The following is a 55,947-nucleotide window of genomic DNA, read 5'->3' as shown; positions in this document are numbered from 1 at the left end:
AGTCTGCGGGCAAGGCGGTTTCCCGCCGCTACGTTGAATGACGTATTCGCCAGTACGCAAGTGATTTCTAAAGTACCAGCCATGGTGCTCGGGGCACCGTCCGATGCACTGCGATGGTGCGCGGTCAACTCATTTTTCAACCTGCCTGGAGTTCCTGATGTCGCGTGATTCCGATCCCCCTCGTGATGCTTTCGATGCCGTGGCCTTGCGCCGTCGCCGCCTGTTGCAGGGCGCCGCCGCCTTGCCCGTGATGGGCCTGAGCGGCCTGAGCTTCGGCCAGTCGCAGTTCCCCACCGCCAAGGTCAACACCACCAAGCTCGCGGTGACCGACACCGAGGTCACGGTGGGCCAGCTGCATTCGTCCACCGGCACGATGGCCATCTCGGAGACCGGCTCCATCCAGGCCGAGCAGCTCGCCATCGACCAGATCAACGCCATGGGCGGCGTGCTGGGCCGCAAGATCAAGGTCATCAAGGAAGACGGCGCCTCCGACTGGCCTACTTTCGCCGAGAAGTCGAAGAAGCTCCTGGTCAACGACCACTGCGCCGCCGTCTTCGGCTGCTGGACCAGCGCCTCGCGCAAGGCGGTGCTGCCGGTTTTCGAGAAGGAAAACGGCCTGCTGTACTACCCGACCTTCTACGAAGGTCTGGAGCAGAGCAAGAACGTGATCTACACGGGGCAAGAGGCCACGCAGCAGATCATCTGGGGCCTCGATTGGGGCGCAAAGGAGAAGAAGGCCAAGACCTTCTTCCTAGTCGGCTCCGACTACATCTGGCCGCGCACCTCGATGAAGATCGCGCGCAAGCACATCGAGAATTTCCAGAAGGGTTCGGTCAAGGGCGAGGAGTACTACCCGCTGGGCCACACCAACTTCAACTCGCTGATCAACAAGATCAAGGTGGCCAAGCCCGACTGCATCTTCGCGGCCGTGGTGGGCGGCTCGAACGTCGCTTTCTACAAGCAGTTGAAGGCCGCGGGCATCACCGGCGACAAGCAGTTCCTGCTGACGCTGGCCGTGACCGAGGACGAAATGACCGGCGTGGGCGGCGAGAACTTCGCGGGCTTCTATTCGTCGATGAAGTACTTCCAGTCGCTGGACAACGAGAACAACAAGAAGTTCGTGGCGGCGTTCAAGGCGAAGTACGGCAAGGATGCGGTGATCGGCGACGTGACGCAGGCCGGCTACCTCGGACCGTGGCTGTGGAAGGCCGCGGTGGAGAAGGCTGGCAGCTTCGACGTGGACAAGGTCGTGGCGGGTTCGCCTGGCATCGAGCTGAAGACGGCGCCCGAGGGCTACGTGAAGCTGGATGCGAACCATCACCTGTGGAGCAAGGCGCGCATCGGGCAGGGGCAGCTCGACGGGACGTTCAAGGTGGTTGCCGAATCGGCCGAGCTGATCAAGCCGGATCCGTTTCCCAAGGGCTACCAGTAAGCAGGCCGTCGGCCTTCACTCCAACCCTCTCCCGCGTGCGGGAGGGGGAGCAACTCCAACACTCCGGAACTTCCGCCATGACTCTGTCGGACATGATGAACATCGGCCTCATGCAGGGCTTCGCGGGGCTGAGCCTCTTCGCGGTGCTGCTGCTCATGGGCCTGGGCCTCGCGATCATCTTCGGGCAGATGGGCGTCATCAACATGGCGCATGGCGAGTTCATGACCATCGGCGCCTATTCGATCTACCTGGCCGCGCAGGTGACGGAGCGGATGGCGCCCGCGTTCATGCCGTATTACTTTCCGATTGCCATCGGGCTGGCGTTCGTGTTCGCCTTCATCGTCGGCTGGATCGTGGAGTGGGTGCTGATCCGCCATCTCTACAAGCGCCCGCTCGACACGCTGCTCGCCACCTGGGGCGTGAGCCTGGGGCTGCAGCAGCTCTTTCGCACCTTCATCGGCCCGAAGGAAGTGAGCCCCACGCTGCCCGAATGGATCATGGGTTCCTGGACGCCGCATGAAGGCCTGGACATTCCGATCAACGGCCTCTTCGTGCTCGCGCTCACCGGGCTGGTCACGGCCGGGGTGCTCATCGCGCTGCACAAGAGCCGATGGGGGCTCAGGGTGCGGGCCACCGTGGCCAACCGCACGATGGCCAACGCCACCGGCATCGACACGAAGAAAACCGACCGCCTGACCTTCGCCATCGGCTGCGGCATTGCCGGCATCGCGGGCGCGGCCTTCACCACCATCGGCTCGACCGGGCCGACCTCGGGCTCGCTCTACATCGTCGACGCGTTCCTGGTCGTCACCTTCGGCGGCGCCGCGAGCTTGCTGGGCACCGTGGTCTCTGCGTTCGGCATTGCGCAGACGCAATCGATCTCCGAGTTCTTCATGACCGGCTCGATGGCCAAGGTGCTGACGCTCTCGCTGATCGTGCTGATTTTGATGATGCGTCCTCAAGGCCTGTTCGCCGTAAAAGTCCGCCGCTGAACCCGATTCCTGTTTTGGAGAACGTTCCGATGAATTTCATCAAGGCCTCGATCCTGCGCTACCAGCTGGGCAGCCTGCTGCTCCTGGTGCTGCTGCTGGCGGTCGTGCTGCCGCTCTCGCTCGACATCTTTCGCCTCAACCTAGTGGGCAAGTACCTCACCTACGCGTTCGTCGCCGTGGGGCTCGTGATGGTGTGGGGCTACGGCGGCGTGCTGAGCCTGGGGCAGGGCGTGTTCTTCGGCATCGGCGGCTATGCGATGGCGATGTTCCTCAAGCTCGAAGCCTCCGACCCGATCACCACCAAGATCCAGTCGACGCCCGGCATCCCGGACTTCATGGACTGGAACCAGATCACCGAGCTGCCCACGCTGTGGCTGCCGTTCAAGAGCCTGCCGCTGAGCCTTGCGCTGGTGGTGCTCGCGCCGATGGCACTGGCCTGGCTCGTGAGCTTTGCGATGTTCAAGCGCCGCGTGGGCGGCGTGTACTTCGCGATCATCACGCAGGCGGTGGCGCTGATCTGCACCGTGCTCATCATCGGCCAGCAGGGGTACACGGGCGGCGTCAACGGCATGACCGACCTGAAGACGATGCTGGGATGGGACACGCGCACCGACGGCGCCAAGTACATCCTTTATTACGTCTGCGTGGGTTTGCTGGTCGCGAGCATCGTGCTGTGCCGCTGGATCCAGACCAGCAAGCTGGGCACGCTGCTGCTCGCGATGCGCGACAAGGAAGACCGGGTGCGCTTCTCGGGCTACGACGTGTCGAATTTCAAGGTCTTCATCTTCTGCCTGGCGGCCGGGCTCTCGGGCATCGGCGGCGCGATGTTCGCGCTGCAGGTGGGCTTCATGTCGCCGAGCTTCGTGGGCATCGTGCCGTCCATCGAGATGGTGATCTTCTGCGCGGTCGGCGGACGCATGAGCCTGGTGGGGGCGGTGTATGGCGCGCTGCTGGTGAATGCGGGCAAGACGCTGTTCTCCGAGAGCTTTCCGGACCTGTGGCTGTTCCTGATGGCCGGGCTCTTCATCGGGGTGACGATGGCTTTCCCCATGGGGCTCGCAGGCCTGTGGGACGAAAAGATCAAGCCTTGGTGGAAGGGCCGCCGCCAGGCGCTGCGCGAGGCCGCGGTGCAGCCGCCGCCCGCCATGCCGATGACACCACCGACCCCGTCGACCGCATCACCCGAACCCCAACTGCCCGAAGGTGTCGGCAGCCAGCGCGCCTGAACCGGAACACCCTCATGAGCAACACCGACTTCGCGCTCGCCGTGGAAGACCTCACCGTCTCCTTCGACGGCTTCAAGGCCATCGACGACCTGACGCTCTACATCGACCGCAACGAGCTGCGCGTGATCATCGGCCCCAACGGCGCCGGCAAGACCACGCTGCTCGACCTGATCTGCGGCAAGACGCGCGCAAGCGCCGGCAGCATCAAGTTCAAGAACACCGAGCTCACCAAGATGGCCGAGCACAAGCGCGTGCGACTGGGCATCGGCCGCAAGTTCCAGACGCCGTCGATCTACGAGAACCTGAGTGTCTTCCAGAACCTGGAGGTGTCTTTTCCGAAAGGGCGCTCGGTGTTCGGCGCGCTGGCATTCAAGTGCGATGACGAGGTCAAGTCGAAGGTGCAGGCGGTGGCCGAAGACATCGGCCTCGCAGACAAGCTGCACACCGAAGCGGGCCTCCTGAGCCACGGCCAGAAGCAGTGGCTGGAAATCGGAATGCTGCTGATGCAGGAGCCCGAGCTCCTGATGCTCGACGAGCCCATCGCAGGCATGAGCGCACGCGAACGCGAACTCACCGCCGACCTGCTCAAGCGCATCTGCCGGAACCGCGCGGTGATCGTCATCGAGCACGACATGGCCTTCGTCAAGCAGATCGCGCACAAGGTCACCGTGATGCACCAGGGAAAGATCCTCGCCGAAGGGCCGATGGAGAAGGTGCAGGCCGATCCGAAGGTCATCGACGTCTACCTGGGGCACTGAACCATGAGCAACATCATGCTGAAGGTCGACGACCTGCACACCGCCTACGGCCAGAGCGAGGCGCTGCACGGCATCTCGTTCGTGGGCCATGCCAACGAAACCGTCGCGATCATGGGCCGCAACGGCATGGGCAAGACCACGCTGTTCAAGAGCCTGATGGGCGTGCTGCCGATCAAGAGCGGACGCATCGAGGTCGCGGGGCAGGACGTGTCGCGCGACGAGAGTTTTCGGCGCGTGGCCAAGGGCATTGCGTACGTGCCGCAGGGGCGGATGATTTTCCCGACGCTGACGGTGGAAGAGAACATCCAGACCGGCCTGGAGAACTCGAAGACCAAGCGCATCCCCGAAGAAATCTATGCGCTCTTCCCCGTGCTGTGGGACATGAAGCGCCGCAAGGGCGGCAACCTCTCGGGCGGCCAGCAGCAGCAATTGGCGATTGCGCGCGCGCTCGTCACCGACCCCAAGGTGTTGCTGCTAGACGAGCCCACCGAAGGCATCCAGCCTTCGATCATCAAGGACATCGCCAAGGCACTCAACGAGATCCGCAAGCTCCGCGGCATCACCATCGTCGTGTCCGAGCAGGTGCTGAGTTTCGCGATGGACGTGGCCGACCGGCTGTTCGTCATCGAAGGCGGCCGCCTCGTGCACGAGACCGCGCGCGACAAGACCGATGTGGATCACATCAAGGCCTATCTCTCTGTCTAACCACAACCCAACCAGGAGCCACTGCAAATGACGGACACGCTGATCAAGGTCGACCTGACCAAATCGCCCACGGAGAACGAGAACATCCACAACCGCTGGCACCCGGACATTCCGATGGCCTGCTGGGTCAACCCGGGCGACGACTTCATCCTGGAGACCTTCGACTGGACCGGCGGCTTCATCAAGAACAACGACAGCGCCGACGACGTGCGCGACATCGACCTGAGCACGGTGCACTACCTCTCGGGCCCGGTGGGCGTGAAGGGCGCGGAGCCGGGCGACCTGCTGGTGGTCGACCTGCTGGACATCGGCGCCAAGCAAGACAGCCTCTGGGGCTTCAACGGCTTCTTCTCCAAGAAGAACGGCGGTGGTTTCCTCACCGATCACTTTCCGGAAGCGCAGAAATCGATCTGGGATTTCAAGGGCATGTTCACGAGCTCGCGCCACATTCCGGGCGTCAACTTTGCGGGGCTGATCCATCCCGGCCTCATCGGCTGCCTGCCCGACAAGCCGATGCTCGACATGTGGAACGAGCGCGAGAAGGCACTCATCGCCACCGATCCGGACCGCGTGCCGGGCCTCGCGAATCCGCCGTTCGCCGGCACCGCCCACATGGGCAAGATGACCGGCGAAGCACGCGCCAAGGCCGCAGCGGAAGGCGCACGCACAGTGCCGCCGCGCGAGCACGGCGGCAACTGCGACATCAAGGACCTGTCACGCGGCTCGAAGGTGTTTTTCCCGGTGTATGTCGACGGCGCGGGCCTGAGCGTGGGCGACCTGCACTTCAGCCAGGGCGATGGCGAGATCACCTTCTGCGGCGCCATCGAGATGGCCGGCTGGGTGCACATGAAGGTCACACTCATCAAGGGCGGCATGGCCAAGTACGGCATCAAGAACCCGATCTTCAAGCCCAGCCCGATCACGCCGCAATACAACGACTACCTGATCTTCGAAGGCATCTCGGTCGACGAGAGCGGGAAGCAACATTACCTCGACGTGAACGTGGCCTATCGCCAGGCCTGCCTCAACGCCATCGAGTACCTGAAGAAGTTCGGCTACTCGGGCGCGCAGGCTTATTCGATCCTCGGTACGGCACCGGTGCAAGGCCACATCAGCGGTGTGGTCGACGTGCCGAATTCATGTGCGACCCTGTGGCTGCCCACGGGCATCTTCGACTTCGACATCAACCCGAACGCCTCGGGCCCGGTGAAGATGATCGACGGCAGCATCGACATGCCGCTGTCGCACGACCTGCGCTGAAGAAGAAAAAAGCCATGCCGACCTACGACTACGCCTGCGGGCAATGCGGCGGTTTCGATGCACTGCGGCCTTCGGGCCAGCGCGACGAACCGGCTGCGTGCCCCGACTGCGGAAGCGCCTCGCCGCGTGTACTTTCGGCCGCACCGCGGCTCGCGTTGATGGCTTCGGGCACGCGCAGTGCCATGGAGACCAACGAACGCGCGCGGCACGAGCCCGGCAGCTCCCGCGACTACGCGCGCTTCAAGCATCCGGCGGGCTGCGGCTGCTGCTCGGGATCGTCCCGCCGCAGTGCGACGGTGACCGCGTCGAACGGTGCGAAGTCGGCGCCATCGAAGCGGCCGTGGATGATTTCGCATTAGGGTCGCCGTCGCAAATCGGGGTGCATCGCGGTCCGGTGCAAACCCCGATTGTTTCAATCTCGTGAACGCCGCGATTCCTTTTGCCGTGGTTTTTTGGAGGCCTTCAGGATCAAACTTCTCCTCACCAACCAACCGATTGAAGGAGATTGAAATGAATGCCTCGAAGATCCTCGCTGCTGCTGCTCTCTCGCTCCTGGCTGCCGCCGGTGCGCAAGCAGAAACCTATGACGGCGTGCACACCGTGAACTCGTCGGTGTCGCGTGCGGAAGTCGCTTCGCAAGCCGTTGTCGCCGCTCGCGCCGGCAACGAATACGGCGACGGCGCAACCGCCGGTGCGCAACCTTTCACCTCGACCGCCAACCGCGCGACCGTCCAGGCCGAAGCCGTTGCCAAGGCCCACGATCCGTTCGCGAGCCTGGACCGCCGCGCGTTCTATCGCGACGAAGTGCCTGCTGCCTACAAGAAGCCCAGCGTGTCGTTCACGCGCCAAGCCGGCCTCTGATCCGATCGCTCTGATCGGCACCATGAAGAACGGGCCCTCGGGCCCGTTTTTTCGTTTCTGCGGCCGCCTCCTCATTCGATCCTGAATGTCTTGGGCTTTGCGTCGCATTCGGCATGCAGGATGTCGTGGTCGATCTCGATGTGCGTCCCGCCAGCGATCACTTCGTCGTTGGGGAGGTACCGGGCATTGCGCGCCGCATGAAACCGCCATCGGGGGCGGGTAAGCTCGCGGCCCATGAAGCGCAACAGCAGCAACAGCACCTCCCGATCCGCCAGTCCCAAGTCCACCGCCATGCCGCCGCCCGAGTTGCCGGACGGCCAGGTCTCGGCGGTGCTCGCGCGCATCGAGACGCTGTGGTCGTCGCTCGGCCCGGTGGGCCAGCGCATTGCCGACTTCATCGTGAAGAACCCACGCGAGGTGGTCCACATGTCGGTGAGCGAAGTGGCCGAGCGCACCGGCTCCAGCGAAGGCAGCATTGTCGGCCTGTGCAAGAACCTCGGCGCCACCGGCTTCCAGCAGATCAAGATCGCACTCGCACAGGAGATCGTGCAGCCGGTGCAGTTCATCCATGAAGACCTCGATCCGCAGGACAAGGCCGACGCGGTGATCCGCAAGATCTTCCAGAGCAACGTGCAGACGCTGCACGACACGCAGGCCACGCTCGACGCAAAGGCGATGGAGCGCGCGGTCAAACTCTTCCGGGCCGCCGAGCGCATCGAGATCTACGGCATCGGCAGCTCCGCCACCATTGCCGAAGACGCCCACTACCGCATGCTGCGCATCGGCTTGAACGCCAAGGTGGTGGTCGACTCGCATGTGCAGGCCATCAGCGCCTCGCTCACCGATCCGAAGGTGGCGGTGCTCACCATCTCGCACTCTGGCAGCACGCACGAGACGGTCACGGCCACGCGACTGGCCAAGGAGGCGGGCGCCTCGACGGTGTGCATCACCAATTTCGGCAAGTCACCGCTGCAGGCCTTTGCCGACGTGGTGCTCTTCACCATGGCGCGCGAAACCAGCTTTCGCACCGAGGCGATGACCAGCCGGCTCGCGCAGCTGGCGATCATCGATGTGCTGATCGCCTGCCTCGCGCTCTCGGACTACGACACCTCGGTGCGCACGCTGCGCCAGACCTTCGACGTGCTCTCGCTCAAGCGGTACTGAGGCAATTCCTCTGCCGCGGGCGTCGAAGCCCTGAACAGCCCGGCCACGGTGGGTGCGACCGCCCCCGGCGCCTGCCCCACCAGCAGGCAGGCCATGCCGAGCCGCGCGGCGCCCTCGGCGTCGGTGAGCGGGTTGTCGCCGACGACCACGGTGCTGGCGGGCTCCGCGCCCAGGCGGCGCAATCCCTCCTCGAACAGCAGCGGCGCGGGCTTGCCGATCACGCGCCACGGCTGCACGCCGCTCGCGGCGACCACGGCTGCGAGCAGCGAGCCGGTCTCGGGCACCACGCGGCCCTGCGGGCCGGGGTGCGTGGTGTCGGCATTGGTCACCATCAGCTTGGCGCCACGCAGCAGTTCGTTCGCGACGGCCGCCAGGCGTGCGTGGCTGAAGTGCATGTCGAGCGCGAGCAGCACGAAGTCGGCATTCGCCTGCACGAGGTCGCAGCCCTCGGCCCGCGCAAAGCGCTGCAGGGCGATGCTCCCGATCAGCAGCACACGCGCGCCGGGGTGCTGCTGTGCCAGTTGCCGCACCGCCAGCTCGCCGGCCAGCACGATCCGCCCGGGCGGCACGCGCAGGCCCAGCCGGCGCAAGCGCTGCGCGAGGCCCTGGGCCGTATGCGTGGAGTTGTTCGAAACGATGGCGTAGCGGTCGTGAAAGTGCGCGAGCAGCCCGGCCGCGCCGTCGATCGCTTCCTGCTGGCGCACCAGCGTGCCGTCGAGGTCGACGAGCAGGTGGCGGGCCCGGGTGAGCCATTCGCCGTTCGCCGCGGTACTGCTGCCTGCGTTGTTGCTGCCGTTGCCATTCACTGTCGCTGTCTTGAAATTCGTGCTCATGGATCTCCGGTGTCGGCCGACCGGTGTCTCGGCCATGGCGGCGGATTGTATTGAACATTACTCAGTGATTTTGTGTTTTTACGTTGAGTTAATTTCATTTTCTTGTCATCTTTGGTTTCTAAGCTCACCGGCATCCGAGCGATGAACCCGCTCGCTACCCCGATCCGAAACCAAGGAACCGATGATGAAAAAGCTCCTGGCCGTCGCGGCCGCCGCACTCTCGCTGACCGCAGCGCTTTCCCTCCCGGCGCATGCGCAATCCGTGGCCGACGGCTCGCGAGAACGCCCGCTGCGCGTGCTGCTGATTCCTGCCGATGGCGGCACCGAGTCGGGCACCAAGGCCGACTATGCGCCCGTCTTCAACGCCATCACGCGCACCACGGGCCTGAACTTCGACCTGAAGGTCGGCCAGTCGTACGGCGCGGTGGTCGAGGGCATGTGCAACCAGCTCGCCGACATCGCCTTCTTCGGCCCCGTCTCCTACGTGCAGGCCCACAAGCGCGGCTGCGCGCAACTGCTGGCCGTGGGCGTGGAGAAGGGCGCCTCGGTGTACTACGCCGGCATGTTCGCCAAGGCCAACGCACCGATCGCCGCCATCAAGGACGTGAAGGGCAAGCGCGTGGCCTTCGGCGACGTCAACTCGGCTTCGAGCTTCACCTTCCAGGTCGCGATGCTGATGGACGCGGGCATGGACCCGGCCAGGGACCTCTCGGCCATCCGCATGACCGGCAGCCACGCGAGCAGCCTGGCAGCGCTGGTGCAGGACCAGGTCGATGTGGCCTCGCTCTCGTTCGACTCGTACGAGAAGGCCGTCAAGCAAGGCGCCGTCGATCCGAAGACCGTGAAGGTCATTGCCAAGAGCATCGCCATCCCGTACCCGCCGCTCGCGCTCAATTCGAAGCTGACCGAGCCGCTGAAGGCCAAGCTGAAGGACGCCTTCCAGACGGTCAACAAGGCACCCGGCATCACGCCCGACATGATCCGCGGCTACGGCGGCGGCAAGATCGACGGCTACGACACCAAGTTCTCGGAAGACGAGTTCAGCGTCGCCGCCGAGAAGCTCGGCCTCCTGACCGACGAACTCAAGGGCCGCATCCTCGCCAAGGCCGCGGAGCGTTGAGCACTGCCATGCTGAACTTCGATTCGGTCGCCATGCGCTATGCCGACGGCACGCGCGCGCTCGACGGCGTCTCGCTCCAGGTGCCGGCCGGGCAGTTCTGCGTGGTGCTGGGCTCCTCGGGCGCGGGCAAGTCGACGCTGCTGCGCATGGCCAACGGGCTGGTCAGGCCCACGCAGGGCGCGGTGCAGGTCGAAGGCGTGAAGATCGTGGCCGCCGCGCTGGCGCGCATCCGCCCTCGCATCGGCATGATTCATCAGCAGTTCAACCTCGTGCTGCGCTCCACCGTGGCTGACAACGTGCTGGCCGGCGCGTTGCCCGCGATGCCGACCTGGCGTGCGCTGCTCGGTCTTTTCACCGACGCGCAGCGCAGCAAGGCCTGCGCGCTGATCGAATCGGTGGGCCTGCAGGAGCAGCACCTGCTGCGCCGCGTGAGCGAGCTCTCGGGTGGCCAACAGCAGCGCGTGGGCATCGCGCGTGCCTTCATGCTCGATCCGCCGCTGGTGCTCGCCGATGAGCCGGTGGCGAGCCTCGACCCGCAGACCAGCCACGATGTGCTTTCGCTGCTGCGGCGCGAGGCGCAGGAGCGTGGCACCACGGTGCTGTGCAGCCTGCACCAGATCGAGCTGGCCTGCGAGTTCGCCGACCGCATCGTGGCGCTGCGCCACGGCGTGGTGGTGTTCGACGGCGCGCCTGAAGCCTTCGATCCCAAGGTCTTCGATGCGATCTACGGCCGCCCCGCGAGCGCCGCGCAACCGCAAAGCCCGATGACCGAACCCGAAGCCGTGCTGCCCTTGCACAACGGCGCACTGGAGCTTGCGCGATGAGTCGCCTGGACCGCCCTTCGTCCGCCTGGGAACTGCCGCGCCCCTTCGGCACCCGCAGCCTCGCCGTGCTGTTCCTCGTGCTCGTCGTCGGCTTCTTTGCCGGCCAGCGGGTGGAGATGGGCCGCATGCTCTCGCTCACCGGCGAAGGCGTGCTCGCCGCCGTGGGCCTGCGCGACCAGTCGCAGGTGCTCTCGGGCCTGGGCACCATCGCGCGCTCGCTCTTTCCGCCGCAGGTTTCGGAGCGCACCGAGGTCGCGCGCGTCGAAGGCTTCGACCGCAACCAGCTGCCCTGGTTCTCGCATGTCGAGACCGAGGAATCGCGCCAGCCCAAGCTCAACCCGCAGACACTGCAGATGGAGGAGGTGGTCGACCAGCGCGAAGTGCTCGTCGAACCCTTCGGCTACCTCTGGCATGTGGCGGTGAAGATGCTCGAGACCTTCGAGATCGCCATCTGGGCCACGCTGCTGGCCATCGTGCTGAGCGCGCCGCTGGCCTGGTGCAGCGCGAAGAACTACACGCCCAACCGCGCCGTCTACACGCTGGCGCGCAGCGTGGTGGGCATGTTCCGCGCGGTGCCCGAGCTGGTGAGCGCGCTCTTCCTGGTGCTGGCCTACGGCTTCGGTCCCATTGCCGGCGTGCTGGCCCTCGCGCTGCACTCGGCCGGCTTTCTCGGCAAGTTCTACGCGGAAGACATCGAGACCGCCGACGACAAGCCGCAGGAGGCCCTGCGCGCCATCGGCGCGAACAAGCTCAAGGTGATGCGCTTCGCGGTGCTGCCGCAGGTGATGCCGCAGTTCATCGCCTACACGCTCTACGTGCTCGACCGCAATGTGCGCATGGCCACCGTGGTGGGCCTGGTGGGCGCGGGCGGCATCGGCCAGGAACTCAAGGGGCGCTACGACATGTACAACTATGCGCACGTCGGAACGATCCTGATCGCGATCTTCCTGACGGTCCTCGTGCTCGACAGGGTCGCAGCCCGCCTGCGCAGCCGCTATGCCTGAGCGCTAGCCCCACCCGTTCCCCGACTTTCTTCCGACTCCGGTGCGAGCCCTTCGCGGGCCCGCAGGGGATCGGCTTTGCCCTCGCTTCTTGCTTCTTGTTTGTTTGCTTCCTCACGCCCAACCGACTCCAAAGGACACCTCATGAAATCAGCTTCTTCCCGGTACGGCCTCGCTGCGGCGAGCCTCGTCTTGTGCCTTGGCCTCGCCGCCTGCGGCGGTGGTGGTGGCGGCAGCGGTGGCCTGCCCATCCTTCCGCCAGGGCAGACGCCGCCCGCCGGCAGCGGCCCGCAGCAGCCCGGCGGCGACCAGCCCCAGCAGCCTGCCCTCAAGTGCGCGCCCTGACCACGCCCATCGCCACTCGATCAATTTCCGATCAGTCCCCCAATTCCCCGCGTTGAAAGACCACCCATGACCACCTCCAACCGTCGCGATTTCTTCCGCAAGTCGGCCGGCGCCATCGGCGCCGCCTCGGCCCTGACGATGCTGCCGCCCGTGATCCGCAAGGCACTCGCCGTCGAGGCCGCCGTCGACACCGGCACCATCAAGGACATCAAGCACATCGTGATCCTGATGCAGGAAAACCGCAGCTTCGACCACTACTTCGGCACCCTGCGCGGCGTGCGCGGTTTCGGCGACCGCTTCCCGATTCCGCTGGCCAGCGGCAAGCCGGTGTACTTCCAGCCCAACTCCACCGTCGGCGGACCCGATATCCAGCCCTTCCGCCGTGACTCCACGATCGCCAACGCGCTGATCGGATCGGGCACGCCGCACAACTTCCCCGACATGCAGGGCGCATGGAACCAGGGAAAGATGGACCGCTGGATTCAATTCAAGAACCAGGCAACGATGGGCTATTACCTGCGCGAAGACATTCCGTTCCAGTTCGCGCTGGCCGATGCCTTCACCATCTGCGACGGCTACCACTGCTCTATCCTCACCGGCACCGATCCGAACCGCATCGTGTTCTGGTCGGGCTCCAACTTCAATCCGGAATTGCGCAAGAAGGGCATCAACAGCACCGACACCGATTCCGAACCGGTGAACTCGCGCTGCTGGCCCAGCCCCTCCAACTGGGTCGCGGGCCGGGCGCAGAAGGCCGACGGCACGGGCCAGACCGACCCCACCTCGGGCGCCTACAACTACAAATACGTCAACAACTCCTTCAAGTGGGACACCTTGCCCGACGTGCTGCAGAAGGCCGGCATCACCTGGCACATCTACCAGAACATGAACAACAACTGGACGGGCGCCATGAATGGCTGCCTGGCCTTCGAGAGCTTCCGCACCGCGCAGCCGGGCTCGCCGATCTACGAGCACGGCCTCACGGGCGGCCCCGCGGCGGCCGACGGCGCCGTCAACTTCCTCGCCCAGCTCAAGCAGGATGTGATGAACGACACCCTGCCGCAGGTCTCGTGGGTGCTGCCCACGCAGGCGCTGGCCGAGCATCCGGGCAGCAGCGAAGGCGTGGCCGGCGCGGCTGACTTCATCTCCGACGTGCTGACCGCGTTGACGTCGAACCCCTCCGTCTGGAGCAAGACGGCGCTGTTCGTCACCTTCGACGAGAACGACGGCTTCTTCGACCACCTGGCGATGCCCTCGGTGCCCTCGTACGACGCCAGCGGCGAGCTGATGGGCAAGTCCACCGTGCCGCTGGACGGCGAGTATTTCGACGCTTCCGTGGGCAGCTACCTGAACGCGGCCGACACCACCAGCGGCAAGACGCGCCCCTGGGGCCTGAGCTCGCGCGTGCCGATGTACGTGGTCTCGCCATGGAGCAAGGGCGGCTGGGTCAATTCGCAGGTGTTCGACCACACCTCGATGGGCCGTTTCCTGGAACAGCGCTTCGGCATCACGATCGACGCCATCAGCCCATGGCATCGCGCGGTCTGCGGCGATCTCACCTCGTGCTTCGATTTCGTGAGCCCGAACGATCCGGTCGTTCCCAAGCTGCCCGACACGAGCAACTATCCCGCCGTCAACGCGGCGCAGAAGCTTCTGGGCAACACGGGTGCGGTGACCAAGGCCCCCGCCACGCCCCAGCCGCTGTACCAGGAAACCGGCACGCGCTTTTCGCGCGCGCTGCCCTACGAGCTGCACACCAGCGCGCGCGTCGAGCCGCGCGGCCTGGTGTCGCTGATCTTCAGCAACACCGGCGACCAGGGCGCGGTGTTCCATGTCTACGACAAGCTGCACCTGGACCGCATCCCGCGCCGCTACACCGTGGAAGCCGGCAAGCAGCTCACCGACTACTGGAACGCCGGCGCCACCGACAGCGGCAAGTACGAGCTCTGGGTCTACAGCAGCAACGGCTTCGTGCGCACCTTCAAGGGCGACGCGCTGGCCACCGATGCCGCGGCCTTCAAGCCCGAAGTGCAGGTCTGCTACGACCCGGCCGCCGGCCAGGTCTACGTGAAGGTGCACAACACCGGCAAGGGCAGTGGCACGGTGTCGGTCAAGGCCAACGCCTACCGCGCCGACGGCCCCTGGTCGCTCGACGTGGCCGCGGGCGCCACCGGCATGCTGCACTGGAACCTGGAGGACAGCGGCCACTGGTACGACTTCACCGTGACGGCGGACAACTTCGAGCGCCGCTTCTCGGGCCGCGTCGAAACCGGCAAGCCCAGCGTGAGCGATCCGGCGATGGCACTGCATCTCACGGCCGCTTGAACGCCGCTTCCAACCGCAACAAGAAGGAAAGCATGAAACACAAGCGCGCAACGCGCGGCGCAGCCCTGGTCGGGCTGGCCGTCGCGCTCGGCTCCGGCGCGGGTCTCGGTCGTGCCCAGACCATCACCTGGGACCCGGCCAAGTCCAACCTCGGGATCGGTGCCGGCACGGGCATCACGGGCGTCACCGGCACCAACAACCAGGCGATGGGCACCAACACCGGCAACAACGTCAGCACCAAGTACAACCTGGCCATCGGCGACGGCGCAGGAACCAACGTGAGCGGCGACAACGCGAACCAGGCCATCGGCTTCCAGGCGGGCACCGACGTCAAGGGCGGCTGGAACCAGTCCTTCGGCCGCAGCGCGGGCGACAACGTCACGGGCAATCACAACAACGCGACGGGCTTTCACGCCGGCAGCGGCGTGACCGGCTCGGACAACAACTCGACCGGCACCAACGCCGGCATGACCGTCGCGGGCAGCAACAACAACGCCATGGGCAATGGCGCCGGCAGCAACGTCACGGGCAGCGACAACACCGGCATCGGCACCAACGCCGGCAACAACGTGACCGGCAGCAACAACGTGTCGATGGGCGAGGGCGCGGGCAACAACGTCGGCACCAACTGGAACCTGGCCATCGGCGAGGGCGCGGGCACCAACGTGTCGGGCAAGAACGCCAACCAGGCGATCGGCTACTACGCGGGCACCGACGTCAAGGGCGGCTGGAACCAGACCATGGGCCGCAGCTCGGGCGAGAACGTCACCGGCGACTACAACAACTCGACCGGCTACGCCGCGGGCCAGTTCGTCACCGGCAACCGCAACGACGCCACCGGCTCCAACGCCGGCCAGCACGTCACTGGCTCCGACAACGAGGCCTACGGCACCAGTGCCGGCGGCAACGTCACGGGCAACAACAACCAGGCCTACGGCAACAGCGCGGGCCGCGACGTGAACGGCAGCAACAACATCGCCAGCGGTGCGGGCGCCGGCGCGGGCGTCACGGGTTCGGGCAACCAGGCCTCGGGCCAGATGGCCGGCGCACAGGTCTCGGGCAACAGCAACATCGCGACGGGCCAGGGCGCGGGCGGCGGCGTGCAGGGCAACCGCAACCAGGCCTTCGGCGCGACGGCCGGGCAGGGCGTGACAGGCAACGACAACACCGCACAGGGCAACGGCGCCGGCCGGCGCGTGAGCGGCAACGCGAACATCGCCATCGGCAACGACGCGGGCATCTACGTGAACGCGAGCCAGACACTGTCGATCGGCACCTCGGCGCGCGCCAGTGCCGACAACGCGATGGCCATCGGCAGCGGCGCAGAGGCGCGGGCCGATTCGGGCATCGCACTCGGTGCCAACGCGCTCGTGCAGCACGCCAACAGCGTGGCGCTCGGCGCGGGCAGCGTGACCACGCGCGGCGCGCAAACCGGCTACGTGGCCACCGGCATGGCCGGGCTGCAGTCGTCGGCCGGCGAAGTGGCGCTGGGCAACCGCCAGGTCACCGGCGTGGCGCCCGGCAGCGCACCGACCGACGCGACCAACGTGGGCCAGGTGCAGGGCATGGTGCAGAACGGCGTGGCCTCGGCCAATGCGTACACCGACACCGTCGCGGCGCAGGGCCTGCCGTTCGGCAAGGCCTACACCGACCTCACGGCTGCGCGCCTGCAGAACGAGATCAGCGACAACGCACGCCGCTCGTATGCGGGCATCGCGGGCGTTGCCGCGATGGAAGCCGCACCGGTCGTGCCCGGCAAGGTCAGCTATGCCGTGGGCCTGGGCAATTTCCGCAGCGAGAACGCGATGGGCGGATCGCTGCGCCGCACTTCGGAAGACGGCCGCTACAGCGTCACGTTCGGCGCGGGAGTGACCAGCTCGGGCGTGGTGAGCCGGGTGGCGTTCACGGGCGTGTTCGATTGACAAGGCGTGAAAAGGCACCTGCGCATCGGTGCCTTCTCACGCAGGTCTAAGCAAGCTCTCACGGGCCTGTAAGTGGGCCGGCCTAGAGTGAAAAAACCAATCACTCCAGGAGACACCCATGAGAGTTCGTACCGTTGCCCTCTGCATCGCCGCCGCGCCGGCGCTGGTGCTGGCCTCGCTGGCGCATGCGAGCGGGTTCGCCGATCCCGACTATCCGCAGCCATCGCACTCGACCCAGTCGCGCGACGCGGTGGCCGCGGAGGCCATGCGCGCCAACAACGGCATCCACGCGACCGAGATCGCCGAATCGCAGGTGCAGCCGCAGGTCGCGGGCGCCGACCGCGCGCAGGTTCAGGCCGAGGCGGTGCGCGCCAACAACGCGATGCACCCGACCGAGATCCTCGAATCGCAGGTGCAGCCGCCGGTGGCGTCGGCGAACCTGTCGGCATCGACCACGCACGCAAGCATGGGCGCGGACCTGAACGGCCAGTGAGCCGCCCGGCTCACTGGCGGGGTCACTCGCGGGTCAATACGAAGCGCTTGCGGATGCCGCCCGCAGCCGAGGGCGCTACCCACAGGTCGAACTCGCCCGGCTCGACCACGGGCTTCATGTCGCGGCCGATGAATGCCATGTCGGCCGCGGCGAGCGTGAATTCGACCACCTTCGATGCACCCGGCTCGATGCGCACCTTCTGGAAGCCCTTGAGCTCGCGCACCGGCCGCGTCACGCTCGCGGCGCGTTCCGACAGGTAGAGCTGCACCACTTCCTCGGCCTCACGCATGCCGGTGTTGGTGACGGTGGCGCGCACGCGCAGCGTGTCGCCCATCGTCATGCGCTCTCGGCTCAGCTCGACGTCGTCGTAGCGCACGGGCGCATAGCCGATGCCGAAGCCGAAGGGGTAGAGCGCCTCGTTCGTCGCATCGACATAGCGCGTCTTGAACGACGTGCCCGGCGCGCCTTCGGGCGAGGGCCGGCCGGTGCGCTTGTGGGCGTAGTAGTAGGGCACCTGGCCTGCCGTCTGCGGAAAGCTCACCGGCAGGCGGCCCGAGGGGTTGAAGTCGCCGAACACCACGTCGGCGATGGCGTGGCCCGTCTGCACGCCGAGGAACCAGGTCACGAGGATGGCGCGCGCATTGCGCACCGCGCCCTTGAGCGCCATCGCGCGGCCGTTGCTCAGCAGCACGACCACCGGCTTGCCGGTGGCGGCCACGGCCTCAGCCAGGTCCTGCTGCGGCTGCGGCAGGCCGATGTCGCTGCGCGAGCGCGACTCGCCCGACATCTTCTGGCTCTCGCCGATGGCCAGCACCACCACGTCGGCATCGCGCGCGGCGGCCACCGCGGCCTCGATGCCGCCGGGCAGCGGCGATTCGACGTTCGAGCCGCGCGCGATCGTCAGGGACGAATCGGGTCCCAGCGCGGCGCGCAGCCCTTCGTCGATGCCGACCGGCGCCGACTGGCCGGGGAAAAGGCTCCACGATCCCATCAGGTCTTTCGTGCCTTCGGAGAACGGGCCGATCAGCGCGATCTTCGTGCCGGCCTTGGGCAGCGGCAGCAGCTTGGCTTCGTTCTTCAGCATGACGATGGAACGGCGCGCATCCTCGCGGGCGAGCGCGATGAACTCGGGGTTCTCGGTGCGCTTGGCAGCGGGTGGGCCGTCGAGGCCGCGGAAGGGGTCGTCGAAGAGGCCCAGCTTCTGCTTGACGTGCAGCACACGGCGCACTGCCTCGTCGAGCCGGGCCATCGGCACTTCGCCGGACGCCACGAGGTCGGGCAGGTGGCGCATGTAGAGCCCGCTCTGCATGCTCATGTCGGTGCCGGCCATGAAAGCCATCTTGGCAGCCTCGCGGCTGTTGGCGGCATAGCCGTGCTCGATGAGCTCCTCGTCGGCCGTGAAGTCGGAGACCACGAAGCCCTTGAACTTCCATTCGTCCCGCAGCACGCCGGTGAGCAGCGCGTGGTTGGCGGTCGAGGGGATGCCGCCGATCTCGTTGAAGGCGCTCATGACCGAGAGCGCGCCCGCGTCGATGGCCGCGCGGAACGGCGGCAGGTAGACCTCGCGCAGCGTGCGCTCGGAGATGTCGCTGCTGTTGTAGTCGAGCCCGCCTTCGGCCGCGCCATAGGCCGCGAAGTGCTTGGGCGTGGCGAGCATCGAATCGGCGTTCGAGAGGCTGCTGCCCTGGAAGCCGCGCACCCGCGCCGCCGCGAACTGGCGCGCGAGGTACGGGTCTTCGCCCACGCCTTCGAGGCCGCGGCCCCAGCGCGCGTCGCGGGCGATGTCGACCATCGGCGCAAAGGTCCAGCGAAAGCCATCGGCCGTGGCCTCGACCGCCGCCGCGCGCGTGGTGCGTTCGGCCAGCGCGGGCTCCCAGCTCGAGGCCTCGGCCAGCGGCATCGGGAAGATCGTGCGAAACCCGTGGATCACGTCGGCCCCGAAGATCAGCGGAATGCCCAGCCGCGATTCGCGCACCGCCACCTGCTGCAGCCGCAGCTTGCCTTCCAGGCCCGCGTTGTTGAAAAGGCCGGTGACGCGTCCGGCGCGCACGTCGGCTGTCTCCTGCTGGCCGTTGCGCCAGGCGGTCTGCGGGTTGTTGGGGATGTTGATGTCGGCGGGGCCGAAAAGGCTCAGCTGGCCGGCCTTTTCCTCGACGGTCATGCGCGCGATCAGCGACTCGATGCGCGCGTCCGCCACGTCGGCGGGCGCGGGGGCGGCCAGGCCAGAGGCGGCGAAGGCGGGGGGAAGAAAGCCGGAGGAGAGGGAGAGGAGGGCGGCGAGCGCCGCTTTTCGAACGTGCATGGCCTCCTATTCTGCAGACAACGCGCCCGGCCCCCGGCAAGCGGGTTTCCGTCGTGGCCGTAGGGCTATGTCTGACTCGGCGCTGCCCGTGCGCATCATCGTGCAGGCACAACGGCCGGCTGTCCGCGCCGCAGCAGCAACCATCCGAACAGCGGGGCCGTGATGTACATCACCACCGAGTAAATGGCAGCCGGCAGCGCGAGCGGAAAGCTCCCGAGCACGCTCACCGCGATGAAGATGGCGAGCGTGGAGTTGTGGATGCCGATCTCGTAGCTGATGGCGGTGGCGAGCGCTTTGTCCAGGCCCGCGGCGCGGCTCAGGTAGTAGCCCGCGAGCAGGCTCACGAGGTTGAAGAGCAGCACCGGAATGCCGATCTCCGCGAAGGTGGCGGTGATGGTCTTCCACTCGTTCGCGATGGCCAGCACCGTGACCACTGCAAGCACCACGGCGCTGAAGATCTTGGTGGGCTTTTCCATGCGTGCCGCGAAGCCGGGTTTGCGCGACGCCACGAACATGCCGATGGCCACTGGCACCAGCACGATGGCGATCACCTCCACCAGCTTGCGCGTCTGCAGCGGCACCACCTGGCCGCTCTGTGCGAAATGGTTGATTGCCCAGTTGGCGATGAGCGGCAGCGTGACGATCGAAAGCAGCGTGTTCACGGCCGTGAGCGAGATGTTCATCGCCACGTTGCCGCCGAACAGGTGCGAAAAGAGGTTCGCCGAAATGCCGCCCGGCGAGGCCGCCAGCAGCATGAGCCCGATGGCGAACACCGGCGAGAGCCCGAAGCCCACGATGATCGCGTAGCAGGCGAGCGGCAGGCCGATGACCTGCAGCACCAGCGCGATGGTCACCGCCTTCGGGTGCTTGAAGAGCCGCCGGAAGTCTTCGAGCGAGAGCGACAGCCCCAGCCCGAACATCACGAGCGCGAGCGCGCCGAACAGGAACCGGGTCACGATGAGCGTGGCGTCCATGGTTTGTTGTCTCCTCTTTGGTTCTTCTCTCTAAAAAAATGGCTGCCGGCACCCGTCGCGCGGGCGCTGGCAGCCGTGGAAACCGTCGATCGACGCGTCTGTCTTATTGCTTGTAGCTGTCGTCGATGCGGTCGAGTTTCCGGATCAGCGAAGGCCAGACGAACATGCCGCCGAGCCCGCCGCTTTGCACCTTCATGGCCTGGCCCACGCCATCGATGATCCTCGGGTCGACGTGCGTGAGTTCGCTGCCGCCCGACTGTGCCGCAATCTGGATCTGGCAGGTGTTCTCGAAGGTGTACATCGAAAGGAAGGCATCGGCAATGGTCTTGCCGCAGGTCAGCAGGCCGTGGTTGCGCAGCATGAGGAAGTTGGCGTGGCCCATGTCGGCCTGCAGGCGCGGCTTCTCGTCGTCGCGGAAGGCCACGCCTTCGTAGTCGTGGTACGCCAGCGAGGCCAGCACGAAGGTCGATTGCTGGCTGATGGGCAGCACGCCGTTTTTCTGCGCGCTCACCGCGATGCCGGCCTTGGTGTGGGTGTGCAGCACGCACTGGATGTCTTCGCGCGCGGCATGCACCGCGCTGTGGATCACGAAGCCGGCCGGATTCACCGGGTAGGGCGACTCGATGATCTTGTTGCACTGCTGGTCGACCTTCACCAGGCTCGATGCGGTGATCTCGTCGAACATCAGGCCGTAGGGGTTGATGAGGAAGTGATGCTCGGGGCCCGGCACGCGCGCGCTGATGTGCGTGAACACCAGGTCGCTCCAGCCGTAGAGCGCCACGAGGCGATAGCAGGCGGCGAGGTCGACGCGCAGTTGCCACTCTTCGGCGGAGACGAGCTTCTGGATTTCGGATTGGGAGTTTGCGTTCATGGTGTGGGTCCTTTGTGTCGGGTCAGGCCGTGGCCGGCTCTTTCAGCACGGTCTTGTAGATGCTTTGCTTGGGCTGCGCCATCAACCGGCGCAGCATGGGCTCGAATTCGCTGATCGGCAGGGTCTCGGCCTTCGGGTCGAAGGCAGGGTTGTCGTAGAGCGCGCAGAACTCGGCGGTGCGCTCGTAGTGCGGGCTGGCCTTGAAGTTCTCGCGCATGTCCCGGTCCAGGCCGATGTGGTGAAAGAAGTAGTGGCCCTGGAAGATGCCGTGGTGCTGCACCATCCAGTGGTTGGCTTCGCTCACGAAGGGCTTGAGGATCGCGGCGGCGATGTCGGGGTGGTTGAAGCTGCCGAGCGTGTCGCCGATGTCGTGCAACAGCGCGCACACCACGTACTCCTCGTCGCGGCCGTCGCGCAGGGCGCGGGTGGCGGTCTGCAGCGAGTGGGTGTAGCGGTCGACCGGAAAGCCGCCGTAGTCGCCTTCGAGAATCTGCAGGTGCTTGATCACGCGTGCGGGCAGGCCGCCCGCGAACTGCATGAACTCGCCGCCGATCAGTTGCCAGTCTTCGCGCGTGCTTTCCTGCATGCTCGTGAAACCTGCGCGTTCGCTCATCGTGTCGTCTCCGCTTTTTGGGTCTGTGGGTGTGCCGGCCACTGTAGACCTGCACTTGACGCTCAACTGTCAAGAATTTGACAATGCGGGGTGCTGGTAAACCCCTGTGTCCACAGGCAACCAAGCGTTCTCCCATGCCTCCTTCCACCAAGCCGCGACTCTCCGCCTCGCACCGTGCCGCGCTGGAGGGCAACCCGTGGTTCACCAGCATGCCGCGCGCGCAGCGCGACGCGCTGGTGGGCGCGGCCGAACTCATCCACGTGCGGCGCGGCGCGATGATCTTCCGGCAGGGCGATCCGATCCAGGCTGCGGGGGCAGGCTTCTACGGGCTCGTGGCGGGCACGATCAAGATCTCGTCGCTGCGCCAGGACGGGCGCGAGGCCATCCTCGCGGTGCTGGAGCCGGGCAACTGGTTCGGCGAGATCACGCTGATCGACGGCTCGCCGCGCACGCACGATGCGACCGCGCTCGAAGCGCTCGACCTGTTGGTGGTGTCGCCCGAAGCCTTCGCGCGGCAGATGCGCGACGTGGTGTTCTCCAACGCCATCGGCGCGATGCTCGCGGCGCGGGTGCGAATGCTTTACGGCCTCGCGGAAGACGCGACCTTGCGCAGCTTGCGCGCGCGCGTGGCGCACCGGCTGCTGGTGCTCGCGCGCGGCGATGCGACGCAGTCGGTGCACCTGCGGCACAGCCTCCAGCTGCCGCAGGAAGCGCTCGCGATGATGCTCGGCGTGACGCGCCAGACGCTCTCGAAGGAACTCAATGCGCTGGCGGGCGAAGGCGTGGTTGCGCTGGGCTACGGACGCATCGAATTGCTGTCGCTCGACGCGCTGCAGCGGCTTGTCAGTACGGGCTGAATGGGCGTCACCGAAAAAGCATGCGAGGCGGCGTATAAGAACGTCCCGCCTTGCCATGTTGGCGTGGCGGCATTTTGTTTTCACAGGGAGTATTCAAATCATGAGCAATAAACCGACGGTCGTTCTGGTCCATGGTTTCTGGGGTGGTGCGGCGCACTGGAGCAAGGTCATCGTGGAGCTTTCGCGCAAGGGCCACACAGGCATTCGCGCGGTCGAACTGCCGCTGACCTCGCTGGCCGACGACGCCGAGCGCACACGCAAACTGGTGGCGCAGGTGCCGGGCCCGGTGCTGCTGGTGGGCCACTCGTACGGCGGCGCGGTGATCACGCAGGCGGGCGATCTGCCCAACGTGGTCGGGCTGGTCTACATCGCGGCCTTCGCGCCCGATGCGGGCGAGAGCCCAGGCGCGATCACGCAGGAACATCCGCCGGTCGCGGTGCCCAACCTCGCACCCGACAGCGACGGCTACCTCTGGGTCAAGCCCGAGAAATTCCACGAGAGCTTCTGCCAGGACCTGACGGCCGAAGAAGGGCTGGTGATGGGCGTGACGCAGAAGGCGCCGCTGGCCAGCACCTTCGGCGACGCCATCACGGCGCCGGCCTGGAAGAAGAAGCCCTCGTGGTATCAGATTTCCAGCGACGACCGCATGATCGCGCCGGCCAACCAGGAGCGCATGTCGGCGCGCCTGGGCGCACGCAAGGTCATCACGCTGGCCGCGAGCCATGCCTCGCTGGCGTCGAAGCCGGTGGAGGTGGCAGCGCTGATCGACGAGGCGGCGAACGGCTGATGCGTTGACGGCTTACGCGCAGCGCGGCTTCGCGCTGCGCCTGCCCAGCATGGCCACCGAGCACGCAGCCGCGATGACGATCGCCACGGCCACAGCCATCACCGCGAAGAAGGCCTGATCGAAGGCCGTGTGCGCGAGCGCCACGAGCTGCGTGCCGATCTGCGTGGGCAGCGTCTCGGCTGCGAGCAACGCGCCGTCGATGCCGTCGCGGGCCGAGGCCGGCACCGCGAGCGTGTCGGGAATGGCCAGCGTGGCCGTGTAGGTCGACGAGAGCACGCTGCCGAGCAGCGCGATGCCGAGCACGCCGCCCAGTTCGTACGACACCTCCTCGATCGACGCGGCCATGCCGGCATGTTCGGCCGGCGCGTTGTTCATGATCGCGTTCGAGGCCGCCGTGATGGTCGCGCCCACGCCGAGGCCCAGCAGCACCAGCACCGAGAGCTTGAGCACGCCCGTCGCATCGACGGCCAGCGCGAGGCCGCACAGCGAGAGCGCGGTGGCCAGCAGGCCGCCGAGGATCAGCGGACGCGAACCGGTGCGGGGCAGCACCATGCCCGCGAGCGGCCCCGCCACGAAGGCGGCGAGCGGCACCGGCAGGATCGCCAGGCCCGCCTGAAGCGGCGAGAGGCCGGTCACCAATTGCAGCCGCTGGCTGAACACCAGCTCGACGCCGATCAGCGCCACCGAGGCCACGATGGCCGCGATCACGCCGCCCGAGAAGTAAGGGTCGCGGAACAGACGGAAGTCGACCAGCGGGCTCGCGCTGCGCCGCTGGCGCCGCACGAACAGCGCCATGGCCAGCAGGCTCAGCGCGCCGCTGACGCCCATCGCCAGGCCGGAGGGCTCGGGCTTGGCGAATTCCTTGATCGCCAGCACCAGGCAGACCAGGGCCACGAACACCTGCACCGAGCCGATGACGTCGAAGGGCTTCGGGCGCGTCGTGCCGTTCGCGCGCTGGCCCGGCAGCAGCCAGGCGCCGAGCGCCAGCGCGAGCACGACCACCGGCACGTTGATGAGGAACACGGAGCCCCACCAGAAGTACTCGAGCAGCACGCCGCCGACCACCGGGCCGAACGCGGCGCCGCCCGAGGCGACCGAGGCCCAGACGCCGATGGCGACCGCGCGCTCGCGTTCGTCGGCGAAGGCCAGCCGGATGATGGCCAGCGTGGCCGGCATCATCATCGAGGCGCCCACGCCCAGAAGGCCGCGCGCCGCGATCAGCGCCGCGGGGCTGCCGGCATAGGCGGCGCACAGCGAGGCTACGCCGAACACGACGAGGCCCGCGAGGAACATGCGCTTGTAGCCCACGCGGTCGCCGAGCGCGCCCATGCCGAGCAGGAAGCCAGACACCACCACCGTGTAGGCGTTGACGATCCAGAGCTTCTCGGACGAGGAGGCCGCGAGGTCGTGCGTGAGCGTGGGCAGCGCGGTGTAGAGCACGGTCATGTCGACCACGATCAGGAGCAGCGCCATCGAGACGATCACCAGCGTGATCCATTTCCTGAACACGGGATTCATCGTTCAGGCCTCCAGCTCTTTGAGCATCGTGACCGAGACCGGCGCGCAGCCGCGCGCTTCGAAGAAGCGGTGCGCGCCCTGGTTGCCGATGCCGCTTTCCAGGAACAGGCGCGCGATGCCGCGTCCGCGCAGTTCGGCGCAGACCCAGTCGAACAGCCGGCCGCCGACGCCGGCAGACTGGAACGGCGCATCGACCACGAGGTCGTCGAGCGTGGCAAAGGTGCGCGCGGCGAGCCGGGTCTCGTCGATGGACACCAGCGCGATGGCGGCCAACGCGTCGCCGGCGTGCGCGGTTGCGATCAGCGAATGAGCCGTGGCCTGTGGCAGCGCGAGCGTCTCGCGGAGTTCCGCGCGCAGCACTTCGGGCAGGTCGCGGCGCCATTCGCCGGGCGCGACGGCGCGTGCGCCCTGCAGCTCGGAGTGCGAGATGTAGCGGGGGCTCAATTGGCGCATGAACAGCGCGGCGATGGCTGCCTCCTGCGCGGGGTCGTGGCACCAGTTCAGGGCCAGCGGTGTGGTGGGGATGCGGGGCATCGCGAGACGGGAGATCGGCATGCGAACGGGACTTTTCTTTTTCAGGGACGGGGCAAGGTCGCCTCGCCTGGATTGCCGATGTTGCTTCAATAGAATGGATGAATAAAGATGAAACCCATCTGATAAATAGATGGATGAAAAAGGAAGCGCCATGGAATGGACCGTCGACCAGTTGCGCCAGTTCGTCACCACCGCCGACTGCGGCTCGTTCTCCGCGGCCGCGCGCCGGCTCGGCAAGGCGCAGTCGGCCGTGAGCACCGCCATCGGCCTGCTCGAGGCCGACCTTGGCGTGGCGCTGTTCGACCGCTCGCGCCGCAATGCGCAGCTCTCCGAAGCCGGGCAGGTGCTGCTGCTCGAAGCGCGCGAGCTGCTGCGCCAGGCCGAGCAGCTCGACCAGCGCGCGCGTTCATTGCACGAGGGCAACGAGGGCGCGCTCTCGATGGCCTTCGACGAGGCGCTGCCGTACACCGCCATCGCCACGCTGCTGCGCGAGATATCGGTGAAGTTTCCGAGCCTCGAACTCACGCTGCTCAACGGCACCGCCACCGAGGTGGCCGACTACGTGGAGCAGGAGCGCGCCAGCCTGGCCTTTCATTTCGACCGCGGTCCGGCGCGGGCCAGCTTCGAGCTGCGCCGCATCGGCAGCGTGCCGCAGGGCGTGTTCGTGGCGGTCGACCATCCGCTGGCCGACGGCCGCACCGTGCGGCGCAAGGACCTCGTCGGGCATCGGCAGCTGCTGATGCATGCGGACGACGTGCACGAGGTGGCCTACAGCCCGCGCGTCTGGCGTTCCGACAGCTTCTACAGCACGGCCGAGATGGTGGCCGACAAGCTCGGATGGGCCGTGCTGCCCGTCAACATCGCGCACTACGAGGGCTACCGCCAGGCCTTGAAGGAGGTGCCGTGTCCCGCGTTGGCGCTGCCACGGCTGTCGGTGCGCATGCTGTGGCTGCAGGGGCGGCCGCTCGGCGCGACGGCGCTGTACGTGCAGCAGCGGTTTGCCGAGCTGCTGCTCGACAGCGCCGCCTGAATTCCATCAGCGCAGCACGCGCCCGTCCGCCGAGATGCTGATCAGGTCGATGCTGCGCACGTTGTCGCGCAGCCCCGGGCGAAGGTTGATGCGGAAGCCGCCCACGTCGTAGTCGGTCATCGCGGTCATCGTGCGCTGCAGCGTCGCGGTGTTGAAGCCGCGGCCCGCACGGCGCACCGCTTCGCCCACGGCCTTGGCGGCGATGAAGCCTTCGAGGCCTTCGTACGAGGCGGTCTGGTCCGAGTTGTCGACCGCCGCGAGGTATTCCTTGACGATCGGAATGGCCGACGGCCGGGGCGACGGCACCACTTGCGAGATCACGATGCCGCCGATGTCCTTGCCCAGCTCCGCGTAGAGCGGATCGATGCCCACGATCGAGAAAGCCATGAAGTTGCCCGTATAGCCGCTCTTGCGGAGCTTCCGGATGGCGCTGGCGGTGGTGCCCGAGAGCGACACCAGCACGATCGCCTGGGGCGACTGCTTCTGCACTTCTTTCAGCGCGGCATCGAGCTTGTCGCCGCCCGCGGGCACCAGCGCGCTCGCGACCAGCGGCGTGAGCTTGAGTTCGGTGATGGCCTGCTGCACGGCCGCAAGGCCGGCGCGGCCCATGGCGTCGTCGTCGCCCACCAGCGCCACGCGCGTCTGCCCCACGGTGGCGCACTGGCGCACGATCTTGAGGGCCTCGTCGATCATGCCGGGCCGCACATGGAACACATTGGGATGCTCGGCGCCGCGCAGGTTGTCGGAGGCTGCGAACGGCGCAAAGAGCAGGCTGCCCTGCTGCGTGGCGACGTTCGCGCCGGCCTCGCTGCTGGCGGTGCCGACGAAGCCGAACAGCAGGTCGGCCTTCTGGGCGCCGAGCAGGGTGCGCGCGTTGGCGGTGGCGCGTGCCGCGTCATAGCCGTCGTCGAGTTGCACCAGTTTCAATTGCAGCCCGGTGGTGGCGTTGCGCGCGTTGAAGTCGCTCACCGCGAGCCGGCTGCCCGCCGCGAAGGCGCTGCCGATCTCGGAAGCACTGCCCGTCAGCGGCACCGATTGCCCAAGCAGCACGACGCGCGGCGCACCGCCGGTTCGCGTCTGCGCCGAGACCCCGTGGGTCATGCCGATGCCGCCTCCCAGCAGCAGCGCGCCGTACGCCTTGCCCAGCCATTCCCTGCGTGACTTGTTCATCTGGACACCCTTTTACTTACAGTAGTAAAAAAGTGTAGCAATATCGAGGCCAGGGCGATAGGCGGGCCTGCTACAGAATTGCCCTATGAAATTTGCTTTTCGCTGGGGTGGTTTGGGGGTGTTCATCGCACTCGTGGGATGCGCCGTGCCGCCGCGCGACGTGGTCGAAATCGCGGTGCCGGCGGAGCCCGCCCCATCCCCGCAGGAGCCGGCGTCGGCGATGATTGCCGCGCCGCCCACCGTGGGGGCAGGCCGCCTCGATCCGCCCGCAGCGACGCCCGCCATCGCGGCGACGGCGGTGATCCGTGAGCGTCGCATTCCTGCATATCCCACCGTACTGGCGGAAGAGGGCGTCGAGGGCCAGGTGATCGCGGTGTTCTACGTCGGCACCGAAGGCCGGGCCGAGGACGTCCGCATCGAGAGGTCGCCGCACCCGCTGTTGTCGAAGGCGGTGACCGATGCGCTCAAGGAATGGCGTTTCGATCCGGCGCGCTCGGCGGACGGACGCCCGGCGCGCACCCGGATGCGCTTGCCGTTTCGCTTCCAGACCGAGTAGCGGACTTTTTCTTCTTCTTCTTCTTCTTCAGGCGCGTTCGAACACCAGGTCCCACACGCCGTGGCCGAGCTTGATGCCGCGGTTCTCGAACTTGGTGAGCGGCCGGTATTCCGGCTTCGGCGCATAGCCTTCGGCCGTGTTGCGCAAGAGCGGTTCGGCCGACAGCACCTCGAGCATCTGCTCGGCGTAGGGCTGCCAGTCCGTCGCGCAATGGATGTAGCCGCCGGGGCGCAGGTGCTGCGCCAGCTTGGTCACGAATTCGGGCTGGATCAGCCGGCGCTTGTTGTGGCGTTTCTTGTGCCACGGGTCCGGAAAGAACACATGCACGCCGGCCAGCGTGCCGGGCTGCAGCATGTGGTCGAGCACGTCGACCGCGTCGTGCGCGCAGATGCGGATGTTCGGGATCGACTGCTCGCCGATGCGCTTGAGCAGCGCACCCACGCCGGGTTCGTGCACCTCGCAGCAGAAAAAGTTGGTCTCGGGCCGCACCGTGGCGATGTGCGCGGTGGCCTCGCCCATGCCGAAGCCGATCTCCAGCACCGTGGGCGCGGCGCGGCCGCCGAAGGCCGCCGTCAGGTCGAGCGGCTCGGGCGCGTAGGGAATGAGAAACAGCGGGCCCAGCTCGGAAAAGGCCCGCGCCTGGCCGTCGGTGGTGCGGCCGGCGCGCTTCACGAAGCTCTTGAGGCGGCGGTGCAGCGGATGCGGCTTGTTGCTGGCGTCGCCGGCGCTGTCTTCTGCGTTGTCGTCGCTGGGCGGGAGGTCGTGGGGCACGGTGTCGGGAAAGGTCATTACGGCCGCGAATTGTAGAGAGCGCGCCATTCGGGGACCCAGCCGGCCAATGCGGCCGCACAGGACGTGGCCGTTGTGGGGCCGAGGCCGAGCACGCGCGCCGCTGTATCGAGCGCGGCCAGCGCGGCTTCTGGCGTCGCGGTGTCGATGGGCGTGGCGCCGTTCTGCTTGGAGAGCTTGTCGCCATCGGCGCCGCGCACCAGCGGCGTGTGCAGGTAGCCGGGCATCGGCAGGCCGAGCGCGCGCTGCAGCAGGATCTGGCGCGCGGTGTTGTCGGCCAGGTCCTCGCCGCGCACCACGTCGGTCACGCCTTGCTCGGCATCGTCGACGACCACGGCGAGTTGATAGGCCCAGGGGCCATCAGCGCGGCGCAGCACGAAATCGCCGACCTCGCGGCTGACGTCCTGGTGCTGTTCGCCCAGGCGGCGGTCGGTCCAGCGGAGTTCGCCCGGCTGTGCCGATTCGAACTTCTCGGTGGCAAAGCGCCAGGCCCGCGCGGGCTTGCCATGCAGGCCGTCGCGGCAGGTGCCGGGGTACACGCGTTCGCCATGCCGTTCGTGCCGATGGCCGAGCCGGGCGAGCGCGATGTCGATGTCCTTGCGCGAACAGCCACAGGGATAGGCGAGGCCGAGGGCCTGCAGCTTCTGCAGCGCCGCCTCGTAGTGCGCGGTGCGCTGCGTCTGCCACACAGGCGTTTCGTCGGGCAGCAGGTGGCAATCGGCAAGCTGCCGCAGCATGTGTTCGCCCATGCCGGGCAGGCAGCGCTCGGTGTCGGCGTCCTCGATGCGGATCAGCCAGCGCGCCTGCGGACCGCGGGCGCGCACGTCGAGCCAGCTTGCGAGCGCAGCCACCAGCGAGCCGGCGTGCAGCGGGCCGGTGGGCGAGGGCGCGAAACGGCCGGTCTCACGCATCCCGCGGATCGATCAGATCACCGCAAGCGCCAGCGAGAGGCCCGAGAGGAACGCGTCTTCCACCCGGTGCCCGGTGCACCAGTCGCCGGCCACGCCGATGCGGGCCTTGGCATCCCACAGGTGCGTCTTGCCCACGGGCACCTGCGTCTGCGCTTCGGCCCAGCAGCGCGTCTGCGCGTGCGAAGGAACTGCGTGGATGCCGGTGATCTCGGCGAAGGCGCGCAATAGCTTGGCTTCGACGCGCGGCGCGTCGTCGCGCAGGTGTTCCTGCGACCAGGTGGCGCTGGCCTGCAGCGTCCAGCGCTCGATGCGTTCACGGCCGGGCTTGGACGATTCGCGCGCAAGCCACGCCACGCGGTGATGGGTGCTGCGCGCGGCATTCCACTGCGGACCGAGGTGAGACATGTTGGCCTGGTTGGCCTGCGGGAACGCGATCATCAGCGTCCAGCAGGGTGCGATGCGCACCGGCTCGATCTTCTGGCTGATGGCGGCCGAGAGCTTGCCGTCTCCCAGCAGCACGCGGGTGCGCGAGGGCGGCACGGCGAGCAGCACGGCGTCGAAGCCCGAGTACACATGCTGCGAATCGTCTTCGCCCGCGGTGCGCAGCTGCCAGCGCTTGGGGTCGAGCGCATCGGGCTCGATCTGCGTGACCTGCGTGCTTGTGATGAGGTTGCCGGCCAGCGGCGCGGCCCAGTAGGCGACCAGCGCGTCCATGCCGGGCTGCGCGACCCAGTGCGACTCGCGGCCCGGCAATGCCGCTTCGGCCACGCGGCCATGGGCGTCGAGCACGCGCACGAGGTTGGCGCTCCAGGGGCGGCAGAGGCTGGGCGTGGCTTCGAGCGCCAGCGCAAAGCGCGGATCGCGCACGGTGAAGTACTGCGCGCCGCTGTCGAAACGGCCGAAGGCGGTGTCGATGCTCGCCATGCGGCCACCGGGTGCGGCTTCGCGTTCGAACACCGTGACCTTGTGGCCCGCCTGCACCAGCGTTCGTGCAGCAGCCACCCCGGCGATGCCGGCGCCGACGACGGCGTAGTGGCGAGGGGTGGAGGGGGTTCGGTGGCGGTCGGTCTGCTTTGCAGTTGCGCGAGTGGTCATGACGGACTCTTTTCTTTTGACAGGGAGACGATGAATGTGTCCGCACTCTACATCGGTCTGCAGGGGCGGCCGGGCGCGCGCGCCTCAGGGCTTTCCTCAACGTCCCCGATGGCGCTCGAGCAGCGCGCGCCGCGTGGCCTCGTGCTCGAACTGCGCGAGCCACCATTCGAGCGCGCGCCCCGGGCCGCCCGCGCTGCGCACGCGCCATGCGCAATGCATGGTGCCCAGCGGCGGCGTGCGCTCCGTCTTGCGCTCGATGAGATGGCCCGCCTCGATGTACGGCCGCGCCATCGGCTCGGGCAGGAAGCCGCCGCCCAGCCCGTGCAGTTGCGCGGCCAGCTTGAACTGCATGCTCGGCACGGCGAGCACGTCCTGCCCGCCGACCAGGTTCACCGTCATGCTCGGCCCGCTGCGCACCGAGTCGGCCGCCGCGACCGCGCGGTACTGGCGCAGCACTTCATCGGTCAGCGGCTCGGGCAGGCGCGCGAGCGGATGGTGCGGCGCCACTGCGTACACGAAGCGCAGTTCGCCGATGGGCCGGCTGCGGATGCCCGTGGCGGTGAAGGCGAGGCTCGCGGCATCGAGCACCGCGCCGATGGCGAGATCGGCCTCGCCGCTGGTCAGCGCCTCGATGGTTCCGAGCAGCGTTTCGTCGCGCAGCTTGAGCCGCGTGGGCGGATCGAGCGCGAAGAAGGCGGTGGCCAGGTCGAGCAGCGGATCGCGCGCGATCACGCTGTCGACCGCGATGGTCAGCATTGGCTCCCAGCCCGTGGCCACGCGCTTCACGCGATTGGCCACGGCGTCGATTTCATTGAGCAGGCGCGCCGATTCGCGCAGCAGCTCGGCGCCGGCCTCGGTGATGCGCGCCTGGCGCGCGCTGCGGTCGAACAGCAGCACGTCGAGCGCGTCTTCGATCTGCCGAACCCGGTAGCTCAGTGCGCTGGGCACGAGGTTGAGCGTGCGTGCCGCGCCGGCGAAGCTGCCGGTGTTGGCCACGGTCTGCAGCATGGCGAGGGCGTCGGGGGTCAGTACGTCTCTGGCGCTGGGCATGGCGGCTCCATCGATTGATCAAAAAATTTGAATGATGCCATCAAAACCAGACGCTTTTCCCTCGGGGGCACGGGCCTAAAGTTCTTCACATCCGCTGCGCATCCGGCGCGGCATACGAAGAAGGCCAGAACATCCCCACGGGGAACGGCCAAAGGAGTTCTACGATGTTGCAAGTCCGTAAATCACAAGAACGCGGTTATGCCGACCATGGCTGGCTGCGCTCGTTTCACAGCTTTTCTTTTGCCGGTTACTACGACCCGGCCCACATGGGTTTCGGCAACCTGCGGGTGATCAACGAAGACCGCGTGGCGGCGGGCGCCGGCTTCGGCACCCACGGCCACAAGGACATGGAAATCATCAGCTACGTGCTCTCGGGCGAGCTGGCGCACAAGGACAGCATGGGGAACATCGAATCCATCCCGCCGGGCGACGTGCAGCGCATGAGCGCCGGCCGCGGCGTGATGCACAGCGAGTTCAACCACAAGAAGGACGAGACCACGCACTTCCTGCAGATCTGGATCGAGCCCAACGTGCGCGGCATCGCTCCCGGCTACGAGCAAAAGCAGTTCAGCGATGCCGAGAAGCGCGGCAAGCTGCGCCTGGTCGCCTCGCCTGACGGCAGCGACGGTTCGGTGAAGGTGAATGCCGATGCGCGCCTCTTCGCCGGGCTGCTCGACGGTGAAGAAAAAGCCAGCCTGGCGCTCGACCCGGCGCGCAAGAGCTACGTGCACCTGGTGCGCGGCGAGCTCGAAGTGAATGGCCAGAAGCTCGTGGGCGGCGACGCCGCGATGCTCGAAGGCGAATCGCAATTGACGCTGGGCGCCGGCAAGGATGCCGAAGTGCTGGTGTTCGACCTGACCGCTTGATCCACCGCCGGGCGCCTGTCGCCCGGCTTTTTTCTGTTCCCCCTGTATTTCCTTCAACAACCCGAGGAGTTCTCAACCATGGCAACCACCACCCCCACCAACTCGGCGCAGGACATCCTGGCGCTGATCGGCCGCATCCTGGTCGCGTACCTGTTCATTCCCGCCGGCATCGGCAAGCTCATGGGCTTTGGCGGCACCGTGGGCTACATCAGCTCGGTGGGGTTGCCGTTGCCGGAAGTGGGCGCCGTGATCGCCATCGTGGTCGAACTGGGCCTGGGCATCGCGCTGCTGCTGGGCTTCAAGACCCGATGGACCGCCATTGCGATGGCGATCTTCACCGTGGCCGCCGCGCTGTTCTTCCACAAGTACTGGTCGGCGCCCGATGCGATGAAGATGATGCAGCAGATCAACTTCAACAAGAACATCGCCATCGCCGGTGGCCTGCTCGCGTTCGCCGCCTTCGGCCCCGGCCGCTTCAGCATCGATAAAAAATAAGCTCTCCCCCAGGCTTCGCGCACTTCGTGTCGCTTCGCCAACCCCCACCGGGGGCAACACCTGAGGCCCGGCAAAGCCGGTTCCTCGGTGTTCCGCGAAAAAGGCATCCGCCACCACTGACCATCGTTTCACTCAGGAGATCATCCAATGGCAAACATCGTTGTCGTCTTCCATTCCGGCTACGGCCACACCCAGCGCATTGCGCAAGCCGTGGCCGAATCTGCCGGCGCGCAATTGCTCGCCATCGACGCCGATGGCAACCTGCCCGAAGGCGGCTGGGAAACGCTGGCCGCGGCCGACGCCATCGTTTTTGGCTCACCGACCTACATGGGCGGCGTGAGCTGGCAGTTCAAGAAGTTCGCCGATGCGTCGTCGAAGGTCTGGTACACGCAGGGCTGGAAGGACAAGCTCTTCGCCGGCTTCACCAACAGCGCCACCATGAACGGCGACAAGGTCACGACCATGTCCTACCTCTGGACTCTCGCGATGCAGCACAGCGGCATCTGGGTCAGCATGGGCATCCTTCCGACCAACAACAAGGCGGCCACGCGCGAGTCGATGAACTACGTGGGCGGCTACGGCGGCCTGCTGACGCAATCGCCCTCGGACGCGAGCCCGGCCGAGATGTTCAAGGGCGACTTCGACACCGCCCGCGCATTCGGCGAGCGTATTGCGGCAGTGGCAAGATCGCGCGCTTAAAACCCAGCCACCCACGGAGCCCACGATGACCGACACCCCCGCCCAGACTCAGTTGTCCCAACTGCTGCGACCGCACGACAAGGACCTGGGCGGTGGCTTCAACGTGAGGCGCCTCCTGCCCGCGGCGCAGCGCCGCTCGGTCGGACCTTTCGTTTTCTTCGACCACTTCGGGCCGGCCACCGAGAAGCCCGGCACCGAGCACGACGTGCGGCCGCATCCGCACATCGGCCTCGCGACGGTCACCTATCTTTTCGAGGGCGCGATGATGCATCGCGACAGCCTCGGCAGCGTGCAGGAGATCCAGCCCGGCGCGATCAACTGGATGACCTCGGGGCGCGGCATCGTGCACTCCGAGCGCAAGCCCGAGCGCCTGAAGGCCGACACCTACGTGAACCACGGCCTGCAGCTCTGGGCCGCCTTGCCGCAGGCGCATGAAGAGGTCGAGCCCAGCTTCGAGCACACGGCCGCCGATGCGATTCCCGAGCTGGTGGAGCAGGGCGTCCATGTGCGCGTGCTGGTGGGCGAGGCTTTCGGCCGGCGCTCGCCGGTGAAGACCCTGACCCAGACCGTGTACCTCGACATCGCGTTGCCGGCAGGCGCCCGCTTCGAGCTGCCCTCGCTGGCGCCCGAGCTGGCCATCTACGCCGTCGATGCCGATGCGCGCGTCAACGGCGAGGCCGTTCCCGCGCACACGATGGCGGTGCTGCCCGACGGGCAGGGCGCGGTGCTGACATCCGATGCGGCCGTGCGCCTGATGGTGATCGGCGGCGAGCCGCTCGACGGTCCGCGCTACATCACCTGGAACTTCGTTTCGAGCCGGCGCGAGCGCATCCTCGAAGCCGGTGCCGACTGGGCCGCACAGCGCATGGGCCATGTGCCCGGCGAGACCGAATTCATTCCGCTGCCAGGCAAGCCCTTCGGCGTGCGCGAGCCGGATACGGGCACCACGCCCGCTTGAGCCCGCCGTTCACGCGCGGGTAGTAAGCTGCGCCCCGCAAGCGGCGATCGAGGGGATCGCCGCCCTTCACGACATCCCAGAAAGGGAGCGAGGCACATGGCAGTTTTCCGAACCCCCGAGGTTGCACCGGGCGAATACGCCGATCTTTTCGAGTTCCTGATGAAGGAGCTGAAGCTCTTCAAGCGGCAGCTGGTGATCATGCTCAAGCATGTGCAGACCGGCGAATCGATGGTCTACGAACAGGCCTGGTACGACTTCCACCTGAAGGACCGCATCACCCACCTGCTCAAGACCGACGACTACGACGCTGTCGCCCAGTTGCCGATCAACAAGAAGGGCCAGACCGGCATCTACATCGAGACCCGCTATGTGAAGAGCGGCAAGCTCGTCGGCCTGCAGCTCGTGGAGGCCCGGCCGCACGAGGGCGGGCGCTACGTCGGCCTCACGCCCGCGGTGGTGTTCACCGATGCCGACGGCGAACGCATGTTGCCGTTCGCGCAGAAGCTCAAATAGAGGAGCTCAAATGAAAAAAGGGCCCGACTGAGCGGGCCCTTTTTCTTGGGTTGGCTTACTTGCCGCCGAGCGAGATGGCCTCTGCAGGCGGCGCACCATCGGGCGCCTTCGGCAGTTCGATCATCGCCTTGCGGCTGCTGCGACCGCGCCATGCCGAATAGCCCACGCCGAGCAGCAGCAGCACGCACAGGCCGATGAAGGTGCCGCTGATCGGACGCGTGACGAACACCGACATGTCGCCGCGCGAGAGCAGCAGCGCGCGGCGGAAGTTCTCCTCCACCATCGGCCCGAGCACGAAGCCCAGCAGGATCGGCGCGACCGAGAACTCCAGCGTCATCAGCACCGCGCCGACGATGCCGAACACCAGCACTTCCCAGATCTGGAAGAGGCTGTTCTGCGTGCTGTAGACGCCCGTCGCAATGAAGAACATCGCGGCAGGGAACAGGTACTTGTAGGGCACCTTCAGCAGCTTCACCCACACGCCGATCATCGGCACGTTCAGGATCACCAGGATCACATTGCCGATCCAGAACGAGGCGATCAGGCCCCAGAAGATGTCCGGATGCTCGGTGATGAGCTGCGGGCCGGGCTGGATGCCCTGGATCAGCAGCGCACCGAGGATCAGCGCCATCACGGCGTCGCCCGGAATACCCAGGCTCATCGTCGGGATGAAGTCGACCTGCGTCTTCGAGTGGGCCGAGGCCTCGGGGCCGGCCACGCCTTCGATCATGCCGGTGCCGAACTTGTCGGGCGTCTTCGACACCTTGCGCTCCAGCGCGTAGGCGATGAAGGTGGTGATGGTCGGGCCGGTGCCGGGCATGGCGCCGAACACGGTGCCGACGATGGTGCCGCGGATCATCGCGGGGAAGGCGCGCTTCAATTCTTCCTTGCTCGGGCGCATGTCGCTCAGCTTGAGCGTGCCGGTGTCGCCGATGGCCTTCATGCGGTTCACGTTGAGCAGGAAGTCGGCCACGCCGAAGAGGCCCATCGAGATGGCCACCAGCTCCAGGCCGTCGCTCAGCTCGGGCAGGCCGAAGGCGAAGCGGAAGCTGCCGCTGTTCACATCGGTGCCGACCACGCCGCACAGGAGGCCGAAGATCGTCATCGCCACACCCTTGAGCGGCGAGCCGCGCGACATGGTCGAGCCCGCGAGCAGGCCCAGCAGCATGATCGAGAAGATCTCGGTCGGGCCGAACTTGAACGCGATCTGCACCAGCAGCGGCGAGGCGAAGATCATCACGATGATGCCGACCGATGCCGCGAAGAACGAGGCGATCATCGTCACCCCGAGCGCGACGCCGCCCTTGCCCTGCTTGGTCATCGGATACCCATCGAGGCACGTCACCGCATGCGGCGGGTGCGAGGGCATGTTCATCAGGATGGCGCCGATGGCACCGCCGTACTGCGAGCCGTAGAAGATGCCCGCCAGCATCAGGATCGCGGGCACCGGGTGCATCGCGTAGGTGAGCGGCAAGAGGATCGAGATGGCCTGCAGCGCGCCCATGCCCGGCAGCACGCCGATGAGGTTGCCCACCAGCACGCCGAAGAACGACCACAGGAGATTGGAGCCCTGGAACGCGACACCGAAGCCGAACCAGAGGTCGTGGAGCGATTGACCGATCATGGCTTCAGCCTCCCCACTGGAACAACGGCAGCTGCAGCTTCAGCGCCCACCAGAACACCACCACCGCGATGAAGCACATCGCGAGCGCCAGGAGCAGCGCCTCGGTCAGCGTGTTGTCGCGGTCACCGAGCGCCGAGATGAACACGATGGCAAAGGTCGCCGGCAGCAGGCCGCCGTATTCGCCCAGCAGCAGGAACGACAGGATGCCCGCGATGATGCAGATGCCACCGCGCAGGTCGGGCATGCCGCCCGGATGGCCGTGCGAAGCGGCCTCTTCGCCGCTCGAGGGCTTGTCGCCGCGCGCGGACAAGGCGATGAGCAGGCCGGTCAGCGCGAGCAGGCCGCCGAGCGCCACCGGAAAGAAGCCCGGTCCCATGTGCGCCAGCTCGCCGACGCGGTAGCCGACACCGGCATAGACGGCCGCGAGGCCAATGACCACGAGCAACGCGCCGCCGTAGTAATCCTTCTTGAATTGGGGTGCGGGCCGAAGCGCGTGCGAGGCCGGATCTTCACCGTGCGGGTGCATTGAGTCTCCTTCGATTTGGAAGGAGCGCAGTCTAGGAATCGGGGCTTTCAATCGCCTTTCGACGAAGGCTTCGGAGGGCTCGCGAAGCTCAAAATACGTGTAATTGCTTACAGCGCTACCCGCGAAAACCCTAAGAGGAACCGGCCGCCAGCGGCAGCTTCAGGATCGCGCGGAGGCCGCCGCCGTTGGTGCTCTCGGGCATGTCGGCGGCGTCGAGTTCGATCTCGCCGCCGTTGCGTCGCGCATAGCTGCGCGCGATGGTGAGGCCCAGCCCCGCGCCCTGCGTGGCGGCGTGGGTGGACGGGTCGCGGTGAAAGCGCTCGAACACGCTGTCGCGCCGCTCGGGTGCGATGCCGGGGCCGCTGTCGCACACCTCGGCCAGCGCATGCGAGGCCTCGCGCCGCACGGTCACTGTGATGTTGCCGCCGCGCGGCGTGTACTTGATGGCGTTGTGCACCAGGTTCGCGAGCGCCTCGTGCAGTTCGGCGGCGTTGGCCCTGACGGGGAGTACCGGGGCCTGGTCCTCGGTCTCCGATTCGGCGCGTGCATCGACCCAGCCCAGGTCCTGGTCATGCTCGTGGGCGAGCGGCAGGTACTGCAGCACCACGCCGCGCGCGATGTCGCTGAGGTCGGCGACAGCCGGCTCGGCGCCCGCGATCTCGTCTTCGGTGGTGGCATGCGCGAGCGACAGCAATTGCTCGCTGAGGCGCCGCGTGCGCGCCAGCTGCGCGACGATGGCATGCAGCGATTCGCGCATGCGCTCGGGGTCGGTCTCGCGCACCGCGTAGCCGGCTTGGATCGACAGGATGCTCAGCGGCGTGCGCAACTGGTGCGAGGCGTCGGCCAGAAACTGCGACTGCTCCGCCACCATGCGCCGGTGGCCCGCGATGTGGTGGTTGACGGCGTCGACCAGCGGCACCACTTCCTGAGGCACGCCGCTCGCGTCCAGCGGCTTGAGGTCGTCGCGTCGGCGCTCGCGCAGCGACCGGCGCAGGCGCTCCAGCGGCCGCAGCGTCCAGGCCACGCCCAGCCACACCAGCAGGGCCACCACCAGGATCATTCGCGTGTCGCGCAGCAGTTCCTGCTTGAGCGATTCGGTCTGGGCCTGCAGCCGCGGACCGGTGCCCTCGGCGGCCTGGATCAACACGCTCCAGCCGTCGCCGGGATGCTTGGTGTCATAGACGGTCTGGCGCAGCGCGGCCACGCGCACCGGGTGCTGCTCGTGCACCGCGTCGTAGAACACCGGCGTGCCGTCGGGCGGCGTTTGCGCGGGGCGGGGCAGGCCGGGCACGCCCATGAGCGTGGTCTCGGGCGCATTGGCGTCGAGCGCCTCGCCCTTGGGGATGCGCTGCACGCCGACGTGCAGGTACTTGTAGCGCAGGTGCGTGGACTCGAACATCGCCTGCACCGAGAAGGCCTCCTGCACCCGCACGCTGCCGTCGCTCGCGACCACGATGCCGTTGGCCAGCGCCTGCACCGGTTCGAGCAGGCTCTGGTCGTAGGCGACCACCAGGGAATCGGTGAGCGTGCGGTAGTCGTTCCAGCTGTCCAGCGCCAGCAGCGCGACGATGCCCGGCAGCAGCAGCGCGAGCAGGCGCGCGCGGATGCCGAAGCGCTGCGGTTCAGCCCTCGGTGGGCGGGACGGAGCCTGGGGGTCCATCGGCAATGCCCTCGAGCATGTAGCCCAGCCCGCGCACGGTGACGATGCGCACGTCGCTGTCCGCGAGCTTGCGCCGCAGGCGGTGCAGCACCACCTCGATGGCGTCGGGGCCCGCGGTGCTGTCGTTGGTGAACACCTTGGCGAAGAGCTGCGACTTGCCGACCGGCGCGCCGCTGCGCATCAGGAGCGCGGTGAGTGCCGCTTGCTCCCGCGGCGTGAGCGACAGCAGCGTGCCGCGCAGCGTGAAGGCGTGGCTCTCGCTGTCGTACGAGAGCGAGGCGCACTGCAGCCGCGGATGCTGCTTGCCGCGGCTGCGCCGCACCAGCGCCGCAAGGCGCGCCTCGAGCTCGACCAGCTCGAAGGGTTTGGTGAGGAAGTCGTCCGCGCCCAGGTTGAGGCCGCGCACCCGGTCCTGCAGCGCGCCTTGCGCGGTGAGGATGAGCACGGGCGTGCGGTCGTCGGCATCGCGCATGTCGGCCAGCACGCTCAGGCCGTGCTTGTCGGGCAGGCGCAGGTCGAGAACGATGGCGTCGTATTCGGTGCCGGCCATGAAGGCCTCGGCGGTGCGCGCATCGGGCGCGTGGTCGGCGACGAAGCCGCTCTGGGTCAACGCCCGGATGAGCCACGAGGCCATGTCCAGTTCGTCTTCCACCAGGAGGATGCGCATGACGGTTGCCGGTTATTTCTTCAGGCCGCGGCCCAGGTCGATGTCTTCGGACGCGCGTGCGCTGGCATCGGCCGCGCGCGCGCTCAGGTCGGGCGCCAGCGCGCGCCGGCCGTCGAACACGAAACAGTCGCCGTGGTAGTGCGCGCCGCCGACTTCCTCGAAGTACTTGAGGATGCCGCCTTCGAGCTGCAGCACATGCTCGACGCCTTCTTCGCGCATCAGGATCGCGGCCTTCTCGCAGCGGATGCCGCCGGTGCAGAAGCTCACCACGGTCTTGCCTTCGAAATCGGCGCGGTGCGCCTTGAGCGCGGGCGGGAATTCGGTGAACTTGGTGATGCGCCAGTCGATCGCGCCGTCGAAGGTGCCTTCGTCGACTTCGAAATCGTTGCGCGTGTCGAGCAATGCGATCTCGCGGCCCTCGTCGTCGTGGCCCTGGTCGAGCCAGCGCTTGAGGGTGAGGGCGTCGACACCGGGTGCGCGGCCGGCCGCAGGCTGGATGGCCGGGTGGTCCATGCGGATGATCTCGCGCTTGAGCTTGACCAGCATGCGGCGGAAGGGCTGCGTGGCGGACCAGCTTTCCTTGGTCTCGAGGTCGGCGAAGCGCGCATCGGTCCGCAGGTCGGCCAGGAAGGCATGGATCGCATCGGCGGGGCCTGCCAGAAACAGGTTGATACCTTCAGGCGCCAGCAGGATGGTGCCCATGAGGCCCAGGGCCTGGGTGCGGGCACGCAGGTCTTCACGCAGCACGGGGCTGTCGTCTATGGCCACGAATTTGTAGGCCGCGATATTCAGAATCTCTTGCACGGGGCGCGATTCTAGGTGCCGCCGGGCCGCCCCAAGGCACCGAGCCTCCCCCTTGGGGGTGGCGAAGCACACGAAGTGGCAAGCCGGGGGGCCAATTCAGGGATAGCCAACCCACATGGTGGGGGCGGTGCTTTCTACAATGGCAGGATGTTTGTTCACCTGCGCCTGCACACCGAGTTTTCCGTCGTCGACGGCACCAACCGGATCGACGAAGTCATCAAGGCCGCCGCTGCCGACAAGCAGCCAGCCCTCGCCATCACCGACCTGAACAACCTGTTCGGGGCGGTCAAGTTCTACAAGCAGGGGCGAGGCAAGGGCGTCAAGCCCGTCATCGGCGCTGAAATCTTCATCGAGGGGCTGGGCAAGGAGCCCGGCGTGCTCACCCGCCTCGTGCTGCTGGTGCAGAACATGGAAGGCTACCTGAGCCTGTCCGAATTGCTGGCACGCGCCTGGACGCAGAACGTGGGCCGCGGCCAGTCGCAGGCGGCCTGCAAGCTCGAATGGCTCGAAGAGCTTTCGGGCGGACTGATCGTGCTGTCGGGTGCGCAGGCGGGGCCGCTGGGCGTGCCGCTGCTGCAGGGACAGGAAGAGCGCGCCGCCGAACTGGCGCTGAAGCTGGCGGGCATGTTCCCGCACCGCTTCTACATCGAACTGCAGCGCGCGGGCCGTCCGGAAGACGAGCCGCATGTCATCGCCGCCGTGAAGCTCGCCGCACGCCTGAAGCTGCCGGTGGTCGCCACGCACCCGGTGCAGTTCGCCGAACGGCAGGACTACGAAGCGCACGAGGCGCGCGTGTGCATCTCCGAAGGCGAAATCCTCGGCAACCCGCGCCGCGTGCGCAAGTTCACCGAAGAGCAGTACTTCAAGTCGACCGCCGAGATGCAGGCCCTGTTCGCCGACGTGCCGAGCGCGCTGGCCAACACGGTCGAGATCGCCAAGCGCTGCAACTTGACGCTGGTGCTCGGCAAGCCGCAGCTGCCCGACTTCCCCACGCCCTTCATCAGCGAAGGCGTGCGCATGCCGATCGACGACTTCTTCCGCCAGGAGTCGTTCGAGGGTCTGGAGGTGCGCCTCGCGCACCTCTATCCCGACGTCGCCAAGCGCGACGCCGAGCGGCCGCGCTACGTGGAACGCCTGGAGTTCGAGATCAAGACGATCCTGAACATGGGCTTCCCCGGCTACTTCCTGATCGTGGGCGACTTCATCAAGTGGGCCAAGGAAAACGGCTGCCCGGTCGGCCCGGGTCGGGGCTCGGGCGCCGGCTCGCTGGTGGCCTATGCGCTCAAGATCACCGACCTCGACCCGCTCGAATACAAGCTGCTGTTCGAACGTTTCCTGAACCCCGAACGCGTCTCGATGCCCGACTTCGACATCGACTTCTGCCAGGGCAACCGGGACCGCGTGATCGACTACGTGAAGGACAAGTACGGCCGCAACGCCGTGAGCCAGATCGCTACCTTCGGCACCATGGCCGCGCGCGCCGCCATCCGCGACGTGGGCCGCGTGCTGGACATGAGCTACATGTTCTGCGACGGCATCAGCAAGCTGATTCCCAACAAGCCGGGCATGTCGGTCACGCTGCAGTACCCGCCCGAGAAAAAGATCGAGGGCGACAAGAACAACTACGCCATCGAGATGGAGCCGCAGCTCGCGCAGCGCATCGAGAAGGAAGAAGAAGTGCGCATGCTGGTCGAGCTCGCGCAGAAGCTCGAAGGCATGACCCGCAACATCGGCATGCACGCCGGCGGCGTGCTCATTGCGCCGGGCAAGCTCACCGACTTCTGCCCGCTCTACCAGCAGCCGGGCAGCGACTCGGCGGTGAGCCAGTACGACAAGGATGACGTCGAAGCCATCGGCCTCGTGAAGTTCGACTTCCTGGGTCTTGCCACACTCACCATCCTGGAGATCGCGAAAGAGTTCATCGTCAAGCGCCACAAGGGGCAGGAGAACTTCGCGTTCGAGAATATTCCACTGAAGGACGCGGCCACCTACCGGCTCTTCTCCGAAGGCAAGACGGAGGCGGTGTTCCAGTTTGAATCGCGCGGCATGCAGGGCATGCTGAAAGACGCGCGGCCCACGCGCCTGGAAGACCTGATCGCGCTGAACGCGCTGTACCGTCCGGGCCCGATGGACCTGATTCCCAGCTTCGTGGCGCGCAAGCACGGCCGCGAAGAGGTCGAGTACCCGCACCCGGCCGTGGCCGAGATGCTCTCGGAGACCTACGGGATCATGGTCTACCAGGAGCAGGTCATGCAGACCGCGCAGATCCTGGGCGGTTACTCGCTCGGCGGCGCGGACTTGCTGCGCCGCGCGATGGGCAAGAAGAAGCTCGAGGAGATGGCCGAGCACCGCGAGAAATTCCGCGCGGGCGCGCTCGCCACGCACGGCATTCCGCAGGACAAGGCCGACGAAATCTTCGACTTGATGGAGAAGTTCGCGGGCTACGGCTTCAACAAGTCGCACGCCGCCGCCTACTCGCTGCTGGCGTACCACACGGGCTGGCTCAAGGTCCACTACACGGCCGAATTCTTCTGCGCCAACATGACCGTGGAAATGGACGACACGGACAAGCTCAAGCTCTTGTTCGAAGACGCCCAGAAGAATTTCGGCATCACCTTCGAGCCGCCGGATGTGAACCGAGGCAACTATCGCTTCGAACCCGTGACCGACAAGGTGATCCGCTACGGCCTGGGCGCCGTCAAGGGCACGGGCCAGCTCGCGGTCGAGGCCGTGGTGCGGGCGCGCGAAGAGGGCGGGCCGTTCAAGAGCCTGTTCGATTTCTGCGTGCGCATCGACCGCCAGCGCATCAACAAGCGTACCGTCGAGGCACTCATCAAGGCCGGCGCGTTCGATGCGATCCAGCAGAACCGCGCGGCACTGATCGCCTCGGTGGACCGCGCCTTCGAATTCGCCAGCGCGACGGCGGCCAACGCCTCGCAGGTCGATATCTTCGGCGACTGCGAGCACGGCTCGGCCACCGCCGAACCCGACCTCGTCGACGCCACGCCGTGGGGCGTGAAGGAGCGGCTGACGCTCGAGAAAACGGCCATCGGTTTCTACCTTTCGGGCCACCTGTTCGACGAGGTCTCGCACGAGGTGCGGCGCTTCTGCAAGCGCGAAATCGGCGACCTGCTCGACAGCCGCGACCAGCAGGTCATCGCGGGCATCGTGAGCGACTTCCGCGTGATCAACGGACAGCGCGGGCGGCTCGCGATCTTCAAGCTGGACGACAAGTCGGAGTCCATCGACGCGACGGCCGACGAGGCGCTCATCAACGCCAACCGCAACACCCTGAAGGACGACGAACTCGTCATCGTGAGCGGCCGGCTGCAGCCCGCGCGCGGCGGTTTCGAGGCGCGCTTCCAGGTGCAGCAGGTGTGGGACCTGGCGACGGCGCGCTGCCGCTTCGGCAAGTTCCTGCGCGTGGCGGTCAACGGCAAGGCGCCGGACATCGCGCGGCTGGTGAAGGACTTTCCGCCGCGCACCGAGCAGACGGAAGTCGGCGACCTGGTGCAGGGCCTGCCGGTGCGCCTGTCGATGGCGCGCGGCGGCGCGCAGGTCGAGCTGCAGTTGGGCGAGCGCGCCAAGTTCTTCCCGACCGATGCCGCGCTCGCGAGCTGGACGGCGCAGGCGGAGGCGGGCAAGGCGCTGATCGTCTACGAGTGAATGGCCCTTGGGTTTCGAGGGTCGTGGAACGTTTGGGCGCGTACGGCGTCCATCTGTTTCTTCACAACCAGGCTGTTCAAGGAGGAACGATTGCCATGACCCATACCAAGACCACCAAGACCCTGAAGACCGCCGCGCTCGCGCTCGGCATGTCGCTGGCGATGTCCGCCGCCTTCGCCCAGTACGCCGGCCCGAGCACCGTGCCGACGATGACGGTCAAGCAACTGCTGGACACCGGCAAGGACGACCAGCACGCCACGCTGCGCGGCTTCATCGTCTCTCACGATGGCGGCGAGCACTACACCTTCGCCGACGACAGCGGCCGCATGAAGGTGGAGATCGATGCCAAGCATTTCCCGGCAGGCGTGAAGATCGACGACAAGGTCCGCGTCGAGATCACGGGCGAGTTCGACAAGGACCTCGTCGGCAACAAGGCCGAGCTGGACGTCAAGCGGCTGAGCCTGGTGCGCTGACGACCTCGGCGGCGGGTTCTTCCGCCGCTGCCTTCTTGCCCTTCTTCCGGAGCGCCGACTCGATCTGTTCGAGCACGGCCTCCGGCGCGTGCAGCCAGTCTTTGGCGAGCACCTGCACCACCTGCCATCCGAACGCATCGAGTACCCGCGGCCGCGAGACATAGCGCTCCAACACGTTGCGGTTCTCGTAGTGCGTCGCGGTGTCCACGAGGATGCCCAGCGCATAGTGCCCGGCCTCCGGTGCACGCAGCGCGAGGTCGCAGCGGAAACGCGACTGCCCCACCTGCTCATCGACCGCATGGCCGCGCGCACGCAGTGCCGCCGCAAGCTGCGCAGTCACCTCGTCGGCGCGAACGTGCTGCGCGCTGCTGCCGCGCGTGAGCGGGTTCATGCCTTCGAGCACGCGTCGCGCCGTGGCCGAGTCGCCGCGCGACAGGCACTCCGCATAGCGCAGGAACTGCTTGAGCGCCGCGGCGCCTTCGTTGTGGTCGTTGGTGATCGCCTCGTGGCGGATCGTCGAGACCACGGCCATGTGGTGCCGCGCGCGGCTGAAGATCACGTTGAGCCGCTTCTCGCCGCCGCGCTGGTTGATCGGGCCGAAGTTCATCAGCATGCGGCCCTCGGGGTTCGGGCCGTAGCAGATGCTCAGGATGATGATGTCGCGCTCGTCGCCCTGCACGTTCTCCAGGTTCTTGATGAAGAGGCCGCAGAACTGGTCGTCTTCCTCGCGCACGTACTCGGCCTCGAGCCGCGCGGCGAAGTCGCTGTCGATGGCGCCCAGCGCATCGAGCTCGGCTTCGATCTCGGTCTGCTGCGCCTCGGAGAACGCCACGATGCCCAGGCTGCGCCCGGTCTCGCGCTTGAGCAGTTCGCGCACCAGTTGCGCGATGTGGCGCGCCTCGCCGTCGTTGATGCGGTTCTCGTACACCGCATCGGTCACGCGGTGGAAGCTGATGGCGCGCGAGAGCAGGGCGTCGACGTTCGCTGCCACCGATTCTTCCGACGGGCTGCGCGACTGCACGAGGATCTCGTCGCGCGCATCCGCCGGCAGGCTCCGGTCCGGAATGGTGAACAGGTTGCCCGCGTAGAAGGCCGCGTTCGAAAAGCCGATGAGCGACTCGTAGCGGCTGCGGTAGTGCCAGGCAAGCAGCGTGGCCGGCAGGTTGCGCGCGCCCTGGTTCAAGAGGCTGTCGGCATCGAGCACCACGGCGATGCGGTCGCCTTCGTCTTCCACCGAGACGGTGTCGTCCTCGGGGTCGCGGCCCGAGGAGAAGAAGCTCGTCGGCGGCAGCTGCATCTCGTCGCCGACCACGATGATCTGCGGCGCGCGATAGAGCGCGGGCACGGCTTCTTCCACCGGAATCTGGCTGGCCTCATCGAAGATCACCACGTCGAACAGGTCGGCCGCGAGCGGCAGCGTGTCGGACACCGAGAGCGGGCTCATGAGCCAGATCGGCTTCATGTCGCGCACCACCTGCCCGGTCTCACCCGAGGCGAGTTCGCGGATCGCCTTGTAGCGCATGGTCTTGCCGAACTCGTGTTCGAGCTCGCGGCGGCCCGCGTTGTAGCTCTTCTTGAAGAGCTTGCCGGTGGCGTCGAGCTGGCTCGCGGGGAGGGCGCTGGTGCGCACATGCTCGCGAAAGCGCTGGCGCACCGCGGCGGCGAGCGTGCGGGCGTTGCGGTCGAGCAGCTTGCGCTCTCCCTCGGCGAGGCGCTGCGCATGGCGCGCCAGCGCGGCGCTGTCGAAGCGCGGCAGCCAGCGCTCGGTGCGGTAGACGCGCTCCAGGCCCTCGCGCGCGACGGCGTATTCGATGGCCTCGGGTGCGAGCGGCAGCGTGCGCAGGGCCTTGCCCAGGGCGGGGTCGGCGCCGGCCAGTTCCTGCAGGTGCGGGAGCACGGTCGGCAGGGTGTCGGCTTGTTCACGCAGCGTGCGGGCCAGTGCTTCGAGCGAGGCCAACGGCTGCGCGGACGGGTCGTCGAGCAGGTCGCGCCACAGGGCATCGAGCGCGTCGGTGCGCTCGCCGAGGGCGGCCAGCCGCTCGACGTTGCGGCTCGCGCCGGGGTCGGTGCGCAGGTGCGCGTGGAAGGCCGCGCGCAAGCCGCTACCGGTGGCATCGCCGCGGCGCAGGGCGTCGAGCTGCTGCACGAAATCGTCGGGGTCGGTGCAACCGTAGGTGGCCTCGATCTGCGACGCCTGCTTGCCGACGGCCGCGCGGGCCGTGTGCTCGGCCAGCAGTTCCTCCAGCACCTGGCTGGGCTGCGGGCGCACCGCGTGTTTGGCGAAGTCGTAGCGGCGCTTGAGTTCGCCCGACAGGCGCCACCACGAGGGCTGGAGCCAGCGCAGCAGGGAGCCTTGCTGCGCCTTGGCCTGGACGAGGCCGGCTTCGGTGTCGCCCGGGGAAAACTTGTCGCGCCAGTGGCCTGTGCGTTCGAGCGCTTCCTTGAGCACCTGCTGCAGCGCGCGACGCTGCGCCATCGCCTCGCCGAACGCGAGGCTGGTGGGGTGCGCGGCGTCGAGCAGCGTGAGATGCCCGCGCGCGGCGAGAGCGGAAACACGGCGAGCGTCGGCCACCACGGCCAGCGCATCGCCCCAGAGCGTGGGCGCATCGCCCAGTGGCGGCCAGGCGTCGGCCAGCGCATCAAGGTGCGGGCCGGTCTGTTCGGCCGCGCGATCGCTGAGTTCGACCAACCGTGCGAGCGGCCGCTCCTGCCGCAGCAGCGCGGGCGCAAGTTGCGCGAACGCATGGGCCGAAAGGTACGGCACGCCGAGGCTTTCGGTGACCGCGAGGTGCAGGCGCGCGACGAGGTCTTCATGCTGGCGCCAGGCCGCGAAGGCGGGCAGGGCCTCGGCCTGCAGCGGTGTCAAAGCGGGATCGTGCGGCTTGAGCGCGATCAGCCGCGCCATCAGCGTGCGCACCGCCACGGCCAGGTGCTCGGGCACCTCACGCATCGCGGCGTCGAAGCGCTCGAGCGCCTTCAGGTCGGTGTCCATGGTGTCGACGAGCTGGGTGCGCTCGCGGGTCTCGGCGTCCAGCTCCTCGGGCGCCGCGAGCCAGTGCTCGTAGGTCTTCTTGAGGTTCTGCACGAAGGCCTTCTTGTCGCCTTGCGAGTCGTGGATCATGCAGCACAGCTCGTCCAGCCCTTGCTGCCGCAGGCGGTGGAACACCACGTCGATGGCCGCGCGTTTCTCGCAGACGAACAGCACGCGCTGCCCGCGCCCCACGTAGTCGGCGATGAGGTTGGTGATGGTCTGCGACTTCCCCGTGCCCGGCGGCCCCTGGATGATGTAGCTGGTGCCGGTGCGTGCGAGCGCCACGGCGGCGGTCTGCGTGGCATCGGCCTGCACCACGGGCCACTGGTCGGCCAGCGGCAGTGCGGCGGGCGGCTCGGCGTCGACCTGGCGCGGCTGCAGCGAGAACACGCGGTCGAAGGCATCGCTCGCGATCTCGGATTCGCTCAGCGCCGAGTAATCGCGCACCAGCGACATCTTGCGGTGGTTGAAGTTGCCGAGCGTCACCGAGGTGAGGTCGACGTCCCACTGGTAGGGGTTGCCGCTGCTCTCGTGCAGCGAATAGGTCTGCTGTTCGGTCTGCGCCGTGGTGGACGCCATCTGCGGCGCGCGCGGCAAGGGCCGCGCACCGACCGCATCGCGCAGCGTCAACGCAACCGGCCGCACCTTGGCGTGATAGAGCTGCAGGCCGCGCGGGCGGAAGTCGTCCTTCGCGTAGCTGAAGTCCTGCGCCGCCACCGGCTGCGCGCCGGGGTTGCGCACGCGGGTGCGGCGCTTGAACTGCTCGAGCCGCTGGCGGGCGCGCTGGTGGATCAGTTCGATCTCGGGCTGCTTCACCAGCCGCAGCTGCACGCCGGGCTCGGTCGTCGCGATCTGCGCGGCCAGCTGGGCGTGGAACTGCTCGATGGTGGTCTCGCGCAGGTCGATGGTCTCGGGCAGCACGATGCCGTAGAGCTGGCGAAGGTGGTGGCGCAGCGTCGGGTTCACTTGCGCCTCGCTGGAAGCGGCTTCGAGCAGGTACTGGTCCTTCACGCCCTTCTTGCGCGTGAGTTCGACCGACAGCATCAGGAGCGGCGAGGCGATGCGTTCGGCCCGCTCGGCTTCTCCCTCCTTCAGGTTGTGCCAGCGCAGGAAGGCGATGACCAGCGAGAGCTGCGAGAAGCCGTACTCGGAGCGGTCGCGCCGCGCCTCCTGCAGGATGCGGTCGAGCGCGCCCGGCAGGTACGGCTGGTCTTCGAAGCGCAGCCAGCGCGCGAGCGGCACCGGGTCGCAGGTGGCGATGTCGTTCGCGAAGCGGCCGTCCCACGCGCAGAGCTGGTCGACGCGGATGTTCTTGATGTCCACCACCAGCGGCACGCTCGCCACCGTGAGGTTCACATGCGTCTGGCTCGGCTTGAAGTGAAGCAGGCGGTTGCGGCGCGAGAGATCGAAGAGGCGATCGCGCAGGTGCACCCGGATCGCCTGGCGGCGCTGGCCTGCGCCGTCCTTCGCGGGCGCGATGCGGTCGAGGCCCAGGTCCAGCGGCTGGTCGCGGTAGGTTTCGAGGCGACGGATCACCGAGGGCAGGTCGCGCGCGCGTTCGTGGCGGTCGAGCGCGGTCATCTCGCCGATCACCGCACCCACCACCGGGTGCAGGCGGCGGTTGAGCGCGAACAGGTTGCCGCGGTTGGCGACGAAACGGCCGAGTTCTTCGCTGTCGGTGAAGTCCAGGCCGCACGAGAGGCTGGCGAGCACCTGGCCGAGGCAGAGGATGTCGGTCAGCGCGTCGTGGTGTGCGAATCGCAATTCCCAGGCGGTGTAGCCGGGCAGGTAGACGGGGCGCGTCGGCAACGCGTCGGGCGCGGCATCGGCCATGAGTGCGAGGTTCTCGACCGAGACGCCTTCGTCGGCATCGAGCGTCACGCGGTGCTCGCCGACCACGCGCAGCACGGAGGCGGCGGGCGCTTCGAGCGGCGCGATGGCGTCGCGGTTCTGGCGCGGCTCGGCGCCTTCGGGCTGGGCGAGCACGAGGGCGGGCGTGTCGTCGACGCGCAAGGCGAAGGCGCTGCCGAGCGCGGCGACCTTGCCTTGCTCGTGCAGTGCGGACACCTCGCGCAGCAGCGGCAGCACGAGGCTCAGCACGTCGTCGGTCTGCAGGCCGCCGTGGGCGTCGGCGGTGTCCAGCAGTTGCAGCAGGGGGGCGATGGCGGCGGTCATTCGAATACCTTCGTGCTTCGCACTGCGGTGCGCGCTTGCTTGGGGCGGCCCGGCGCGGTGCTCATGCGGAGGCGCCTTGCAGGTGTTGGGCGGCTGCCTTTTCGAGCAGCGTGGCGGCATCGCGCTTCACGCGGGTGAGGCTGCGCTTGGGAAAGCGCATGTCCTTGACGACGCGCTCTTCAAGTTGCGCGGCGCAGCCTATCGATTCGGCGAGGCCGAGCGCGGCGGCGAGCGTGATGTCGTCCAGGTCCGGGTCGGCCGCGACGAAATCGACCAGCACGCTGGCGAGGTAGTCGTGCATGCCGCTCGGCACCGGTGCGGGTGGCGGCAAAGGGGCCGAGGGCGGCGCGAAGTTCGGAAAGAAACGGCGCGCATGGGCCAGCAGCGAATCGGATTGCAGGAAGGGCTGTTGCAGCAACCGGGCAATGGTTTCCCGCGTCAGCGCGTCGGCGCGCTGCTGCCCGAGCAGGTCGAGCGTGGCGATGTCCAGCGGGCCTTCGAGCGCGCCGCTCAGCCATTCGTCGGCCTCGGGCTGGCGCTCGGTCCACAGGCGCAGCGCCCGCGCCCGCACGAACACCTCGGGATGGCTGGTGCCGCGCGTCCGGATCTCGGGCGCGGCGCAGATTTCGTCGGCCTGCCGCAGGTAGCTCGCCGCATTCACCTGATTCAGCCCCGTCTGCACCTTGACCAGCGCGGTCACCGCGGGTTCTAGCGCCTCGCAGGCGATGCAGGCACCGCGGTCGGCAAAGGCCTCGGTGTAGAGGCCGTAGCGGCGCGCCGCATGCAGGTGGCTCGCGTCGGCGCGCGAATCGGCGGCCGCGGCCTGAAGGATGCGGTCGACCACGTGGTACTTGCCGCCGTCGCGCTCCCACAGCAGGTAGTGCGCCAGTTCATGGCCGAGCACTGCCTGCAGCTCGGCACCCTGCAGTCGTTCCATCAGCGGACCCGAGAGCACGATGTGCGCCTCGCCCGGCAGGAAGAAGAGCGTGGCATTCATCGTGCCGTCGCCCGCCTGGTAGAGCGCGACGCGCGCCGTGATGCCCAGGCGCTGCACCGCCGCGTTGCAGTGCGCGTGCAGCTCGGGGTGGGCGTCGGCATCGAGCCGGTACGAGTTGCGCAGCAGGTCGGCGCGCACGGCTGCGGCGTGTTCCTCGCGCGCCTCGGCGGAGGCGGCCCAGCGCCAGACTTCGGGCTCGTTCGCCTGCAGATGGGCGGCCAGGGCCTGCTGGTAGGGGAGCGGGGTCAGGTCTTCGAGGCGAACGGCGGGAGGGAAATCGACCATGTCAGGAGCGCCGGCAATGAGTTGCCGACGATCCTAAACGAGGGCGGTGAATCGATGCGCCATCGGTGCGCCATCAGTGCGCCATGGAGGCCACCGGCAGGTCGGGCAGCACGTTCAGGATGCGCAGCGTCTGCTGCACCACCTGGCTGAACACCGGCGCCGCCACCAGCCCGCCGAAGTACTTGCCCGCACCCGGCTCGTCGATCATCACCGCGACGATGATGCGGGGCTTGTCGATGGGCGACATGCCGGTGTACCAGGCGCGGTACTTGTTGCTCGCATAGCCCTTGCCGACCTGCTTGTGCGCGGTGCCGGTCTTGCCGCCGACCGAGTAGCCCTCGGTCTGCGCGAGCGGCGCGGTGCCGCCGGGCGCGGCGGCCATGTGCATCATCTTGCGCACCTCGCTCGCGACCTGCGGCGAGAACACCTGCACGCCGGGCGGCTCGGTGTCGGTGCTTTTCAAGAGGCCCACCGGAATGACCTCGCCGTCGTGCGCGAAGGCCGTGTAGGCATGCGCGATCTGGAACAGCGACGCCGAGAGCCCGTAGCCATACGACATGGTGGCCTGCTCGATCGGCCGCCACGACTTCCAGGGCCGAAGGCGCCCGGTCACCGCGCCGGGGAAGGGCGTCTGCGGCTTCTGGCCGAGGCCCAGCGCGGTGAACGAGTTCCACATTTCCTGCGCCGTCATGCGCTGAGAGATCTTGGTGGCGCCCACGTTGCTCGACTTCTGGATCACCCCCTGCACCGTCAACACGCCGAAGTTCTCGTCGTCGTGGATGGTGGCGCCGGCCACCGTGATGCGGCCCGGGTTGGTGTCGATGATGGTCTGCGGCGTCACGCGGCCGAGTTGCAGCGCGGTGGCGATGGTGATCGGCTTCATCGTCGAGCCTGGCTCGAACACGTCGGTCATCGCGCGGTTGCGCAGCTGCTCGCCGGTGAGGTTGCGGCGGTCGTTCGGGTCGTAGCTCGGGTAGTTGGCCATGGCGAGCAGTTCGCCCGTCTCGGCATCGACCACCACCACGCTGCCCGCCCGGGCCTTGTTGGCGACCACCGCGTCGCGGATCTTCTCGTAGGCGACGAACTGCACGCGGTCGTCGATGCTCAGCTGGATGTCGTGACCGTCGGTCGGCGGCACCTGGTCCTCGGTGTCCTCGACGATGTGGCCCAGCCGGTCCTTGATGACGTGGCGCGAGCCCGCCTTGCCGGCCAGCTCGCCGTTGAAGGCGAGCTCGACGCCTTCCTGCCCGATGTCCTCGACGTTGGTGAAGCCCGCCAGGTGCGCGGCCGCCTCGCCCTCGGGGTACTGGCGCCGGTAGTCGCGGCGCAGGTAGAGGCCCTTGATGCCAAGTTCGGCGATCTGCTTGCCGACGGCGGTGTCGACCTGGCGCTTGATCCAGACGAAGCTCTTGTCCTCGTCCTCCAGCTTCTTGTCGAACTCCTTCTGCGGCATGCCGAGCAGCTTGGCCGCCTGCCTGAGCTTGGCCTGCACGGCGGGATCGTCGCGCTCGATGTCCTCGGGAATGGCCCAGATGCTGGGCGCCGGTATGTCCGAAGCGAGGATCAACCCATTGCGGTCGAGGATGCGTCCGCGGTTCGCGGGCAGCTCCAGCGTACGCTGGTAGCGCACCTCGCCCTGGTGCTGGAAGAAGTCGTGGTTGAAGACCTGTACATAGGCGGCCCGGCCGGCCAGCAAAACGAAGCCGAAGGCGATGCTGGCCACGATGAACTTGCTGCGCCAGACGGGGGTGGGACTGGCGAGCAGCGGACTGCTCCCATAGCGGATGCGACCGGTGGATTTCATCTTGCGCTCTTGTGCGGGCACGGAGCCCGGCTGTTGTTGTGCGCGGGTAGACAGCGCGGCAACAACGGAGTTCCGGGCAGCCTTGCGAAAGGCTGTCCGGAACTGGCGCGAATCAGCGCTTGGGCCTGAGCGAGACGATCAGCGACGGGAAGATGCGCCCGTCGGTGTCGCGCGGCAGCTTGTCGGTCTTGCGCAGGCCGCGCTCGGCCGCTTCGTCCCAGGCGGGCAGGCCGCTGGAGCGGGTGAGCTTCACGCCGACGATGGTGCCGTCGGGTGCGAGGTTCACCTCGAATTCGGCGGCGGGGTTGCCGTTCACCGTGTCGGCATCGGGGAAGGTGATGTTCGGGCGCACCGCGGCGGCGATGCGTCCGGCATAGCCGCTCGACGGACCCGAGGACCGCAGGGCCGTGCCCTTCGAATCGTCGGCACCGCTCGCACCCGCGAGACCCTGCATGCGCTTGAGCGTGGCAGCGCGGTCGGCGGCGGCCTGCTTCGCGGCGGCCTCGGCTTTCTTGGCTTCGGCCTGCTTGGCCTCGGCTTCCTGCTGCTTCTTCTGGTCGGCGAGCTTCTGCTGCTGTTCCTTCTTGCGCTGCGCCTCGTCCTCGGCGCGCTGCTTGGCTTCGAGCTCTTTCTTCTTTTGCTGTTGCTGCTGCTCGAGCTCGCGCTCTTTCTGTTCCTTTTGCTCCTTGAGCTTCTTCTCGCGCTCCAGGGCAATGTCAGGAGCCTTCGGCGCGGGTGCGGGCTCGGGGGCCTTGGCAGCGGGAGGCGGTGGTGGCGTTGGGGCAGGCGGAGGCGGCGCGGGAGCGGGCGTCGGTGCCTCCGGTGCGGACAGGCGCGGCGCGGCCTGCTGCACCGTGGACGACCACAGTTCCGCATCGACGGCGCCTTCGTCGGCGTCGCTGCGCCAGCGCACGCCCCACGTCAGCGCCGCGATCAGCAGCGCATGCGCGATGAGGGCGAGCACGACGGCACGCGGCGTGCCGCGCTGCGGGGGCGGCGCGAACTCGGGGCGATCCAGTGCGAGCGACATGCCTTATTTGCCGCCCGTGGTCGTGACCGACAGGCCCACGCGCTCGATGCCGCTGCGCTTGAGCTGGTTCATCGCCTTCACGACGGTTTCGTACTTCACCGACTTGTCGGCGCTGATGACCACCGGACGCTGGGCGTCGCCGCCCTGAGCCTGCTTCGCGGCAGAACCGATCTGGGTCATGGGGATCGAGGTGCTGCCCGTGTTGCCAGTGGACGGGTCCTTCTTGATCTGCACTTCGTCATCGCTCTTGATGACGATCTCGATCGGCTTGTCGGGCTGCTTGTTGGCGCGGTCGACCGAGGGCAGGTTGATCACGCTCGGCGTGATGAGCGGCGCGGTGACCATGAAGATGATCAGCAGCACCAGCATCACGTCGATGAACGGGACCATGTTGATCTCGTTGATCGTCCGGCGGCCGCGGCCCCGGGATGAAACGGCGGGCATGCGCTCGGACTCCGCTCAGCGGTTGGCCGGAGCCACCGTGGTTGCTGCGGCGGCCACGCCCGGATTGGCCGAGAGGTTGCGCTGCAGGATGTTGGAGAACTCCTCGATGTAGGTTTCGAGGGCAATGGCGATCTTGTCGATCTCGCGGGCGAAGCGGTTGTAGCCGACCACCGCAGGAATCGCGGCGAAGAGGCCGATGGCCGTGGCCACCAGCGCTTCGGCGATGCCGGGCGCCACGGTGGCAAGCGTCACCTGCGCGAGGGCTGCGAGGCCGGTGAAGGCATGCATGATCCCCCAGACCGTGCCGAAGAGACCCACATACGGCGACACCGAACCGACGGTGGCGAGGAACGAGAGGTTCTGCTCGGCCGCATCGAGCTCGCGCTGGAAGCTCGCGCGCATGGCGCGGCGGGCGCCGTCCAGCAGCGTGGCGGGGTCGCTCACGTGGCGCTCGCGCAGCTTTTGATACTCGCGCATGCCCGAGGCGAAGATGCGCTCCATCGGCCCTGCGAACTTGGCGTTCTGGGCGGCCGACGCGAACAGCTCGTTCAGGCTGGTGCCCGACCAGAACTCGCGCTCGAAATCGTCGTTCAGGGCGCGCATGCGCCGCAGCGCGAAGTACTTGCGGATGATCGCGGCCCAGCTGGCAATCGAGACGATCACGAGCAGCAGCACGACCAGTTGCACCACGAAGCTCGCGTGGAGCAGGAGGTTGATGATGGATAGATCTTGGTTCATGGCTTGAAAGGTTGAGTCATGGAGCCGCCGCAGCGCTCGAAGGTTCCCGAAACCCGGGAAGGGATGCGTGCGGGACGCAGCGTGGCGGCGTTCACCCACCCGATACGGATCGTGCCTTCGCACAGCAAGACCGGTGCCGCGGCGCCGGTTCGCTCTTGCTCTGTTTTTGATAGC

52 protein-coding genes (1 of these 52 only partly in view) are annotated in these 55,947 nt (G+C 67.4%); 27 read left to right on the top strand and 25 right to left on the bottom strand.

What is annotated here, in order from left to right; translation table 11 throughout:
* The first annotated feature begins 157 nt into the window (after positions 1-157).
* From urtA to J2W23_RS01570, 8 genes are all read left to right on the top strand, one after another.
* Positions 158-1,432 carry an urea ABC transporter substrate-binding protein gene (urtA, locus tag J2W23_RS01605; RefSeq protein WP_176658048.1) on the top strand — a complete coding sequence of 425 codons (1,275 nt, stop codon included), beginning with the start codon at positions 158-160 and terminating at the stop codon, positions 1,430-1,432.
* A gap of 77 nt (positions 1,433-1,509) precedes the next feature.
* Entirely contained in the window at positions 1,510-2,424 is a 915-nt protein-coding gene (urtB, locus tag J2W23_RS01600) for an urea ABC transporter permease subunit UrtB (protein WP_176658047.1), read from the top strand.
* A 29-nt stretch (positions 2,425-2,453) separates the two neighbouring features.
* Positions 2,454-3,650: an urea ABC transporter permease subunit UrtC gene (urtC, locus tag J2W23_RS01595; RefSeq protein WP_307647427.1), complete on the top strand. Its 1,197-nt coding sequence runs from the start codon at positions 2,454-2,456 to the stop codon at positions 3,648-3,650.
* 14 nt (positions 3,651-3,664) lie between these two features.
* Positions 3,665-4,408: an urea ABC transporter ATP-binding protein UrtD gene (gene urtD / locus J2W23_RS01590; protein WP_176658045.1), complete on the top strand. Its 744-nt coding sequence runs from the start codon at positions 3,665-3,667 to the stop codon at positions 4,406-4,408.
* Positions 4,409-4,423: 15 nt separating this feature from the next.
* On the top strand, positions 4,424-5,113 hold the full coding sequence (urtE, locus tag J2W23_RS01585) for an urea ABC transporter ATP-binding subunit UrtE (protein WP_176658961.1): 690 nt from the start codon (positions 4,424-4,426) through the stop codon (positions 5,111-5,113).
* 27 nt (positions 5,114-5,140) lie between these two features.
* Positions 5,141-6,373: a formamidase gene (gene fmdA / locus J2W23_RS01580; protein ID WP_176658044.1), complete on the top strand. Its 1,233-nt coding sequence runs from the start codon at positions 5,141-5,143 to the stop codon at positions 6,371-6,373.
* A 14-nt stretch (positions 6,374-6,387) separates the two neighbouring features.
* Positions 6,388-6,732 (top strand): FmdB family zinc ribbon protein, encoded by a 345-nt coding sequence (locus tag J2W23_RS01575; RefSeq protein WP_307647426.1) that lies wholly within the window; start codon positions 6,388-6,390, stop codon positions 6,730-6,732.
* A 151-nt stretch (positions 6,733-6,883) separates the two neighbouring features.
* On the top strand, positions 6,884-7,234 hold the full coding sequence (locus J2W23_RS01570) for an alpha/beta hydrolase (protein WP_176658042.1): 351 nt from the start codon (positions 6,884-6,886) through the stop codon (positions 7,232-7,234).
* 71 nt (positions 7,235-7,305) lie between these two features.
* On the opposite strand, the gene J2W23_RS01565 is transcribed toward J2W23_RS01570, so the two are convergent.
* Positions 7,306-7,527, bottom strand: a complete 222-nt coding sequence (locus tag J2W23_RS01565) for a hypothetical protein (protein ID WP_307647425.1) — start codon at positions 7,525-7,527, stop codon at positions 7,306-7,308.
* On the opposite strand from J2W23_RS01565, the gene J2W23_RS01560 reads away from it, so the two are divergent.
* A complete protein-coding gene (locus tag J2W23_RS01560) occupies positions 7,526-8,398 on the top strand; it encodes a MurR/RpiR family transcriptional regulator (protein ID WP_373423858.1) in 873 nt (290 codons plus the stop codon). The genes J2W23_RS01565 and J2W23_RS01560 overlap by 2 nt on opposite strands.
* Here the strand turns inward: J2W23_RS01560 and J2W23_RS01555 are convergent.
* Complete coding sequence (locus J2W23_RS01555; protein WP_307647424.1) at positions 8,335-9,231, bottom strand: HAD-IIA family hydrolase; 897 nt, start codon at positions 9,229-9,231, stop codon at positions 8,335-8,337. The genes J2W23_RS01560 and J2W23_RS01555 overlap by 64 nt on opposite strands.
* A 184-nt stretch (positions 9,232-9,415) precedes the next feature.
* Between J2W23_RS01555 and J2W23_RS01550 the strand changes: the two genes are divergently transcribed.
* The 7 genes from J2W23_RS01550 (at position 9,416) to J2W23_RS01520 (ending at position 17,261) form a co-directional block, all read left to right on the top strand.
* Positions 9,416-10,351, top strand: coding sequence for a phosphate/phosphite/phosphonate ABC transporter substrate-binding protein (locus J2W23_RS01550; RefSeq protein WP_307647423.1), 936 nt, complete (start codon positions 9,416-9,418; stop codon positions 10,349-10,351).
* Between the two features lie 8 nt (positions 10,352-10,359).
* The gene (gene phnC, locus J2W23_RS01545; protein ID WP_307647422.1) at positions 10,360-11,175 is read left to right on the top strand and encodes a phosphonate ABC transporter ATP-binding protein; all 816 of its coding nucleotides are present in this window, start codon (positions 10,360-10,362) and stop codon (positions 11,173-11,175) included.
* On the top strand, positions 11,172-12,179 hold the full coding sequence (gene phnE, locus J2W23_RS01540; RefSeq protein ID WP_307647421.1) for a phosphonate ABC transporter, permease protein PhnE: 1,008 nt from the start codon (positions 11,172-11,174) through the stop codon (positions 12,177-12,179). The genes phnC and phnE overlap by 4 nt, the downstream gene beginning before the upstream one ends.
* Positions 12,180-12,320: 141 nt before the next feature.
* Positions 12,321-12,521: a hypothetical protein gene (locus tag J2W23_RS01535; protein WP_307647420.1), complete on the top strand. Its 201-nt coding sequence runs from the start codon at positions 12,321-12,323 to the stop codon at positions 12,519-12,521.
* A 66-nt stretch (positions 12,522-12,587) separates the two neighbouring features.
* On the top strand, positions 12,588-14,846 hold the full coding sequence (locus tag J2W23_RS01530; protein WP_307647419.1) for a phosphocholine-specific phospholipase C: 2,259 nt from the start codon (positions 12,588-12,590) through the stop codon (positions 14,844-14,846).
* Positions 14,847-14,878: 32 nt separating this feature from the next.
* Positions 14,879-16,768 carry a YadA family autotransporter adhesin gene (locus tag J2W23_RS01525; RefSeq protein ID WP_307647418.1) on the top strand — a complete coding sequence of 630 codons (1,890 nt, stop codon included), beginning with the start codon at positions 14,879-14,881 and terminating at the stop codon, positions 16,766-16,768.
* 118 nt (positions 16,769-16,886) lie between these two features.
* Entirely contained in the window at positions 16,887-17,261 is a 375-nt protein-coding gene (locus tag J2W23_RS01520) for a hypothetical protein (RefSeq protein WP_307647417.1), read from the top strand.
* A gap of 22 nt (positions 17,262-17,283) precedes the next feature.
* Here J2W23_RS01520 and J2W23_RS01515 read toward each other — a convergent pair whose 3' ends face one another.
* The 4 genes from J2W23_RS01515 to J2W23_RS01500 form a co-directional block, all read right to left on the bottom strand.
* Positions 17,284-19,563, bottom strand: a complete 2,280-nt coding sequence (locus J2W23_RS01515; protein WP_307647416.1) for a glycoside hydrolase family 3 N-terminal domain-containing protein — start codon at positions 19,561-19,563, stop codon at positions 17,284-17,286.
* A gap of 95 nt (positions 19,564-19,658) precedes the next feature.
* Positions 19,659-20,537 carry a bile acid:sodium symporter family protein gene (locus tag J2W23_RS01510; RefSeq protein ID WP_176658038.1) on the bottom strand — a complete coding sequence of 293 codons (879 nt, stop codon included), beginning with the start codon at positions 20,535-20,537 and terminating at the stop codon, positions 19,659-19,661.
* A 103-nt stretch (positions 20,538-20,640) separates the two neighbouring features.
* Complete coding sequence (locus tag J2W23_RS01505; protein ID WP_042580147.1) at positions 20,641-21,408, bottom strand: class II aldolase/adducin family protein; 768 nt, start codon at positions 21,406-21,408, stop codon at positions 20,641-20,643.
* Between the two features lie 22 nt (positions 21,409-21,430).
* Positions 21,431-22,021 (bottom strand): HD domain-containing protein, encoded by a 591-nt coding sequence (locus tag J2W23_RS01500; protein WP_176658037.1) that lies wholly within the window; start codon positions 22,019-22,021, stop codon positions 21,431-21,433.
* Positions 22,022-22,155: 134 nt separating this feature from the next.
* On the opposite strand from J2W23_RS01500, the gene J2W23_RS01495 reads away from it, so the two are divergent.
* Both J2W23_RS01495 and J2W23_RS01490 read left to right on the top strand, forming a co-directional pair.
* Positions 22,156-22,878 (top strand): Crp/Fnr family transcriptional regulator, encoded by a 723-nt coding sequence (locus J2W23_RS01495; protein ID WP_307647415.1) that lies wholly within the window; start codon positions 22,156-22,158, stop codon positions 22,876-22,878.
* Positions 22,879-22,978: 100 nt separating this feature from the next.
* Complete coding sequence (locus tag J2W23_RS01490) at positions 22,979-23,665, top strand: alpha/beta hydrolase (RefSeq protein ID WP_176658035.1); 687 nt, start codon at positions 22,979-22,981, stop codon at positions 23,663-23,665.
* Between the two features lie 12 nt (positions 23,666-23,677).
* On the opposite strand, the gene J2W23_RS01485 is transcribed toward J2W23_RS01490, so the two are convergent.
* Together J2W23_RS01485 and J2W23_RS01480 are read right to left on the bottom strand one after the other, a co-directional pair.
* A complete protein-coding gene (locus J2W23_RS01485; protein WP_307647414.1) occupies positions 23,678-25,183 on the bottom strand; it encodes an MFS transporter in 1,506 nt (501 codons plus the stop codon).
* A gap of 3 nt (positions 25,184-25,186) precedes the next feature.
* Complete coding sequence (locus J2W23_RS01480) at positions 25,187-25,738, bottom strand: GNAT family N-acetyltransferase (protein ID WP_218104487.1); 552 nt, start codon at positions 25,736-25,738, stop codon at positions 25,187-25,189.
* Between the two features lie 130 nt (positions 25,739-25,868).
* Here J2W23_RS01480 and J2W23_RS01475 point away from each other — a divergent pair, with 130 nt between their 5' ends.
* Positions 25,869-26,747: a LysR family transcriptional regulator gene (locus J2W23_RS01475; RefSeq protein WP_176658033.1), complete on the top strand. Its 879-nt coding sequence runs from the start codon at positions 25,869-25,871 to the stop codon at positions 26,745-26,747.
* Between the two features lie 6 nt (positions 26,748-26,753).
* On the opposite strand, the gene J2W23_RS01470 is transcribed toward J2W23_RS01475, so the two are convergent.
* Entirely contained in the window at positions 26,754-27,917 is a 1,164-nt protein-coding gene (locus J2W23_RS01470; protein WP_307647413.1) for an ABC transporter substrate-binding protein, read from the bottom strand.
* Positions 27,918-28,002: 85 nt separating this feature from the next.
* On the opposite strand from J2W23_RS01470, the gene J2W23_RS01465 reads away from it, so the two are divergent.
* Positions 28,003-28,473 (top strand): energy transducer TonB, encoded by a 471-nt coding sequence (locus J2W23_RS01465; protein ID WP_307647412.1) that lies wholly within the window; start codon positions 28,003-28,005, stop codon positions 28,471-28,473.
* 27 nt (positions 28,474-28,500) lie between these two features.
* Here the strand turns inward: J2W23_RS01465 and trmB are convergent, their stop codons facing one another.
* The 4 genes from trmB to J2W23_RS01445 all read right to left on the bottom strand — a co-directional run bounded on the left by trmB (position 28,501) and on the right by J2W23_RS01445 (position 32,318).
* Complete coding sequence (trmB, locus tag J2W23_RS01460) at positions 28,501-29,262, bottom strand: tRNA (guanosine(46)-N7)-methyltransferase TrmB (RefSeq protein WP_307647411.1); 762 nt, start codon at positions 29,260-29,262, stop codon at positions 28,501-28,503.
* The gene (gluQRS, locus tag J2W23_RS01455) at positions 29,262-30,173 is read right to left on the bottom strand and encodes a tRNA glutamyl-Q(34) synthetase GluQRS (protein ID WP_307647410.1); all 912 of its coding nucleotides are present in this window, start codon (positions 30,171-30,173) and stop codon (positions 29,262-29,264) included. Before gluQRS ends, trmB begins: the two co-directional genes overlap by 1 nt.
* 12 nt (positions 30,174-30,185) lie before the next feature.
* Entirely contained in the window at positions 30,186-31,268 is a 1,083-nt protein-coding gene (locus J2W23_RS01450) for an NAD(P)/FAD-dependent oxidoreductase (protein WP_307647409.1), read from the bottom strand.
* A gap of 96 nt (positions 31,269-31,364) precedes the next feature.
* Entirely contained in the window at positions 31,365-32,318 is a 954-nt protein-coding gene (locus J2W23_RS01445; protein WP_307647408.1) for a LysR family transcriptional regulator, read from the bottom strand.
* A gap of 164 nt (positions 32,319-32,482) precedes the next feature.
* On the opposite strand from J2W23_RS01445, the gene J2W23_RS01440 reads away from it, so the two are divergent.
* The 5 genes from J2W23_RS01440 (at position 32,483) to J2W23_RS01420 (ending at position 35,849) form a co-directional block, all read left to right on the top strand.
* Complete coding sequence (locus J2W23_RS01440; RefSeq protein ID WP_307647407.1) at positions 32,483-33,184, top strand: pirin family protein; 702 nt, start codon at positions 32,483-32,485, stop codon at positions 33,182-33,184.
* A 42-nt stretch (positions 33,185-33,226) separates the two neighbouring features.
* The gene (locus J2W23_RS01435) at positions 33,227-33,679 is read left to right on the top strand and encodes a DoxX family protein (protein ID WP_307648044.1); all 453 of its coding nucleotides are present in this window, start codon (positions 33,227-33,229) and stop codon (positions 33,677-33,679) included.
* 147 nt (positions 33,680-33,826) lie between these two features.
* On the top strand, positions 33,827-34,378 hold the full coding sequence (locus tag J2W23_RS01430) for a flavodoxin family protein (RefSeq protein ID WP_307647406.1): 552 nt from the start codon (positions 33,827-33,829) through the stop codon (positions 34,376-34,378).
* A gap of 25 nt (positions 34,379-34,403) precedes the next feature.
* Entirely contained in the window at positions 34,404-35,336 is a 933-nt protein-coding gene (locus J2W23_RS01425) for a pirin family protein (protein ID WP_307647405.1), read from the top strand.
* Positions 35,337-35,432: 96 nt separating this feature from the next.
* A complete protein-coding gene (locus J2W23_RS01420) occupies positions 35,433-35,849 on the top strand; it encodes a hypothetical protein (RefSeq protein WP_307647404.1) in 417 nt (138 codons plus the stop codon).
* A gap of 55 nt (positions 35,850-35,904) precedes the next feature.
* Here the strand turns inward: J2W23_RS01420 and J2W23_RS01415 are convergent, their stop codons facing one another.
* From J2W23_RS01415 to J2W23_RS01395, 5 genes are all read right to left on the bottom strand, one after another.
* On the bottom strand, positions 35,905-37,473 hold the full coding sequence (locus tag J2W23_RS01415) for a tripartite tricarboxylate transporter permease (protein WP_307647403.1): 1,569 nt from the start codon (positions 37,471-37,473) through the stop codon (positions 35,905-35,907).
* A gap of 4 nt (positions 37,474-37,477) precedes the next feature.
* A complete protein-coding gene (locus tag J2W23_RS01410) occupies positions 37,478-37,999 on the bottom strand; it encodes a tripartite tricarboxylate transporter TctB family protein (RefSeq protein WP_307647402.1) in 522 nt (173 codons plus the stop codon).
* Positions 38,000-38,129: 130 nt separating this feature from the next.
* On the bottom strand, positions 38,130-39,659 hold the full coding sequence (locus tag J2W23_RS01405; RefSeq protein WP_307647401.1) for a sensor histidine kinase: 1,530 nt from the start codon (positions 39,657-39,659) through the stop codon (positions 38,130-38,132).
* Entirely contained in the window at positions 39,622-40,326 is a 705-nt protein-coding gene (locus J2W23_RS01400; protein ID WP_307647400.1) for a response regulator, read from the bottom strand. The genes J2W23_RS01405 and J2W23_RS01400 overlap by 38 nt, the downstream gene beginning before the upstream one ends.
* Before the next feature lie 12 nt (positions 40,327-40,338).
* Positions 40,339-41,130 (bottom strand): sulfurtransferase, encoded by a 792-nt coding sequence (locus tag J2W23_RS01395; protein WP_307647399.1) that lies wholly within the window; start codon positions 41,128-41,130, stop codon positions 40,339-40,341.
* 147 nt (positions 41,131-41,277) lie between these two features.
* Here J2W23_RS01395 and dnaE point away from each other — a divergent pair, with 147 nt between their 5' ends.
* Both dnaE and J2W23_RS01385 read left to right on the top strand, forming a co-directional pair.
* The gene (gene dnaE / locus J2W23_RS01390; protein WP_307647398.1) at positions 41,278-44,796 is read left to right on the top strand and encodes a DNA polymerase III subunit alpha; all 3,519 of its coding nucleotides are present in this window, start codon (positions 41,278-41,280) and stop codon (positions 44,794-44,796) included.
* Between the two features lie 95 nt (positions 44,797-44,891).
* Entirely contained in the window at positions 44,892-45,269 is a 378-nt protein-coding gene (locus tag J2W23_RS01385) for a YgiW/YdeI family stress tolerance OB fold protein (protein WP_176658016.1), read from the top strand.
* On the opposite strand, the gene J2W23_RS01380 is transcribed toward J2W23_RS01385, so the two are convergent.
* The 7 genes from J2W23_RS01380 to J2W23_RS01350 form a co-directional block, all read right to left on the bottom strand.
* Positions 45,244-50,475: an AAA domain-containing protein gene (locus tag J2W23_RS01380; RefSeq protein ID WP_307647397.1), complete on the bottom strand. Its 5,232-nt coding sequence runs from the start codon at positions 50,473-50,475 to the stop codon at positions 45,244-45,246. The two genes, J2W23_RS01385 and J2W23_RS01380, sit on opposite strands and share 26 nt — an antisense overlap.
* A 61-nt stretch (positions 50,476-50,536) precedes the next feature.
* The gene (locus J2W23_RS01375; protein WP_307647396.1) at positions 50,537-51,757 is read right to left on the bottom strand and encodes a SprT-like domain-containing protein; all 1,221 of its coding nucleotides are present in this window, start codon (positions 51,755-51,757) and stop codon (positions 50,537-50,539) included.
* A 73-nt stretch (positions 51,758-51,830) separates the two neighbouring features.
* Entirely contained in the window at positions 51,831-53,561 is a 1,731-nt protein-coding gene (locus tag J2W23_RS01370) for a peptidoglycan D,D-transpeptidase FtsI family protein (protein WP_307647395.1), read from the bottom strand.
* 112 nt (positions 53,562-53,673) lie between these two features.
* Positions 53,674-54,591 carry a cell envelope integrity protein TolA gene (gene tolA / locus J2W23_RS01365; RefSeq protein WP_176658013.1) on the bottom strand — a complete coding sequence of 306 codons (918 nt, stop codon included), beginning with the start codon at positions 54,589-54,591 and terminating at the stop codon, positions 53,674-53,676.
* A 3-nt stretch (positions 54,592-54,594) separates the two neighbouring features.
* Complete coding sequence (locus tag J2W23_RS01360; RefSeq protein WP_176658012.1) at positions 54,595-55,035, bottom strand: ExbD/TolR family protein; 441 nt, start codon at positions 55,033-55,035, stop codon at positions 54,595-54,597.
* A 15-nt stretch (positions 55,036-55,050) separates the two neighbouring features.
* The gene (gene tolQ / locus J2W23_RS01355; RefSeq protein ID WP_307647394.1) at positions 55,051-55,773 is read right to left on the bottom strand and encodes a protein TolQ; all 723 of its coding nucleotides are present in this window, start codon (positions 55,771-55,773) and stop codon (positions 55,051-55,053) included.
* On the bottom strand, positions 55,770-55,947 hold the 3' end of the coding sequence (locus J2W23_RS01350) for a YbgC/FadM family acyl-CoA thioesterase (protein WP_307647393.1). It continues 281 nt past the right edge of the window; only the last 178 of its 459 coding nucleotides appear in the window; the start codon falls outside the window, past its right edge; it ends in the stop codon at positions 55,770-55,772. Before J2W23_RS01350 ends, tolQ begins: the two co-directional genes overlap by 4 nt.

The sequence above is a fragment of the Variovorax boronicumulans genome, from assembly GCF_030812215.1.
Classification (GTDB): Bacteria; Pseudomonadota; Gammaproteobacteria; order Burkholderiales; family Burkholderiaceae_C; genus Variovorax; species Variovorax boronicumulans_C.
Note: the sequence above shows the minus strand (reverse complement) of the source record. Positions and strands in the feature narration are given on the sequence as shown.

Excerpts from the sequence above, each read along its gene's own strand:
- urtA (WP_176658048.1), top strand. The coding sequence starts at position 158 with ATGTCGCGTGATTCCGATCCCCCTCGTGATGCTTTCGATGCCGTGGCC.
- urtB (WP_176658047.1), top strand. The coding sequence starts at position 1,510 with ATGACTCTGTCGGACATGATGAACATCGGCCTCATGCAGGGCTTCGCG.
- urtC (WP_307647427.1), top strand. The coding sequence starts at position 2,454 with ATGAATTTCATCAAGGCCTCGATCCTGCGCTACCAGCTGGGCAGCCTG.
- urtD (WP_176658045.1), top strand. The coding sequence starts at position 3,665 with ATGAGCAACACCGACTTCGCGCTCGCCGTGGAAGACCTCACCGTCTCC.
- urtE (WP_176658961.1), top strand. The coding sequence starts at position 4,424 with ATGCTGAAGGTCGACGACCTGCACACCGCCTACGGCCAGAGCGAGGCG.
- fmdA (WP_176658044.1), top strand. The coding sequence starts at position 5,141 with ATGACGGACACGCTGATCAAGGTCGACCTGACCAAATCGCCCACGGAG.
- J2W23_RS01575 (WP_307647426.1), top strand. The coding sequence starts at position 6,388 with ATGCCGACCTACGACTACGCCTGCGGGCAATGCGGCGGTTTCGATGCA.
- J2W23_RS01570 (WP_176658042.1), top strand. The coding sequence starts at position 6,884 with ATGAATGCCTCGAAGATCCTCGCTGCTGCTGCTCTCTCGCTCCTGGCT.
- J2W23_RS01560 (WP_373423858.1), top strand. The coding sequence starts at position 7,526 with ATGCCGCCGCCCGAGTTGCCGGACGGCCAGGTCTCGGCGGTGCTCGCG.
- J2W23_RS01565 (WP_307647425.1), bottom strand. The coding sequence starts at position 7,527 with ATGGCGGTGGACTTGGGACTGGCGGATCGGGAGGTGCTGTTGCTGCTG.
- J2W23_RS01555 (WP_307647424.1), bottom strand. The coding sequence starts at position 9,231 with ATGAGCACGAATTTCAAGACAGCGACAGTGAATGGCAACGGCAGCAAC.
- J2W23_RS01550 (WP_307647423.1), top strand. The coding sequence starts at position 9,416 with ATGAAAAAGCTCCTGGCCGTCGCGGCCGCCGCACTCTCGCTGACCGCA.
- phnC (WP_307647422.1), top strand. The coding sequence starts at position 10,360 with ATGCTGAACTTCGATTCGGTCGCCATGCGCTATGCCGACGGCACGCGC.
- phnE (WP_307647421.1), top strand. The coding sequence starts at position 11,172 with ATGAGTCGCCTGGACCGCCCTTCGTCCGCCTGGGAACTGCCGCGCCCC.
- J2W23_RS01535 (WP_307647420.1), top strand. The coding sequence starts at position 12,321 with ATGAAATCAGCTTCTTCCCGGTACGGCCTCGCTGCGGCGAGCCTCGTC.
- J2W23_RS01530 (WP_307647419.1), top strand. The coding sequence starts at position 12,588 with ATGACCACCTCCAACCGTCGCGATTTCTTCCGCAAGTCGGCCGGCGCC.
- J2W23_RS01525 (WP_307647418.1), top strand. The coding sequence starts at position 14,879 with ATGAAACACAAGCGCGCAACGCGCGGCGCAGCCCTGGTCGGGCTGGCC.
- J2W23_RS01520 (WP_307647417.1), top strand. The coding sequence starts at position 16,887 with ATGAGAGTTCGTACCGTTGCCCTCTGCATCGCCGCCGCGCCGGCGCTG.
- J2W23_RS01515 (WP_307647416.1), bottom strand. The coding sequence starts at position 19,563 with ATGCACGTTCGAAAAGCGGCGCTCGCCGCCCTCCTCTCCCTCTCCTCC.
- J2W23_RS01510 (WP_176658038.1), bottom strand. The coding sequence starts at position 20,537 with ATGGACGCCACGCTCATCGTGACCCGGTTCCTGTTCGGCGCGCTCGCG.
- J2W23_RS01505 (WP_042580147.1), bottom strand. The coding sequence starts at position 21,408 with ATGAACGCAAACTCCCAATCCGAAATCCAGAAGCTCGTCTCCGCCGAA.
- J2W23_RS01500 (WP_176658037.1), bottom strand. The coding sequence starts at position 22,021 with ATGAGCGAACGCGCAGGTTTCACGAGCATGCAGGAAAGCACGCGCGAA.
- J2W23_RS01495 (WP_307647415.1), top strand. The coding sequence starts at position 22,156 with ATGCCTCCTTCCACCAAGCCGCGACTCTCCGCCTCGCACCGTGCCGCG.
- J2W23_RS01490 (WP_176658035.1), top strand. The coding sequence starts at position 22,979 with ATGAGCAATAAACCGACGGTCGTTCTGGTCCATGGTTTCTGGGGTGGT.
- J2W23_RS01485 (WP_307647414.1), bottom strand. The coding sequence starts at position 25,183 with ATGAATCCCGTGTTCAGGAAATGGATCACGCTGGTGATCGTCTCGATG.
- J2W23_RS01480 (WP_218104487.1), bottom strand. The coding sequence starts at position 25,738 with ATGCCGATCTCCCGTCTCGCGATGCCCCGCATCCCCACCACACCGCTG.
- J2W23_RS01475 (WP_176658033.1), top strand. The coding sequence starts at position 25,869 with ATGGAATGGACCGTCGACCAGTTGCGCCAGTTCGTCACCACCGCCGAC.
- J2W23_RS01470 (WP_307647413.1), bottom strand. The coding sequence starts at position 27,917 with ATGAACAAGTCACGCAGGGAATGGCTGGGCAAGGCGTACGGCGCGCTG.
- J2W23_RS01465 (WP_307647412.1), top strand. The coding sequence starts at position 28,003 with ATGAAATTTGCTTTTCGCTGGGGTGGTTTGGGGGTGTTCATCGCACTC.
- trmB (WP_307647411.1), bottom strand. The coding sequence starts at position 29,262 with ATGACCTTTCCCGACACCGTGCCCCACGACCTCCCGCCCAGCGACGAC.
- gluQRS (WP_307647410.1), bottom strand. The coding sequence starts at position 30,173 with ATGCGTGAGACCGGCCGTTTCGCGCCCTCGCCCACCGGCCCGCTGCAC.
- J2W23_RS01450 (WP_307647409.1), bottom strand. The coding sequence starts at position 31,268 with ATGACCACTCGCGCAACTGCAAAGCAGACCGACCGCCACCGAACCCCC.
- J2W23_RS01445 (WP_307647408.1), bottom strand. The coding sequence starts at position 32,318 with ATGCCCAGCGCCAGAGACGTACTGACCCCCGACGCCCTCGCCATGCTG.
- J2W23_RS01440 (WP_307647407.1), top strand. The coding sequence starts at position 32,483 with ATGTTGCAAGTCCGTAAATCACAAGAACGCGGTTATGCCGACCATGGC.
- J2W23_RS01430 (WP_307647406.1), top strand. The coding sequence starts at position 33,827 with ATGGCAAACATCGTTGTCGTCTTCCATTCCGGCTACGGCCACACCCAG.
- J2W23_RS01425 (WP_307647405.1), top strand. The coding sequence starts at position 34,404 with ATGACCGACACCCCCGCCCAGACTCAGTTGTCCCAACTGCTGCGACCG.
- J2W23_RS01420 (WP_307647404.1), top strand. The coding sequence starts at position 35,433 with ATGGCAGTTTTCCGAACCCCCGAGGTTGCACCGGGCGAATACGCCGAT.
- J2W23_RS01415 (WP_307647403.1), bottom strand. The coding sequence starts at position 37,473 with ATGATCGGTCAATCGCTCCACGACCTCTGGTTCGGCTTCGGTGTCGCG.
- J2W23_RS01410 (WP_307647402.1), bottom strand. The coding sequence starts at position 37,999 with ATGCACCCGCACGGTGAAGATCCGGCCTCGCACGCGCTTCGGCCCGCA.
- J2W23_RS01405 (WP_307647401.1), bottom strand. The coding sequence starts at position 39,659 with ATGGACCCCCAGGCTCCGTCCCGCCCACCGAGGGCTGAACCGCAGCGC.
- J2W23_RS01400 (WP_307647400.1), bottom strand. The coding sequence starts at position 40,326 with ATGCGCATCCTCCTGGTGGAAGACGAACTGGACATGGCCTCGTGGCTC.
- dnaE (WP_307647398.1), top strand. The coding sequence starts at position 41,278 with ATGTTTGTTCACCTGCGCCTGCACACCGAGTTTTCCGTCGTCGACGGC.
- J2W23_RS01385 (WP_176658016.1), top strand. The coding sequence starts at position 44,892 with ATGACCCATACCAAGACCACCAAGACCCTGAAGACCGCCGCGCTCGCG.
- J2W23_RS01380 (WP_307647397.1), bottom strand. The coding sequence starts at position 50,475 with ATGACCGCCGCCATCGCCCCCCTGCTGCAACTGCTGGACACCGCCGAC.
- J2W23_RS01375 (WP_307647396.1), bottom strand. The coding sequence starts at position 51,757 with ATGGTCGATTTCCCTCCCGCCGTTCGCCTCGAAGACCTGACCCCGCTC.
- J2W23_RS01370 (WP_307647395.1), bottom strand. The coding sequence starts at position 53,561 with ATGAAATCCACCGGTCGCATCCGCTATGGGAGCAGTCCGCTGCTCGCC.
- tolA (WP_176658013.1), bottom strand. The coding sequence starts at position 54,591 with ATGTCGCTCGCACTGGATCGCCCCGAGTTCGCGCCGCCCCCGCAGCGC.
- J2W23_RS01360 (WP_176658012.1), bottom strand. The coding sequence starts at position 55,035 with ATGCCCGCCGTTTCATCCCGGGGCCGCGGCCGCCGGACGATCAACGAG.
- tolQ (WP_307647394.1), bottom strand. The coding sequence starts at position 55,773 with ATGAACCAAGATCTATCCATCATCAACCTCCTGCTCCACGCGAGCTTC.